This is a genomic window from Pseudomonas sp. Gutcm_11s (assembly GCF_028649395.1).
Taxonomy (GTDB): domain Bacteria; phylum Pseudomonadota; class Gammaproteobacteria; order Pseudomonadales; family Pseudomonadaceae; genus Aquipseudomonas.
The window spans coordinates 1-56,534 of record NZ_JAQSUW010000007.1 but is presented as its reverse complement, the minus strand read 5'-3'; the positions used below and the strand labels follow the sequence as shown (position 1 = coordinate 56,534).

General features: G+C 60.1%; 50 protein-coding genes (1 of these 50 running past the window's edge). 16 read left to right on the top strand and 34 right to left on the bottom strand.

Annotated elements, in window-relative coordinates; genetic code table 11:
* The 3 genes from PTT45_RS01625 to PTT45_RS01615 form a co-directional block, all read right to left on the bottom strand.
* Positions 1-200: the 5' portion of a YidH family protein gene (locus PTT45_RS01625; protein ID WP_273811142.1), read on the bottom strand. Its footprint begins 184 nt before the window's first position; 200 of the gene's 384 nt are visible here — the first part of the coding sequence; the start codon lies at positions 198-200; its stop codon lies beyond the left edge, outside the window.
* A 63-nt stretch (positions 201-263) separates the two neighbouring features.
* Positions 264-1,631 carry a DUF1329 domain-containing protein gene (locus PTT45_RS01620; RefSeq protein ID WP_273811140.1) on the bottom strand — a complete coding sequence of 456 codons (1,368 nt, stop codon included), beginning with the start codon at positions 1,629-1,631 and terminating at the stop codon, positions 264-266.
* Positions 1,632-1,644: 13 nt separating this feature from the next.
* A complete protein-coding gene (locus PTT45_RS01615; protein WP_273811139.1) occupies positions 1,645-3,366 on the bottom strand; it encodes a DUF1302 domain-containing protein in 1,722 nt (573 codons plus the stop codon).
* 366 nt (positions 3,367-3,732) lie between these two features.
* Between PTT45_RS01615 and PTT45_RS01610 the strand changes: the two genes are divergently transcribed.
* Entirely contained in the window at positions 3,733-4,707 is a 975-nt protein-coding gene (locus PTT45_RS01610; protein ID WP_273811138.1) for a LysR family transcriptional regulator, read from the top strand.
* Here the strand turns inward: PTT45_RS01610 and PTT45_RS01605 are convergent.
* The 3 genes from PTT45_RS01605 to PTT45_RS01595 all read right to left on the bottom strand — a co-directional run bounded on the left by PTT45_RS01605 (position 4,671) and on the right by PTT45_RS01595 (position 8,801).
* Entirely contained in the window at positions 4,671-5,975 is a 1,305-nt protein-coding gene (locus PTT45_RS01605; protein WP_273811137.1) for an MFS transporter, read from the bottom strand. The two genes, PTT45_RS01610 and PTT45_RS01605, sit on opposite strands and share 37 nt — an antisense overlap.
* A 101-nt stretch (positions 5,976-6,076) precedes the next feature.
* Complete coding sequence (locus PTT45_RS01600) at positions 6,077-7,240, bottom strand: acyl-CoA dehydrogenase family protein (RefSeq protein ID WP_273811136.1); 1,164 nt, start codon at positions 7,238-7,240, stop codon at positions 6,077-6,079.
* 13 nt (positions 7,241-7,253) lie between these two features.
* Positions 7,254-8,801, bottom strand: a complete 1,548-nt coding sequence (locus PTT45_RS01595; protein WP_273811135.1) for an AMP-binding protein — start codon at positions 8,799-8,801, stop codon at positions 7,254-7,256.
* 214 nt (positions 8,802-9,015) lie between these two features.
* On the opposite strand from PTT45_RS01595, the gene PTT45_RS01590 reads away from it, so the two are divergent.
* A complete protein-coding gene (locus PTT45_RS01590) occupies positions 9,016-9,636 on the top strand; it encodes a tyrosine-type recombinase/integrase (RefSeq protein ID WP_273811134.1) in 621 nt (206 codons plus the stop codon).
* A gap of 140 nt (positions 9,637-9,776) precedes the next feature.
* On the opposite strand, the gene PTT45_RS01585 is transcribed toward PTT45_RS01590, so the two are convergent.
* The 3 genes from PTT45_RS01585 to PTT45_RS01575 all read right to left on the bottom strand — a co-directional run bounded on the left by PTT45_RS01585 (position 9,777) and on the right by PTT45_RS01575 (position 10,523).
* Positions 9,777-9,902, bottom strand: a complete 126-nt coding sequence (locus tag PTT45_RS01585; RefSeq protein ID WP_394561060.1) for a hypothetical protein — start codon at positions 9,900-9,902, stop codon at positions 9,777-9,779.
* A gap of 174 nt (positions 9,903-10,076) precedes the next feature.
* On the bottom strand, positions 10,077-10,265 hold the full coding sequence (locus PTT45_RS01580) for a hypothetical protein (protein WP_273811133.1): 189 nt from the start codon (positions 10,263-10,265) through the stop codon (positions 10,077-10,079).
* 24 nt (positions 10,266-10,289) lie between these two features.
* On the bottom strand, positions 10,290-10,523 hold the full coding sequence (locus PTT45_RS01575) for a general stress protein CsbD (protein ID WP_273811132.1): 234 nt from the start codon (positions 10,521-10,523) through the stop codon (positions 10,290-10,292).
* Positions 10,524-10,739: 216 nt separating this feature from the next.
* Here PTT45_RS01575 and PTT45_RS01570 point away from each other — a divergent pair, with 216 nt between their 5' ends.
* The 3 genes from PTT45_RS01570 to PTT45_RS01560 all read left to right on the top strand — a co-directional run bounded on the left by PTT45_RS01570 (position 10,740) and on the right by PTT45_RS01560 (position 13,112).
* Positions 10,740-12,062 carry a cation:proton antiporter gene (locus tag PTT45_RS01570; protein ID WP_273811131.1) on the top strand — a complete coding sequence of 441 codons (1,323 nt, stop codon included), beginning with the start codon at positions 10,740-10,742 and terminating at the stop codon, positions 12,060-12,062.
* Positions 12,053-12,805: a S1 family peptidase gene (locus tag PTT45_RS01565; protein WP_273811130.1), complete on the top strand. Its 753-nt coding sequence runs from the start codon at positions 12,053-12,055 to the stop codon at positions 12,803-12,805. Before PTT45_RS01570 ends, PTT45_RS01565 begins: the two co-directional genes overlap by 10 nt.
* Positions 12,806-12,899: 94 nt before the next feature.
* Positions 12,900-13,112: a hypothetical protein gene (locus PTT45_RS01560; RefSeq protein WP_273811129.1), complete on the top strand. Its 213-nt coding sequence runs from the start codon at positions 12,900-12,902 to the stop codon at positions 13,110-13,112.
* A gap of 298 nt (positions 13,113-13,410) precedes the next feature.
* On the opposite strand, the gene PTT45_RS01555 is transcribed toward PTT45_RS01560, so the two are convergent.
* The gene (locus PTT45_RS01555) at positions 13,411-13,776 is read right to left on the bottom strand and encodes a DUF883 family protein (protein WP_273811128.1); all 366 of its coding nucleotides are present in this window, start codon (positions 13,774-13,776) and stop codon (positions 13,411-13,413) included.
* 664 nt (positions 13,777-14,440) lie between these two features.
* Between PTT45_RS01555 and PTT45_RS01550 the strand changes: the two genes are divergently transcribed.
* Entirely contained in the window at positions 14,441-14,722 is a 282-nt protein-coding gene (locus tag PTT45_RS01550) for a hypothetical protein (protein ID WP_273811127.1), read from the top strand.
* A gap of 123 nt (positions 14,723-14,845) precedes the next feature.
* Here the strand turns inward: PTT45_RS01550 and PTT45_RS01545 are convergent, their stop codons facing one another.
* Positions 14,846-23,431, bottom strand: a complete 8,586-nt coding sequence (locus PTT45_RS01545; protein ID WP_273811126.1) for a GH36-type glycosyl hydrolase domain-containing protein — start codon at positions 23,429-23,431, stop codon at positions 14,846-14,848.
* Positions 23,432-23,890: 459 nt separating this feature from the next.
* On the opposite strand from PTT45_RS01545, the gene PTT45_RS01540 reads away from it, so the two are divergent.
* Positions 23,891-24,724, top strand: a complete 834-nt coding sequence (locus PTT45_RS01540; protein WP_273811125.1) for a BON domain-containing protein — start codon at positions 23,891-23,893, stop codon at positions 24,722-24,724.
* 540 nt (positions 24,725-25,264) lie between these two features.
* A complete protein-coding gene (locus PTT45_RS01535) occupies positions 25,265-27,385 on the top strand; it encodes a putative bifunctional diguanylate cyclase/phosphodiesterase (protein ID WP_273811124.1) in 2,121 nt (706 codons plus the stop codon).
* Here the strand turns inward: PTT45_RS01535 and PTT45_RS01530 are convergent.
* From PTT45_RS01530 to PTT45_RS01505, 6 genes are all read right to left on the bottom strand, one after another.
* The gene (locus PTT45_RS01530) at positions 27,375-28,103 is read right to left on the bottom strand and encodes a Crp/Fnr family transcriptional regulator (protein WP_273811123.1); all 729 of its coding nucleotides are present in this window, start codon (positions 28,101-28,103) and stop codon (positions 27,375-27,377) included. The two genes, PTT45_RS01535 and PTT45_RS01530, sit on opposite strands and share 11 nt — an antisense overlap.
* A 132-nt stretch (positions 28,104-28,235) precedes the next feature.
* Positions 28,236-28,973: a Crp/Fnr family transcriptional regulator gene (locus tag PTT45_RS01525; protein WP_273811122.1), complete on the bottom strand. Its 738-nt coding sequence runs from the start codon at positions 28,971-28,973 to the stop codon at positions 28,236-28,238.
* A 303-nt stretch (positions 28,974-29,276) separates the two neighbouring features.
* Positions 29,277-29,687, bottom strand: a complete 411-nt coding sequence (locus PTT45_RS01520) for a hypothetical protein (protein ID WP_273811121.1) — start codon at positions 29,685-29,687, stop codon at positions 29,277-29,279.
* Between the two features lie 66 nt (positions 29,688-29,753).
* Positions 29,754-31,124, bottom strand: coding sequence for an ATP-binding cassette domain-containing protein (locus PTT45_RS01515; RefSeq protein WP_273811120.1), 1,371 nt, complete (start codon positions 31,122-31,124; stop codon positions 29,754-29,756).
* A 6-nt stretch (positions 31,125-31,130) separates the two neighbouring features.
* Positions 31,131-31,841, bottom strand: coding sequence for a DUF6875 domain-containing protein (locus PTT45_RS01510; protein WP_273811119.1), 711 nt, complete (start codon positions 31,839-31,841; stop codon positions 31,131-31,133).
* A 56-nt stretch (positions 31,842-31,897) separates the two neighbouring features.
* Positions 31,898-32,071, bottom strand: coding sequence for a hypothetical protein (locus PTT45_RS01505; RefSeq protein WP_273811118.1), 174 nt, complete (start codon positions 32,069-32,071; stop codon positions 31,898-31,900).
* 168 nt (positions 32,072-32,239) lie between these two features.
* Between PTT45_RS01505 and PTT45_RS01500 the strand changes: the two genes are divergently transcribed.
* Entirely contained in the window at positions 32,240-33,241 is a 1,002-nt protein-coding gene (locus tag PTT45_RS01500; protein ID WP_273811117.1) for a hypothetical protein, read from the top strand.
* A 120-nt stretch (positions 33,242-33,361) separates the two neighbouring features.
* On the opposite strand, the gene PTT45_RS01495 is transcribed toward PTT45_RS01500, so the two are convergent.
* The 4 genes from PTT45_RS01495 to PTT45_RS01480 all read right to left on the bottom strand — a co-directional run bounded on the left by PTT45_RS01495 (position 33,362) and on the right by PTT45_RS01480 (position 36,679).
* On the bottom strand, positions 33,362-33,718 hold the full coding sequence (locus tag PTT45_RS01495) for a histone-like nucleoid-structuring protein, MvaT/MvaU family (protein ID WP_273811116.1): 357 nt from the start codon (positions 33,716-33,718) through the stop codon (positions 33,362-33,364).
* A gap of 373 nt (positions 33,719-34,091) precedes the next feature.
* A complete protein-coding gene (locus PTT45_RS01490) occupies positions 34,092-34,880 on the bottom strand; it encodes an ATP-binding protein (RefSeq protein WP_273811115.1) in 789 nt (262 codons plus the stop codon).
* Positions 34,881-35,355: 475 nt separating this feature from the next.
* Complete coding sequence (locus PTT45_RS01485) at positions 35,356-36,183, bottom strand: inositol monophosphatase family protein (RefSeq protein ID WP_273811114.1); 828 nt, start codon at positions 36,181-36,183, stop codon at positions 35,356-35,358.
* A gap of 64 nt (positions 36,184-36,247) precedes the next feature.
* Complete coding sequence (locus PTT45_RS01480; RefSeq protein ID WP_273811113.1) at positions 36,248-36,679, bottom strand: hypothetical protein; 432 nt, start codon at positions 36,677-36,679, stop codon at positions 36,248-36,250.
* A gap of 105 nt (positions 36,680-36,784) precedes the next feature.
* On the opposite strand from PTT45_RS01480, the gene PTT45_RS01475 reads away from it, so the two are divergent.
* The 3 genes from PTT45_RS01475 (at position 36,785) to umuC (ending at position 38,811) form a co-directional block, all read left to right on the top strand.
* A complete protein-coding gene (locus tag PTT45_RS01475) occupies positions 36,785-36,994 on the top strand; it encodes a carbon storage regulator (RefSeq protein WP_273234969.1) in 210 nt (69 codons plus the stop codon).
* 102 nt (positions 36,995-37,096) lie between these two features.
* A complete protein-coding gene (locus PTT45_RS01470) occupies positions 37,097-37,540 on the top strand; it encodes a LexA family protein (RefSeq protein WP_273811112.1) in 444 nt (147 codons plus the stop codon).
* Positions 37,537-38,811: a translesion error-prone DNA polymerase V subunit UmuC gene (umuC, locus tag PTT45_RS01465; protein WP_273811111.1), complete on the top strand. Its 1,275-nt coding sequence runs from the start codon at positions 37,537-37,539 to the stop codon at positions 38,809-38,811. The genes PTT45_RS01470 and umuC overlap by 4 nt, the downstream gene beginning before the upstream one ends.
* A gap of 24 nt (positions 38,812-38,835) precedes the next feature.
* On the opposite strand, the gene PTT45_RS01460 is transcribed toward umuC, so the two are convergent.
* A complete protein-coding gene (locus tag PTT45_RS01460; protein ID WP_273811110.1) occupies positions 38,836-39,978 on the bottom strand; it encodes a Fic family protein in 1,143 nt (380 codons plus the stop codon).
* Between the two features lie 53 nt (positions 39,979-40,031).
* Positions 40,032-40,499 carry a hypothetical protein gene (locus PTT45_RS01455; protein ID WP_273811109.1) on the bottom strand — a complete coding sequence of 156 codons (468 nt, stop codon included), beginning with the start codon at positions 40,497-40,499 and terminating at the stop codon, positions 40,032-40,034.
* A gap of 86 nt (positions 40,500-40,585) precedes the next feature.
* Here PTT45_RS01455 and PTT45_RS01450 point away from each other — a divergent pair, with 86 nt between their 5' ends.
* Entirely contained in the window at positions 40,586-40,891 is a 306-nt protein-coding gene (locus tag PTT45_RS01450) for a helix-turn-helix domain-containing protein (RefSeq protein ID WP_273811108.1), read from the top strand.
* A gap of 72 nt (positions 40,892-40,963) precedes the next feature.
* Here the strand turns inward: PTT45_RS01450 and PTT45_RS01445 are convergent, their stop codons facing one another.
* The 9 genes from PTT45_RS01445 to PTT45_RS01405 form a co-directional block, all read right to left on the bottom strand.
* Positions 40,964-41,392, bottom strand: coding sequence for a TetR family transcriptional regulator (locus PTT45_RS01445; RefSeq protein WP_273811107.1), 429 nt, complete (start codon positions 41,390-41,392; stop codon positions 40,964-40,966).
* Positions 41,389-43,287 carry an integrase gene (locus PTT45_RS01440; protein ID WP_273811106.1) on the bottom strand — a complete coding sequence of 633 codons (1,899 nt, stop codon included), beginning with the start codon at positions 43,285-43,287 and terminating at the stop codon, positions 41,389-41,391. The genes PTT45_RS01445 and PTT45_RS01440 overlap by 4 nt, the downstream gene beginning before the upstream one ends.
* Positions 43,284-44,963 carry a hypothetical protein gene (locus tag PTT45_RS01435; RefSeq protein ID WP_273811105.1) on the bottom strand — a complete coding sequence of 560 codons (1,680 nt, stop codon included), beginning with the start codon at positions 44,961-44,963 and terminating at the stop codon, positions 43,284-43,286. The genes PTT45_RS01440 and PTT45_RS01435 overlap by 4 nt, the downstream gene beginning before the upstream one ends.
* The gene (locus PTT45_RS01430) at positions 44,963-46,111 is read right to left on the bottom strand and encodes a tyrosine-type recombinase/integrase (RefSeq protein WP_273811104.1); all 1,149 of its coding nucleotides are present in this window, start codon (positions 46,109-46,111) and stop codon (positions 44,963-44,965) included. Before PTT45_RS01430 ends, PTT45_RS01435 begins: the two co-directional genes overlap by 1 nt.
* Positions 46,112-46,827: 716 nt before the next feature.
* A complete protein-coding gene (locus PTT45_RS01425) occupies positions 46,828-48,111 on the bottom strand; it encodes a DUF4350 domain-containing protein (RefSeq protein ID WP_273811103.1) in 1,284 nt (427 codons plus the stop codon).
* Positions 48,108-49,694 carry a DUF4129 domain-containing protein gene (locus PTT45_RS01420; protein ID WP_273811102.1) on the bottom strand — a complete coding sequence of 529 codons (1,587 nt, stop codon included), beginning with the start codon at positions 49,692-49,694 and terminating at the stop codon, positions 48,108-48,110. Before PTT45_RS01420 ends, PTT45_RS01425 begins: the two co-directional genes overlap by 4 nt.
* Positions 49,681-50,661 carry a stage II sporulation protein M gene (locus tag PTT45_RS01415; RefSeq protein ID WP_273811101.1) on the bottom strand — a complete coding sequence of 327 codons (981 nt, stop codon included), beginning with the start codon at positions 50,659-50,661 and terminating at the stop codon, positions 49,681-49,683. The genes PTT45_RS01420 and PTT45_RS01415 overlap by 14 nt, the downstream gene beginning before the upstream one ends.
* Positions 50,658-51,371 carry an RDD family protein gene (locus PTT45_RS01410; protein WP_273811100.1) on the bottom strand — a complete coding sequence of 238 codons (714 nt, stop codon included), beginning with the start codon at positions 51,369-51,371 and terminating at the stop codon, positions 50,658-50,660. The genes PTT45_RS01415 and PTT45_RS01410 overlap by 4 nt, the downstream gene beginning before the upstream one ends.
* 92 nt (positions 51,372-51,463) lie before the next feature.
* A complete protein-coding gene (locus PTT45_RS01405; RefSeq protein WP_273811099.1) occupies positions 51,464-52,225 on the bottom strand; it encodes a hypothetical protein in 762 nt (253 codons plus the stop codon).
* 163 nt (positions 52,226-52,388) lie between these two features.
* Here PTT45_RS01405 and sbcB point away from each other — a divergent pair, with 163 nt between their 5' ends.
* Positions 52,389-53,819: an exodeoxyribonuclease I gene (gene sbcB, locus PTT45_RS01400; protein WP_273811098.1), complete on the top strand. Its 1,431-nt coding sequence runs from the start codon at positions 52,389-52,391 to the stop codon at positions 53,817-53,819.
* Positions 53,820-53,877: 58 nt separating this feature from the next.
* Here the strand turns inward: sbcB and mvaT are convergent, their stop codons facing one another.
* Complete coding sequence (gene mvaT, locus PTT45_RS01395; RefSeq protein WP_273811097.1) at positions 53,878-54,255, bottom strand: histone-like nucleoid-structuring protein MvaT; 378 nt, start codon at positions 54,253-54,255, stop codon at positions 53,878-53,880.
* A gap of 307 nt (positions 54,256-54,562) precedes the next feature.
* Here mvaT and purU point away from each other — a divergent pair, with 307 nt between their 5' ends.
* Both purU and PTT45_RS01385 read left to right on the top strand, forming a co-directional pair.
* Positions 54,563-55,414, top strand: coding sequence for a formyltetrahydrofolate deformylase (gene purU, locus PTT45_RS01390; RefSeq protein ID WP_273811096.1), 852 nt, complete (start codon positions 54,563-54,565; stop codon positions 55,412-55,414).
* 16 nt (positions 55,415-55,430) lie between these two features.
* Positions 55,431-55,619: a hypothetical protein gene (locus PTT45_RS01385; protein WP_273811095.1), complete on the top strand. Its 189-nt coding sequence runs from the start codon at positions 55,431-55,433 to the stop codon at positions 55,617-55,619.
* Here PTT45_RS01385 and PTT45_RS01380 read toward each other — a convergent pair.
* The coding region (locus PTT45_RS01380) for a methyl-accepting chemotaxis protein (protein ID WP_273811094.1) at positions 55,620-56,534 on the bottom strand (915 nt) is incomplete at its 5' end.

Below are 56,534 nucleotides of genomic sequence, written 5' to 3'. Positions count from 1 at the left end.
AGGGTGATGCACAACCGCAGCAGCGGTTCGAATGCCTGGCTGGCGAAGGTCTCTACGGCGATGCCGCCACCGAGCAGGGCCAGGGCCGTGCGCACCCAGGCCAAAAAGGTACGCTCGTTGGCCAGGGTGAAGCGTGGGTCGGGTTCGTCACCACCGAGCAGGCGCTGGCTCAGTGGTTTGCGAGGGAGGGGCGTGTGCATGGTGCTCCACAAACAAAAAAGCGCCGCCGGACTCGGGAGCCGACGGCGCAAAGGCTCGGAGGATCAGCGCAGGCCTTTGCTGCGCAGCGCACCTGGCGAGTAATCGGAGGCGCTGGCCTGGTAGGCGAAGTCGAACGGCTGGCGCTGTTCGTTGGTCAGCCCCGAGGCGATGTAGCGGCCGTTGTTGAGGTCATAGGTCACCTCCATGGCGTTGACCGCGGCCTTGCCCTGCGGGTGGTAGAAACTGTGCGCCTCGCCTATGCGCCATAGTTCACCGCGGCTGTCGTAGTGGTCGGCCTCGAGGATCGCCCAGGTATCTTCGTCGATGAAATAGTGGCGCTTGCTGTAGATGTGGCGCATGCCCGGCTTCAGCGTGGCGACCACCTCCCAGACGCGATGCAGCTCGTAGCGGGTCGCGTCGGGGTTGACGTGGCCGGGCTTGATCAGCGCCTCGTAGCTCAGCTCGGGCGAGGCCAGGCGGTAGCTGTTGTACGGCACATAGAGGGCTTTTTTGCCGACCAACTGCCAGTCGTAGCGGTCCGGCGCGCCGTTGAACATGTCGCGGCTGTCGGCAGTACGCAGGCCGGCAGTGGTCGGCCCGGCGGTATCGTAGGCGATGCTCGGCGCGCGCCGTACGCGGCGCTGGCCGGCGCTATACAGCCAGGACAGGCGCGGTTCGCTCACCTGGTCGACGGTCTCGTGTACCAGCACCACTTCGCCCACCATGCGCGAGGGCGCGGTGATCTTGTGGCTGTAGAAGTAGAGGATGTTGCGTGCCTCGTCCGCCGCCAGACCCTTCACCGCGTCGCGACGGGTGAAGTATTGCTGGGTGGTCATGATGGTGTAGCTGCCGTCCTTCTGCGGCGCCGCGCTGTCGGTGGTCAGGCTGGAGCTGGCGTTGCGGTTGCGCGTCAGGTGGTTCCACAGTACTTCCAGACCATTCTTGGGGATGGGGAAGGCGACCACGCCGGCGAAGCCCTCCAAGCCGTTGCCCTCGTTGATCAGGCGGGTGGCGCTGGCGTTGCGGGCGGCGGCGGCACCCACTTCGGTGCTCACGCTGACCGAACGGTGACTCGGGTACACCGGCAAACGGAAGCTGTCCGGGAAGCGCTGCAGCAGGGCGATCTGTCCAGGGCTCAGTTGCGCGCGGTATTGCTCGAAGTTACTCGCGTCGATGCTGAACAGCGGCTGCTCGTTGGCGAAGGGATCGAGCGGCGTGCCGTTGGCGGCGAACTTCATCGGGCTCTTCAGGCCGCCATCCCAGGCGGGGATCTTGCCGTCGGTGCTGGCGCCGCGTTCGGCGCCAATCGGGGTCAGGCTTTTCTGCAGTTGCGCCGCCTCGTCGGCCGATACGGCTGCCAGGGCGTTGCCGGTCAACAGGAGGGCGCAGAACAGGGCGCCGCCACGTACCAGGCTGTGGTGCTGTTTCATGAGTGGACTCCGCTTAGAAGTTGACGCCGAAGCTGATCGACACGTAGTCGCGATCACCGCGGGTGCCGTAGTCGCCGTCGATGAAGTCGGTGAACGCCAGACTGGCGTTGTAGGTGTTGTTCAGTGAGGCATCGAGACCGACGCTGATGGCCTTGGAGCCCTCGCTGAAGGCCGAGCCTTCGCCCGGACCATTGCCATCCACGTCGTGCTGCCAGGACAGGTTGGGGCGCAGGTCGATGCCGGCTACGGCGTTCGGGTAGCTCAGGCTGGCACGCATGCGGTAACCCCAGGAGAAGCGGGTGAGGAAGCCGTCGTCGTTGCAGTATTCGGGCGTGCGCGAGATAGCTGCGCAGTTGCCGCTGGCCAGCACGCCGTTGCCGTAGGTGCCGTTGCGTCCATAGCGTGGGCCATAGGTGCCTTCCAGGCCGCCGACCCAGGTGGCCGCAGCCTCACCCACCAGCATCAGCTGATCGGCGCCGAGTACCTGGGCGAACGAGTGAGTCGCGGTGACCTGGGCCTGGGTAACTTCCTTGCGCAGGTAGCCGTTGAACAGCGTGTTGGCCTCTGGCGAACGAACGCCTGTGGCGACCAATGGCGAGCGGTTCGGATCATTGAGCAGCGACTGGATGACGTCGGTGCCGTTGAGCTGGATCGGCATGTTCGGCCGATAGCTGATCTCGCCCTGCAGTGCAGTGCCGGTATCCAGGTTGGTGGAGAACGACAGGCCGTACAGGCGGATGTCCTCGGGGTACTGCGCGACGTACTGTGAGGTGCCCAGGCGCAGAGCATTGTCGAGGGCGTTACCGAACACCGTGTTGCGGTAGTACGGGCTGCTGATGGTGCCCATGTAGGGCAGGCGGCTGTGGTAGTTGGCTACGTAGGCGCCGAACTCGGTGTCCAGCTCGGCGGCGAACCAGCGCAGCGACACGCCCCACTGGCCACTGTTGCGGGCGTCCTGGTCCTTGCCCCGCGGGATGCGAATGCCTTCGTCGGTCAGGTTGACGCCATAGGGCGTCAGCGCTGCCACTGCCGCCGGCACGCCGGTCAGCACGCTGCCCACGTCTAGGCCATCACAGCCATCGGCGAGGAAGTCATTGCTGGAGAAGAAGGTGCCGCAGTTGTCGAGCTGGGTCTGTTCCCAGTCGAGCTGGTAGAAGAAATCGCCGGACAGTGACTCGCTGAGGTTCTGCGAGACGTAGAACATGTTCACCGGCACCAGGCCTTCCTTCACCTCCGAACCCGGGCGGCGCAGTGCCGACAGGTTGAACGGGTTGACCACGTTGAGGCCACCCTGGATGAAGGTGCTCTCGCCCCAGTTCACCACCTGCTTGCCGAGACGTGCCGAGCCTGGTTGCTCGGCGATGGCGTAGTTGTAGTAGACGAAGGCGTCGAGCAGTTCGGTACCGGCGGACTTTGCCGAGCGCTTACGGTTGTTGTCCTCGACGTTCTTGAAGCGCTGGTCCTGGTCGCGCAGTACGTAGTCGTACCAGTAGCTGCCACGCAGGAACAGGCCCATGTCGCCGTGGCGCAGTTCTAGGTCATGGTTGCCCTTGAAGATGCCGGAGAAGGCATCGCCGGAGCGGAAATTGCGGCGGCCGTCATCGCCGGTGGCGCTGTTCAGCTGTTTCGGGTCGGGGTTGGCGGTGGAGATGCTGGTGCCGATGGACAGCGCGGAATCCAGCTGCCCATCTATTGCGCCAAGTTGGAAATCGACTGCCTGGACGCTGCCGATCATGCAGCTCAGGGGTAACAGGAAATAGGGCGGTTTAAATAAGCCGTGCAGTTTTAATCTCATCACTCATTGTCCTCTTTGTTGTCGAGTGAGAATTTAATTTCACGCGCAGAGGGCAATAAGTTGAGAAATACACAGCCAATGAAAGTCCCGTCCCGCCTGGGGCGAGACAATATTCTTCGGCAGAATGGCAATTCTTGCGGAGAGGGATTCTATTGGTGCTACTTATTGTTCTGCACTGTAACGTCGAGTTGCGGATACTCCCTTCGTTTTAGTGTTTAGGGGATACTAGGGACCCTCGAAAAGCCCCACAAATAGTGTCTTCGGATAGATGCCATAACGCTTCGGCATGGCCATAGAGAGAACCGCATGACCCTCAAGCAGCTCCGTTATCTGATCGCCATCGCCGAGGCCGGCAGCTTCTCCGCCGCGGCTCGGCGAGCCTATATCGCCCAGCCGGCATTGAGCCGGCAGATCGGCCTGCTGGAGAGCGAACTGGAGATGCAGCTGCTGGAGCGCCAGCACGACGGCGTGGCACTGACCGATGCGGGGCGCCGGCTCTACGAGGTGGCGCGCTCGGTGGTGCAGAAGCTCGATTCGGTGAAGGACGAACTGACCTCGACCCGTGGCGACCCCAAGGGCCATGTGTCGATCTCGATTCCGGCCACCGCCTCGGCGCTGTTGCTGCCGGCGATCATCGCGCGGGCTGCGGAGAAGTTTCCCAGCATCACCCTGACCATCTGCGACGGCCTGACCCGTGAGGGCGGCCAGGCCATCGAGCTGGGCAAGGTCGACTTCGGAGTGCTGCCGAATGCGGAGGAACTCGAACACGTCACCGCCGAGCCGGTCCTCATCGAGGACCTGTACTGGGTGGGTGGCGGCGATCAGGGCCAGAGCAGCGACCCGATCACCCTGGCCGAGGCCGGTGCCACGCGGCTGGTGATGGCGCCGCGGGCGTTGCACCTGCGCCGGCGCATCGAGCAGGCGGCGATGGAGGCGGGGGTGGTGCTCAACGTCGCTTATGAGCAGCAGTCCGCGCCGGGCATCGCCAGCCTGGTGCGCAGTGGCCTGGCGGCGACCATCAGCAACTGGCCGCCACTGGCCGAGCTGTTCGAGCCGACCGCGGCGCGGCAGATCGTCGAACCGCGCATCACCCGCACGGTGTCGATCGCCTACTCGGTACACAAGCCGCTGTCATTCGCCGCTTCATGCATGCGCGACCTGGTGCACGGCCTGCTGGTGGAGGCGGTGCGCGAAGGCCGCTGGCGCGGCAGCCTGATCGAGCGCAGCGCCGATGACGAGGCGGATCAGGCGCGCGAGCAGGCGCCCGATACCTCGTCCTGAGCCAGGCGCTCACGCGAGCGCTGCGGGTTCATCGCCACCAGGCCGATCAGCCCTGCCACGATCATCACGCCGCCGCAGACGAAGAAGCCCTGGGCATAGCCTTCTGGGTGGCCGGCGCCGGCACCATGCACCAGCAGGCCGGTGACCACCGGCGCCGACAAACCGGCCAGCGAAGCCACCGCGTTGCCGATGGCGAGAATACCGCCGCGCTGGCTGCTCGGGGTGAACTCGGCGAGCATCGCCGGCCCCACCGAATACATCACCAGTGCCAGGCCGCCGCTGAGAGTCAGGGCGATGATCCGCGTGGTCACCGACAGCTCGGTGAGCATCAGCGCCGAGGAGAACAGCCCGCCGGCGATCAGGCACAGCGAGACGAAGGCGCCGCGCGCCAGGCGCGAAGGCACACCGCGGCTCATCAGACGTTGTGACAGCCAGGCCATCAGCAGGCTCAGCGGGGTGGTGACGATGACGAACATGACGAACATGTGCCCGGTCTTCAGCGGGTCGATGCCGAGGCCGATTTGCAGGTAGCTGGGCACCCAGGTCAGGGTTAGTGCCAGCGACCAGTTGGCGGCGAAGTGGCAGGCGTAGTTGCCGAGTACGCTGCTGTCGCTCAGCAGGCGGCGGTAGGGTACGCGCGGATCGTCCGGCGAGGCGTTCGGTTGGTTGCGGCGCAGCGTATCGAGGGTGCCCTCGCGGCCGAGTAGCAGCCACAGCCCGCACCAGACCAGGCCGATGGCGGCGAGCACGGCGAAGTTGGTACGCCAGCCGTAGTTCAGGCTGATCCACGGGATCATAGCGCCGGCCACCAGCAGGCCCATGGCGCTGCCGGAATGCAACAGGGCCACCGGCAGGCTGCGGCGGTCATCGGGGAACCACTTGTACAGCGCATGGGTGGCGACCGGCGAGGCCGGGCCTTCGCCGATGCCGAGCAGCACACGGCAGGCGACGATCATCCACAGCGAGCTGGCGAACAGCATCGGCAGCTGGATCAGTGCCCAGAACAGGCCCATGCCGAGTAGCAGGGTGCGGGTCGGCCGGCGGTTGGCGAGGAAGCCGCCGACCACTGCGGAGATCGCGAACAGCCAGTGCAGGGCGCCGCCGATCAGGCCGAACTCGGTCGGGCTCAGGTTCAGTTCCTGGGTCATCGGTACGCCGACCAGGCCGATCACCACCTTGTCGAGGAAGTTGACCAGCATCATGAAGGCCAGCAGGAAGGCGATCGTCCAGGCCTGGCGCGGACGGAAGGCAGAGTCTTGGTGGGTCATGGGAATTCTCTTTGTTGTTGTGGGGCCGGCCGGCTTCCCTGGCGGACGGTCCTGCTAGCGATGCCGCAGCACCCGCCTGGCGACGGGGCTGCAGAAAGCATTCAGCTCGGCAGCAGAATGCCCTTGGCGATGGTGTTGCGCTGGATCTCGCTGGTGCCGGTCAGGATGCGCATCATGCGTGTCGCACGGAAGAACCATTCGACCGGATGGCCCTTGATCAGCCCGGCACCGCCGTGGATCTGCACTGCCTTGTCGGCGATGCGGAAGGCGGTTTCCGAGGCGTACAGCTTGCACATCGGTGCCTGGACCTTGATGTCGCCGCCGGCGTCGTTGTTCGCGGCGGTGGCGTACATCATGCTGCGCGCAGCGTACAGCTCGGTGGCCATGTCGGCGAGCATGTGGTTGATTGACTGGAACATGGCGATCGGCTGGCCGAACTGCTTGCGGGTGCGGGCGTAGTCCAGCGACAGATTCAGCGCCAGGCCGGCCATGCCGAGCATGGTCGGGCAGTGCAGCAGACGGTTCAGGGTGATCCGTCCCATCGCCAGCTTGAAGCCCTGGCCTTCCTCGCCGATGCGGTTGGCCACCGGCACGCGCACGTCTTCCAGAAGAATGTTGCCGTGGGCGCCACCACCGGACATCACCGAGTAGTCGCTGTCGACGCTGACGCCTTCTGCATGCAGGTCGACGAAGAATGCCGAGATGCCCTGCGCACCGCGGCCCGGGCCGGTCACCGCGAGCAGCACGGCGAGGTCGGCGTAGGGCGCGCCGGAGATGTAGCGCTTGGCGCCGCGCAGTACGTAGTGGTCACCCTCCAGGCGCGCCTCGGTGCCGAGTGAGGCAGCGTCGGAGCCGGCCTCGGCTTCGGTGAGGGCGAAGCACACCGCCTTCTCGGCGCGGCAGATGGGCTGCAGGAAGGCCTCAATCTGGTGCTCGTTGGCGACCTTGAACAGATGGCCGACGCGTGGCGGGCCGGATAACTCGCCGAGAATGTGCGGCGCCAGCGGCGAGCCGGTAAGCACTGCGGCTTCCTTCAGCGCGCACAGCTCGGCGACGCTTAGCCCGGCGCCACCGAGGGCTTCCGGCAGCATGGCGTTGTAGAAGCCCAGCTCGCAGGAACGTTGCCAGATATCACGCAGCAACGGTTTGGCGACCGGTTCGCCCCAGCGGATGCCTTCACGCTGGACCAGTGGTGCGAGTTCGTCGCGGGCGAAGGCATTGATGCCGTCGATCAGGCGGGCGGCTTTTTCACTTGGCTTGATCATCTGCTGTCTCCGATCAGATCCGACGTTCGCTGTTTTGCCAGTACGCTTCGCGGATCAGGCGGCGTACGACCTTGCCATTGGGGTTCTTCGGCAACTCTTGGACGAAGTCCACCGCGCGCGGCTTCTTGAAGCCAGCGAGGGATCGGCCGCAGTGCTCAATGATTTCCTCGGCGCTCAGGCTCTGGCCTGGCTTCAGCACCACCACCGCGCGGATCGCCTCGCCCCATTGTTCGTCGGGTACGCCGACCACCGCCGCCTCGAACACCTGCGGCAGGCTATAGAGCACCTGCTCGACCTCGGTCGGGTAGACGTTGAAACCGCCGGAAATGATCATTTCCTTCTTGCGGTCGACGATGAACACGTAGCCCTGCTCGTCGACGGTGGCCAGATCGCCGGTCAGGTAGTAGCCGTCGCGCATTACCTCGGCGGTGAGCTCCGGCGCTTGCCAGTAGCCCTGCATGATGTCCGGGCCTTTGACCACGATCTCGCCGATCTCGCCGGGCTGCACGTCCACGAACTGTTCGTTGACCACGCGCAGATCGGTTTCGAAGTAGCAGCGGCCGCAGGAGGCCAGGCGGCGAGCATCGTCACCCTCGGCCAGGTGGTCTTCCTCGGTCAGCACGGTGACCAGCGAGCAGGTCTCGCCGGCGCCGTAGCCCTGCACCAGGATCGGTCCGAACAGCTCGATGGCGCGCTTGACCAGCGCCGGCGCCATCGGCGCGGCGCCGTACATCACCACGCGCAGGCTGGAGAGGTCGAAGCGCTCGACCTCGGGGAAGTTCACCAGGCGGTTGATCATCGCCGGTACCAGGAACAGGCGGGTGACGCGCTCGCGTTCGATGGTTTCCAGCAGCAAGCGGTCGTCGTAGCGCTCCAGCAACAGGTTACAAGCGCCGACTGCCAGCAGCGGCATGATCTGCATGCCGCTGGCGTGGGTGATCGGGCCAACGTGGGCCATCACGTCGCCGGGGGCGGAGCGGCGGGTCGGGCTGGCGATGCTCTTGCGCACTAGCGCCTTGCGGTTGCCGAAACTGAGCATCGCGGCCTTGAGTACGCCGGAGCTGCCGGAGGTGTAGTGCAGCACGGCCAGGTCATCGTCGGCCGGCTCTCTGTGTACTGGTATCTCGTCACCGCGCAGCAGAACGGATGAATAACTGGCATCGCCGCTGTCGTCATCCAGCGAGACGATCCAGCGCAGGCGCGGCAGCTCGCTACGGCGAGCATGCAGAGCGGCGGCGAAGCGACCATCGGCGATCACCGCCTGGCTGTGCGAGTCGCCCAGCACCTGAATGATTTCTTCCAGAGACAGACGTGCGTTGATCGGCACCTTGACCATGGCGCTCTTGTAGAAAGCGATCTCCGCCTCCACCAGTTCGACACGGTTGAGGGCGAGGATCGCCACATGGGCGCCCGTTGTCAGGCCAAGAGCCTGCAGGCCGGAGGCCAGGCGGTTAGTGCGACGCTCGAGTTGAGCGAAAGTGATGCGTTGCCGGGCGTCGACCAGGGCCTCGTGTTCGGGCCAGTACAACGCGCTGCGGCTGATGATCTTTCCTAGGTTCACTTTATTGTTCTCATCGGCAGGACAAGTGCGCCGATGCTATCCGCGGCCTTTCGGGCGGAACTAATACAACAGTACGATGCAGGCCATGCCGTTAAGGAATAGGTCCTTTACGCACTTGTTCACTTCTTCTGAAAGCCAAATATCCGATTCTGGCCGGTTAGCGCCCAGTGTTATGACTGGCGATCCTTGTTCTCTCCCATGTGGAGGACAAGCTATGAACACCATTGCTACCTACAGCTATCAGCCCTGGAACAAAGGAAAGTTAGTCGGGCAGAAGGCCCCGCTCCGCCTGAGAGATATCTGGGCGATCCGGGTAAGACTTCAAATTGCGGAGCGAGTCCGGGATCTGGCTCTCTTCGATCTAGCCATCGACAGCAAACTTCGAGCTTGCGACTTAACTAAACTCCGTGTGCGCGATGTCGCTCATGGCGAGCGAGTTTCATCGCGGGCCATCGTCATGCAGCAGAAAACCCAGCGCCCAGTTCAGTTTGAGATCACCGAGCAAACACGTATTGCTCTCGAAGCATGGATACATCAGGCACATCTCCGCAGCGAGGACTGCCTTTTTCCGAGTCGGCTGCATAGCTCAGAGCATCTCTCCACTTGGCAATACGCACGAATCGTCAAAGCCTGGGTGAAAGCAATTGGTCTTGATCCCGCCCTGTACGGCACCCACACCATGAGACGTACCAAGGCATCCCTGATCTATCGCCGGACGAAAAACCTTAGAGCAGTTCAGCTGCTACTCGGCCATACAAAGCTTGAGAGCACCGTTCGGTATCTTGGCATTGAGGTCGATGACGCCTTGGAGATGGCAGAGCAAACGGAGGTTTGACCATGCATGGCGACGGTCCAACTCGGGCCGTCGCTAACCGGCCAGTAGCGGACGCTGGTGGCAGGCGGCTATCGACCGGAAGAGAGCCGTTCGTGGCCGATAGCAGATAGCCAACGCGGAAAAACGCCCTCGCTTCGGTCCTATTCCTCCGTGGCGGCCAGCTCATCGGCAATCAAGCCCTGCAAGGCCAGTGTGCTCTTGATGACAGCTGAATTTGGCTCAGAGAGCGCCACCTGCATCCAGGGCAGCAAGCTGGTCAAGGCCATGGCTCAGCACCGGGTCTGGGCGCGGGAGCCGAAGGCCAAGGCTATCCCGGCCAGATGAATATCCCGCGCCTAACTGGCGCGGCTGGATAACCGGTCTGATTCGCTTGCATATACGGAGTCTGGTCTGAGCAACCACGCAGCGTGCTTTATTGCTGTTGCAGCATCTCTGCAGATCTACAGAGTTACGTTTTTTAGACTAATCAAATCCTGCCCTTCGTTATGCAGCGCATGGTAGCGATTGATGCTGGCTTGGGATGCATAGCTGTAACGCACGGTGGAGGTGTCCGTTGGGGCGCTGTTGCGGAGGGTAATGTGGATGATGTTGCCTGAGTCACGTGATATGGCGAAGTAGGAGAACAGCATGCTGATAGCCTCCGGCAGGATTTCTCAGTGCGCTGGGGCGGCTTCAGCAGTGCGGTGTCGCTCGAAGAAGCTCATGACCTGCTTCCGCGCATCTTCGCGAGGCATGTCATAGCGATGTTGCACTAGCTCTGTCAGTTTCTGTGCGTCGCCCTGGGTTCGGATAAGTTCGTCGAGCGTCAGTTCGTCCCACACCACGCGCGCGTGGCCGGCAAGGTGTCGCCAGTCCCTTTGGACGATCTCGGCAAGTGTCCTGCTCATTTGCTGGCCTCCTGATCTGGTCTGCGAAATTGGCTGGCAGTGTGCAGATGAGGGAATCATGTCAGGTCGCGCATGCTGGCGTCGGTACGCTACACCACGTAGACCTGCTCTCTTTTGTCCGAGGGTGCCAGGTGCGGGTAATAGCGATAGCCAATAGTGCCAACTAGGCGGATGCTCGAGGCAGATTTGCCTCACTACTTTTCAGGGGCACCCCTCATGTCCGTCGCCTTCTGGTCGTTGTTACTTGGCATTCTGCTTATCACCATGGTTTTGGCGGGAACAATACTCGCGCGCCTGCTACTGAGCAGTGCCATGGTCTATATGGTTGTTGGGTTCGCCTTCGGCCCCCTTGGGCTGGACATCGTGCAGTTGGACCCGAAGCAACATGTCGAGGTGCTCTTGTGGGGGGCCGAACTAGCTCTACTGATTTCCCTGTTCGCGGTGGGACTGAACATGGGAGCGGTGCCACTGCTGGATAAGCGCTGGCGACTGCCATTACTTCTGGCGTTCGTTTCTATGGCACTTACCGTCGGATTGGTTTCGATGGTCGGCATTTACCTGCTGGATCTACCGCTAGGAGCCGCTGTGCTTCTTGGTGGCATCCTGGCACCAACCGATCCGGTACTGGCCTCTGGGGTGCAGACCACGCTCAATAACAACCATGATCGGTTGCGCTTCAGTCTCTCTGGCGAGGGGGGCTTAAACGACGGCACGGCTTTCCCATTTGTCATGCTCGGCCTTGGCCTGCTCGGGCTGCATGATCTGGGAGTAGGAGGGTGGCGCTGGTGGCTGGTCGATCTGATCTGGGCCACGTTCGGTGGCCTGCTTATAGGTGCGTTATCGGGGGCATCAATCGGCAAACTTGTGGTCTATCTGCGCACTCGTCATCACCTGGCTGTCGGCCGGGACGAGTTTCTCTCGCTGGGGCTGATTGCCATGGCCTACGGTGCGGCACAACTGTGTCTGGCGTCTGGTTTTCTCGCTGTGTTTGCCGCAGGGCTGGCTCTGCAGCGTGTCAAGGAGCAGCCTCGCGCAGGTAGCCAGTCGCTCGGGGCCGCTTCTAGCTTAGGCGGGCATGGTGAGGGTGAACTGGCCACTCACCCTCACCATGCCAGTGCAGCGATGAGTCATGCAGTGCAAGGCTTCAATGATCGGTTGGAAAACCTCGCTGAACTGGCTTTGGTGCTGTTAATCGGTGTGATGCTGGCTTATACCCGTCCTAGTCTGGAGGTGTTTGGGCTCATTGCGCTGCTGTTCGTGCCTCTACGTGCGATTGCAGTGGTACTGGGGACGCTCGGCGAGCCACTGGTCGGACATCAGCGCAACATGATCTGCTGGTTCGGGATCCGTGGCATCGGTTCGCTCTTCTATCTGATGTTTGCCTTGCATCAGGGTGTTTCGGGCGAACAGGCCGAGCAGCTGGTCAGTTTGACGCTGCTCACCGTGGCAGCTTCGATTCTTTTGCATGGGGCTTCGGTGAGGCCGTTGATGCAGTGGTATCGGCGGCGCGATAGTGAGGGAGCTCCGCCATGCCAGTGATCGAACCCCTACTGCTTAGCACTATCCGGGTCTGTACCTATGTGGGGGAGCATTTGCTGACGAATGCCAGCGGATTCTTCTTCGCGCGTGACCAGCATCTGTTCTTGGTGACTAGTCGGCATGTGCTGATGGATGAGCCGAGTCGGCATTTTCCAGATCGGATAGAGGTTGAGGTGCACAGCGATCCCAATGACATGGGGGCTTCCTGTGTTCTCTCTGTACCACTCTATCGGGATAGTCAAAGCCTGTGGCGCCAAGGGCAGGATTTGGCTGGAAACATTGATGTGGCATTGATCGAAATTGAGCGCGCGACGTTACCCGCTTCGGCGGTCTATCACGCCTTCACACCAGCGCACCTACAGTGGTCTGGTGCTCCTGTGGAGGTAGGTACCACGCTGCTTGTTGTCGGCTTTCCGCTGGGCTTTCACGACAACTTGCATCACATGCCCGTCGTTCGCCATGCCGTACTTGCCTCGTCTTTCGGCCTGCGCTTTCAGGGTCAAGGTTACTTCCTTACCGATGCTCGTACCCACCGAGGCACCAGCGGAGCACCGGTAGTGATGCGGGCGCCTGCAACACACAATGATCTGGATGAATTGCCATGGTTGCTGCTCGGGATTCACTCCGCACGTATCGATCTGGGCAGCCGTGACCTCGTTCAGGACGAGGCGCTTGGACTCAACTGCACCTGGTATGCGGATATCCTGCTGACTCTCAGTGAGAGTTGCCCCTTTAAGTCTTAAGCGCGCTAGCGCACCGACCATGCTTCCCCAGCCTGTCATTGTTCTCTTCCGGTGCCGGCAACGTCGCAGGTGCCCGGTTTCAACTGAGGTCACCATGAACAAGACGAACGAGTCGCGCAGCCCCAAGGCACCGGAAAAGAATTCCGGGCACGCCCAGAAAGAAGAGGGCAATAGCCAGCAGTACAGAACCAATCAGGATCAGCAGAAACATAACGGCCCGCAATCAGGGACCAAGGGAGAGCGGCAGGATAAGAAGCTTGCCCAAAGCGAAGAAAAAGGTTCTGGGGGTAAGGCCAAGAACTCCTGACCCTAGTCAGAATTAGTGAGCTCCAATATCGGTACAGATAGCTGTTCCATCTCGTTGGCGGGCTAGTTAGAAAGTTGTCATGGATGACGGGGTTGTTGGAACAACAGATGCTTTCTGAACGCTCTATACCATGACCTGAACCATCGTTCGTCTAGGCGTCGGTGTGGCTTATGGGCTAACGGGATCACCATTCGTTTTGATACCGCTTGCAGATAAACCGCTAGAGTAATGGGGGCAGGGTAGCCCCCACTGTTTAGCGCATCCTTCTTCTTAGTGCTTACACTTTCCTCATCGTGTTCTAACCACGGCGCGCTACCACGAAGCCGAGCAGGAAGGCGATGGCGACGCTGGTGCCCAGGGCTTTCCAGGGCTGTTCATGAACATATTCGTTAGCCACGGCGGCTGTTTGACGTGCCCGCTGTGTAACGCTGTCATTGATGTTCTGCACCGCCACCCGGACCTCTGCTATGCGGGCATTAAGTCTATTTCTGGCTTCGGTCAGCTCCTCGCCGGTGAGTGACGTGGCGCCCTTGATCAGATCCTCAATGTCCGTGAGCAGATTTTGAAAGTCACGGGGCACTCCGGACTGCTTGAACATGGCGCTGGCGGTGTCGAGTTTGTCACTGTTGTTGCCTGATTTAGGCACATGGTTTTGCGGTTGCATGTCTTGTTCCTTCGGTACTTGGCGAATAGGCCGGTATGGCAGTGCACAGCCTTGACTGTCTGCGACTCGACTGTCTGTGCGATAGCCAACGCTGTACGGCGCAAGGTCTATGAGCGTTAGCGTACGGACGGAACGATCTGTTGCTGTCACCATCATTGCTCAGGGTTCGTGTACCGCGTGCCCGCCAAGACCTCATTGGAGGCGATGATGTACAAGCCCATAGAGCCAGAGCAGTCGAAAGAACCAGACGACCAGTTGGAATCTCCGGAGACCGATGCCCCGCCGCCAACCGATGGCGAATCCAGGCGCCTACCGCTACCAGGCGAGTTACACGAGCCACCGCCGGTTACGCGTGAGAAACGAGAGCAAGACAATCGTGATCCACAGGATGATTTGATGGATAGCTAACCCTATGCAGATAGACCTTCCACGCTACCCCTAGCACGGCAAGACCAGTTTTAGCTAAGCAGTGGATGAGCTGGTCGCCCCTTGTTGTTTACGGGCTGGTGTTGATCGGTTGCTGTCTGATGGAGAAGTGATGGCTATGTGGAAGTCAGCGCTGCGTCTGGAGTAGTCACATACGCGTGTCGATTTTCAACATATCGACAGGTGCCACGGGGATCCGTGGCGCGTCCTCTACTCACTCGTTAGTCGGAGCGAATCTATGAATACACACTCTCGCGTGACGATGCTTGCCTCCGGGTTAGCCCTGGCGACGCTGGCGGTTACTACCTTGACAGCTGCTCTGGACCTTTCTTTTAGGGAGCTTGATGCAGCACGCCAACAAGCGAAGGGTTGGGAAGCCTATGCGTTGAGCTTGCACAGGCGCGATCTGTTGACGAGCCGAGATGATGGAATGGACGAGACCGGGCCTTCATACGGCCTTCTCACCAACCGTTTGGAAACTGCCGTCGAGCATCCCCAGCGGCCAGGTTTCCGTTTCTGAACCTGATTGCTGCTCTGGCCTTCAGTAGCCTGGAGAGGCTGACTTCGGAGGCGCCATGTCGAACGAAGTCCTACTCATAGCAGTGGCATACGAAGGTCTCGATCCACCCTAAAAGTGGACTGTCTATACACTTGGCCGGCAACGCAACTCGATGCAGTGGTCATGGTCATCATCAATTAAAGGGCATTGGATACCTTCGATCAGCATGCCATCTAGCCGCAGTGACGGAGTTACATCCACCTCCTGCACTACCTCTATGCGGTACAGCGTGGCACCGAAGCGATAATCCATTCTGAAACCTGGCCAGTTGGCTGGCAGTACAGGCTCCAGCCGCAGGCTGTTAGCACTGCGCTGCAGGCCTAGCAGCGACTCGACTATCAAGCGGTACATCCAGCCGGCCGCGCCGGTATACCAGCTCCAGCCGCCGCGCCCAGCATGTGGAGCCACGCCATAGACATCGGCGCTGACTACATAGGGTTCTACCTTGTATTGGGCAATAGTCTCTGTGCTTCCATGGCTGACTGGATTTATCAGGCGCAACAGTTCCCAGGCCCGGGCGCTATCGCCGAGACCGGCGAATGCCATGCTCGCCCACACGGCGGCGTGGGTGTACTGACCGCCATTCTCGCGCACACCCGGCACATAGCCCTTGATGTAGCCAGGGTCGAGTGAGCTCTTGTCGAAGGGCGGATCGAGCAGTTGCACCAGGCCTAGGTCACGGAGCAGCAGGTGTTTCTCCAGCGCGTCCATGGCACTGCGCTGACGCTCAAGCGCGGCCGCACCGGAGAGCACGGACCAGCTCTGGGCGATGGAGTCGATGCGGCACTCCTCATTGCTCGCGGATCCCAGTGGGGTACCGTCGTCGAAATAGGCGCGGCGGTACCAGGCGCCGTCCCAGCCGTGCTCTTCCAGGCTGATGCGCAGCAGCGCGGCCTGCTCCGTGCAGCGTTGTGCAAAGACAGCGTCGCCTCGAGTAAGAGCGGTACTGGAAAACCGCTGTAGCACCTCGTAGAGGAAGAAGCCCAGCCATACGCTTTCGCCCTGACCCTGTTCGCCGACGCGGTTCAGACCATCGTTCCAGTCGCCGCAGCCGATCAGGGGCAGGCCGTGGATGCCGCGGGCCATGCCGTGTTCGATGGCACGCACGCAGTGCTGGTAAAGGCTTTCCTGCAGGGGCGAACGCTGCGGCAGGTCGTAATAGGACTCTTCACCGGGATTCAGTGCGCGACCTTCGATGTAGCTCACTGGCTCATCGAGTACTCCGTGGTCGCTGGTGATGTACACATAGCGACTGGTGGCCAGTGGCAGCCAGAGGTAGTCGTCGGAGCAGCCGGTGCGTACGCCGCGACCCAGCGGTGGATGCCACCAGTGCTGCACATCACCCTCGCTGAACTGATGAGCCGCGCACAGCAGCAGGTGCTGGCGACTGGCGGCTGGGCTGGCGTGGATCATCGCCATGCTGTCCTGCAGCTGGTCGCGGAAACCGTAGGCACCGCCGGACTGGTAGTAACCACTGCGCGCCCAGAAGCGGCTGGCGATCACCTGGTACATCAGCCAGCCGTTGGCCAGCACATCGATGCCCGGCTCAGGGGTCTTGATCTGGATCGCGCCCAGGGTCGAACGCCAGTGCTCGCGTACTTGATCGAGCGCGCTATTGGCCGCGCTGCTGCCACGGAAGCGCAGGGCCAGATGTGCGGCAGCCTTGGCGTCGTGGCCGGCACCGAGGCGGAAGACGATCTCCTGGCTGTCGCCGGCAGCCAGCTCGAAGGCCACCTGGATCGCCGCACAAGGGTCGAGGCCGCCGCCGGTGCGCCCCGACAGACGCGACTTGGCCAGCGCCGCGGGTGCATTTAGGTTGCCATTGCGACCGAGAAATTCGCTGCGGTCGCCGCTGACGCTGCGAGCCGGTGAGTCGACATCGAAGAACGCCACGCGGCCGGGAAATTCGATGGAGTAGGCGTTGCGTGCGAACAGCACGCCGCTGACCGGGTCTTGCTCGGTGACCACGTGCAACGCCGACTTCTCGCGCAGGTCGCCAAGCACCCAGGCCACGTAGCCGGTGGCCGAGAGGCGACGCTCGCGCCCCGAAAGGTTGCGCACTTTCAGACGCGAGAACTTGATCGATGCATCCAGCGCCACGTACACCCACAGCTCGCTGTGGATGCCGTCCTCATCGTGCTCGAAGACGCTGTAGCCGAAGCCATGGCGGGTGGTATAGGCCCCTGTTCCTGGGCGCGGCAGGGGAGTTGGCGACCAGTAGTGGCCGCTGTCGTTATCGCGCAGGTACAGGGCTTCGTCGCTGGCATCGCCGACCGGATCGTTGTGCCAGGGAGTCAGGCGGTATTCATGGGCGTTCTCGCTCCAGGTATAGGCGCCACCGCTTTCGCTGATCACCGTACCGAAGTGTGGGTTGGCCAGCACGTTGGCCCAGGGCGCCGGGGTGCTCGTGCCTTGGGTCAGGTGGATCACGTACTCGCTGCCATCGGCACTGAAACCGCCGTAAGGATTGCTCAGCAGCAACGCCGGGTCGGAGCTTGGTGTGGCATCCGGCAGCGGCGTGCGCATCAAGTCCGATTTGAAGCGCGGTAGTGCCACTTCGCTGGCGCGCCGATGTACCTGTTCGGCCAGGCTGCCATTGCTGTCGCTGAGCACCAGGCGTGCAACGGCGAGCATCAGCAGCCGGTCCTCATTGGACAGTTGTTGGGCTGGACGGACGAAGATGCCGCCAGGGCGGTCGACCAGATTGGCCTCGCTGCCGGAGGTAACCAGCGCCATGATCAGGTCCTGCAATTGCTGGCGATAACCGATCTGGTCCTCGTTCCAGATCACCAGATCCAGCGCCAGGCCTTTCTGCCGCCAGTAGGCGTGAGCCTGCACCAGTTGCCGCACCAGCTCGATATTGGCCGGGTCGGCGATCTGCACCAGGACGATTGGTAGGTCGCCGGAAATCGCCTGGCCCCAGAGGTCGGACTGGTTGCGCTGGTTGCCGCTCAGCACGCTGGTGTCGGCGCGTAAAGATGCATTGGCATAGAGGATCGAGGCGGCCATCTGCTCGAACAGGCGGCCGTCGGCCTGTGAGGCGTTGAGCTGGCGCAACAGCACTTGGCTGTGGGTCCATGCCAGACCGAATACACGGTCGGCCAGATGGCGGTCACGGTATTTATTGATCAGGTGCAGGCAGCCGTCGCGACTGTCACTGATACCGCTGACCAGGTCGATAACGGCGCTTTGACCGGGTTCCAGGCTGATGCGGCAGCGGATCGCCACGATCGGGTCCAGCACTGATCCGGCGCTGCCGGACAGACTGTCGACGCCGGCGTCCAGAACCGCCGGACGGGCCGCACTACGACCGCGGCCGATAAAGCGTGCGCGGTCGGTCTCGTAGGAAATTGCGTCGATTTCCACGCCGTGGGCGGCCAGCAGATGACACATCCACGGCACGTTTTCCTGGCTGGAGCGCGGTCGGCGCGAGCATAGGATCGCTTGCAGTTCCGGCACCAGCTCGGTCTGCACGAACAGCTTGCTGAAGGTCGGATGCAGGGCGTCGGCGATGGCCGGGGCGAGCACCACTTCGGCGTAGCTGGTTATCTCCAGGCTGCGCCGTACGCGGGCGCGGTTGGTCAGGTGCAGACGGCGCAGTTCGATGTCGTCCTCGGGGGATACGACGATCTCGGTATGGCTGTCGAAATCACGCTCGCGTACACGGAACTCGGCGCGGGCATCGGTAAAGATCGCCTCGTAGCCGGCCGTATGGCGCAGCGTCGGTTGGTATGCAGCGGACCAGAAGTCGCCACTGGCGACATCGCGCAGGTAGCAGAACATCCCCCAGTGGTCGCGGCTGATGTCCTCCTGCCAGCGCGTCACGGCCGTGCCGTCACAGCGGCTGTAGCCGCCACCGGCGCTGCTGAGCATGACGTGGTAGCGCCCGTTGGACAGCAACTGCACGGCGGGACGGCGGCGATCCGGGTCGGTGAATACGCGTAGCTTGGTCTCGATGACTCGCGCGGCAGCGTCGGCGGCGGGTGAGTGGGTGGCATGCAGGTACTGCGCGGCGGTTTTCGGAATGCGTTCCTGCAGCAACAAGGCAGTGGCCTGAAATTGCGGATCGGATTCGAAGCGTCGTTGCATCGGCCGGTCCAACAGCACATGGGCCAGCGCCAGCAGGCTCATGCCCTGGTGGTGGGCCATGAACGAATGGATCACTGCGGCGCTTTGCCCGTGCGGCAGACGTGCGGGTGTGAAGTCGACCGCCTCGTACAGACCGAAGGTGCCGGCCAGACCTTGTGCGGCCAGGCGCTGCAGATTTCTACAGGCAGCTTTGGGGTCGATCATCAGGGCCAGGGCCGAGGCGTAGGGGGCCACCACTATGTCCTCGCCGAGCCCGCGCTTTAGGCCAAGGCCGGGGACGCCGAAGGCGCGGTACTGATAATTGAAGTGGGCATCCTGGGTGTTGTAACCGGACTCGGACACCCCCCAGGGCAGTCCCAACTGGTTGCCATGCTCGATCTGTCTGGCCACGGCGGCACGGCAGGTCTGGTCGAGCAGTGTGCCGGCATAGCTGGGCATCACTAGCAGCGGCATCAGGTACTCGAACATCGAGCCGGACCAGGACAGCAGCACCGGCACGCCAGAGTTGCTGGTGAGCAGGCGGCCGAGGGTGAACCAACCTTCCTGGGGCAGCTGGCCCTGGGCGATCACCACGAAATTGGTCAGCCGCGCCTCTGAGGCCAGCAGGTCGTAGTAGGCGGCGTCCCGACGGTTCTCATCGGCGTTGTAGCCGATGGCGAACAGATCGCGCTGCGGTTCGTAGAGAAAACTGAAGTCCATCTTCGCCAGCTCGCTAGCCTGCTGGGCGAGACGGGCGGCACAGGCGATACGCTCGCTGGCGCAGCGCTGCACCGCTTGTACCTGGGCTTGGTCGGCGGCGGGCCACTGCGTGCTATCCAGTTGCGCCAACTGGTGCCAGGTCGCTTGCGCGGGCTGTTCGCTTGCGTCAAGGGATGGCAGCCGGAACTGGTTCAGCTCGCCATGCAGGTCTTCACAGTGAGCCACCAGGGCCTGCAGCCAGCGCTCGCTCTCGCTGTTCTGCGCAGGCTGCAGGGTCTTGTGCAGCAGTAGCCGGCTTTGGTCGAGCAGTCGTTGCAGATGTTGGCAGGTCGCTTCCAGGCTCTGCGGAGCTGCTGCCTGTGCGGTATCCAGCTCGCCTTGCACCTCGCGCAGGGCATGTTCGTCGAGGTGCGCGTCGAGCACGGCCTCACGCAACAACGCGAAGGTATCGGCGAGGCCGGCAAACAGCTGCGGATTTAGCAGAGGTTGATCCGTGAGCTCCAGCAGACCTGGGCGCAGGGTCAGTAGCAAGCCGGCCAGATTGCCGCTGTCCACCGTCGACACATAGTGCGGCGGTAGGGGCTTGAGGGTCTGGGTGTCGTACCAGTTGAAGAAGTGCCGGCGATGGCGCTCCAGGCTGGCCATGCTGCTCAGCGAGTTATCGAGGCGTGCCAACAGACGGCCGCCACTGAGGTAGCCGAAATCGTAGGCGGCCAGATGCGAGAGCAGGGCCATGCCCATGTTGGTGGGCGAGGTGCGGTGGGCGATCACCTGGCTTGGCTGTTCCTGAACATTGTCGGGCGGCAACCAGTTGTCCAGTGGGCCGACATGCTGGTCGAAGAAGGCCCAGGTCTTGCGCGCCAGGTTGCGTAGGAAGCGCAGCTCCTCGGCGGAAGGCTCGAAGTTCGCTCGGGCCCTGGGGCGACTTAGCCACCAGGCGATGGCCGGGCTGACCAGCCACAGCGATAGTAGTGAGCTGGCCAGCGCCAGTACCGCGGGCTTGACCACGAGCAGTGCGGCGCAAGCCAGCGCCAGCGCAGGGGCGATCCACATCAGCCGGTACAGGCTGGGCAGATCGTTGCGGCTGCTGCGCTCCACTTCGCGCGAGGGGCTCCATTGCAACAGGTGGCGCCGACTCACCAGCATGCGCCACAGGGTCCGGGCGATGGCATCCAGGCTGAGTAGGGCTTCGAAGGGTAGCCACACCAGGGCCAGTAGGGCACGGCTGAAATGCAATGTAGCCATGCGCGTGGTGGCCTGCAGGTGTTGGCCGAGAGGCGTGTCATGGGGCTTGCGCAGCAGCTCCAGCAATGTGCCGAGCAAGGGTTGGGTCAGCACCAGGCCGAGCACTGCCAGGGTCCACAGCAGCGCCTGGTCGATAGCCAGCCAGCCCCATAGCAGCATGGCGAGAAAAGCCGCCGGCTCCAGGCTGCGGCGCAGGTTGTCGAGAATCTTCCAGCGCGCCAGCGCGCCGAGGCGATTGCGCTGCAGGCCGCCCTGGGGCTTCGGCGTCCACGGCAGCAGCCAGGGCAGCAGTTGCCAGTCGCCGCGGATCCAGCGGTGCCGGCGCTTGCAGTCGGCGCTATAGCGGGCCGGATGCTCTTCATACAGCTGCACGTCGCTGAGCAGGCCGGAGCGGGCGAAGCAGCCTTCGATCAGGTCGTGGCTGAGGATGCGGTTGTCCGGGAAGCAGCCCTCCAGCGCTTGCTCGAAAGCATCCACCGCGTAGATGCCCTTGCCGATGAAAGAGCCATGTTGGAACAGATCCTGATACACGTCGGACACGGCACGGGTATAGGGATCGACCCCGGCGTCGCTGCCAAACAGCTGGGCATAGATCGAGCGCGCGGTGCTCGGCAGGCTGATACCAACCCGTGGCTGGAGGATGGCGTAACCGCTACTGATGCGGCGCCGTACGGGGTCGAACACGGCCTGGTTGAGCGGGTGGGCGAGGGTGCCGACCAGTTGCTGGGCGACATCGCGGGGCAGCTGAGTGTCGGTATCCAGGCTGATCACGTAGTTCACCTGGGGCAAGGCGGCGATGTCGCCGACGATCATGGCGAATTCTTCATAACCCTGTCCTCGCAGCAGGGCATTCAGCGCGGAGAGCTTGCCGCGCTTGCGCTCATGGCCCATCCATACGTCTTCGCCGGGGTTCCAGCGTCGTGGGCGATGCAACAGGTAGAAGCGTTCGGCGCCGACCGGCGGGTATTTGTGGTTGAGCGCCTCGATCTGCTGGCGGGCCAGCAGAAGCAGGGCAGCATCCTGTGCCAACACCTCGCTCGGTGCGTCCATGAAGTCGGTAAGCAGAGCGAAGTGCAGGTTGGCGTCGCGATTGGCCAGGAAACGTACCTCCAGTCCTTCGACCAGCTCCTCGATATCCCGCACGCTGCCGATCAGGGTGGGTACCACCACCAGGGTGCGCGCCTGTTCGGGAATGCCAGTGCTGTAGTCCAGGCGCGGCAGAATGTGCGGCGTCACGGTCAGGGTCACCAGCCAGTTCACCAGTCCCAGGGCCAGGCAGCTGGTCATCAGTAGAGCTGGCACGCCGAGCAGGGCCAGCAGGCCGCCACTCACACCGTTGACCTGGGCGACGGCCAGGAAGGGCCAGGCCAGCAGCATGCTGAGGATCAGCACCGGGATGAGGAAAAAGGCCAGCGGAGAGCGGCGCAGCAGGCGCTGCCAGGCCTCGGCAAGTGGGATACGGGCGCTGAGGTGCCGCTCCAGCTCGCCCAGCCCCTGCCCCAGCAGATAGAAGCCAACATGAGCGCGGATGACTGTACCGGCATTGGCGGCCAGATCGACGGCGGTGCGAGCTACTGCTTCTTCCGTATGCACGCAGTGTTTGGCCAGGCGCTCAATCACGTGACGATAGTGGTCGCGGGTGGCGAAATCCATGCCCGGGTAGACCTGCGCGGGGTCTTCGAGCAGCACCTGTTCGACACGACTCATGCTTTCGACAAAGCCACGCCAATCGATAGCGGACAGCTTGCGCAGACTGTTGATGCTGTTGCTGATGGACACCTGCTCGGCGGCCTGCTGCTGGGCGTCTAGCTGTACCAGGCGTTCGATGTTCAGGCCGCTTTCAGCAAGCGTCTGTTCGATCCAGGTCAACGGCAGGATCAGCGCCGAGCTTTGGCCCTGCAGGCGCCTGGCCAGTTCGGCGACGAAGGAGCTGGTCATCGGTGGTTGCGAGCGGGCCATGTCGGCGACAGTCAGCAGTACGCTCTTGGCATCGTGCTCGGCGGTTTCGTGCAGACGGTCGGCCCAGTCATTGGCCAGGTTGCGGTCGTCCCAGTTGGCCATCACCCGTGAGGCCACGCGGCGCAGGTTCTCGATCAGCGCCAGGCGCAGCATGATCGGGATTGCCCACAGCTCACCGAGGGTCAGCGGCATGACGGATTGGTAAGACGCGACAAAGCGGCTCAGGCTTTCATTATCGACCCGTCCATCGCCATGCGAGATGGTTTCCAGGGCGATGTCGTAGACCCGCGGCAGGCCACTTGACGGACCTTCTGCCAGGCGCGGCAGCTCGCGGCTGTAGCCCGGTGGCAGGTGCTTGCGTGCAGTGCGGATCTGCTCCTTGATCAGGTAGAAGTTGTCCAGCAGCCATTCCGCCGCCGGGGTGGCGCGGCGCGTGGCCGGTGGTACCTCGCTGAGCATGGCGCAGCTGTGCACCAGCAGCGCTTCGTTGTCATCGAGGCGCACCAGCAATGCCGCGGAGGTGGACCGTGGGCTGAGCTGGTGCTGTTTAGCCAACTGGTGACCGTGTGTAGCCATCTGCTCGGCGCTGAACAGTTCGGCACGCAGGACGGGTTCGTAGGCAAACTTACGAGGTGAACTGCGTGGGTGCGAGAAGATACGAGGCCATGTGCTGGGCATTGTGTCCTTGGACGGCCACGCCGGTTTTCGGCGATCTGCGGGAGCGCGCGGAGGGGAAGTGGGATGGCGTAGCTCAGGTGCCAAGTCTGCGCAGGCTGCTTGGTGTGGTCTGTCCGCTAGCGCACATAGCTCTGCAGATAAATAGGCTCTAAGCGCGCTAGCGCACCGACGTGCTGTTCGTTGTCTGCCAGTGTCCTCTACCCGAAACCACGCAATATCGCGGGCTCTGTGGCTGTTCAGAGGTCACAGGCAAGTCCCGGCAGCCTGACCAAGTTCGGTGAACAGAAGCGACGCCTTCACTCGCGACGCAGCGAATACTCAGGCCAAGATTCTCATCAAGAAGTACAAACGCTGATGCAGAACCGCATCAAGCGTTGCACCAGTGCGCAGCGGTGGGCCTCTAGCGAAAAGCCACCTGGCTGCTCCGGAAGCGCGTTTTTTCCCAAGCGGAGAAACACCATGAACAAGCAACCTCGTACCTTATTCCTTGCTTCTGCCATCGCCCTGGCCATCACCAGTGCGAGCGGTGGAGTTCTTGCCGCCACAGCCTCGCAGGAAATCACCAATGCCCGCCAGGAAACCCAGATCTGGACCACCTATGCGCTTAGCCCTTACCTACGCGCCAACGACCTCAAGGTCTCGGTGGACAATGGCAAGGCCACACTGACCGGTAATGTCGCCGAAGACGTCAACAAGGATCTGGCCGAGGAGATCGCTTTGGGCGTCAAAGGCATCACAGAAGTCGACAATCGGATTGCCGTGAGCGCTGACTACCAGCCGGCCAAGCCCGGCGCCGAGCGCAGCTTTGGCGAGACAATCGATGACGCCGGCATTACCGCGAAGATCAAGTCCAAGCTGATGTGGGGCAAGAGCACCGACGGCATGTCCACCGATGTGGACACCAAGTCCGGTCGGGTGACCTTGCGCGGTACTGCGCAGAGTGCTGCCGAGCGCGATCTAGCCGGACGCATAGCGATGAATACCCAAGGCGTGATCGCGTTGGACAACCAGATCAAGGTCAATGCCCTTCAGCCAACCATTGCTGAAAGCAGCAAGAACATGACCGACGAAGCAGGCGCAGATATATCCGACAGTTGGATTACCACCAAGGTCAAATCGACCCTGCTCTACTCCAGCAGCGTGTCTGGGTCGGCCATCGACGTGACTACCAAAAAGGGTATCGTCAGCCTCAGGGGTAGGGTCAGCAACGGTGCCGAGCATGACCAGGCCATCGAGCTCGCGCAGAACGTCCGCGGTGTGAAGAGTGTGCAATCCAAGGAGCTGGTGTTTTAACGCAGCGTTGATTGCTGCGGGATCATCACGCCGCCGCTACAGCGGTCGGCGTGGCGGTCCGTTTACACAGGTTCTCGGCATAACGGCAATGTCTCCTGGGGGCTTGCCTCCTCCGGTGAGCGCTAGACTGCCGAAGTGGAGTCGTATGCCTGCCCTAAGCCCGGCACTACAGAGTCCGGCTCCTGCTACGGCAACAACTGCCAGACTTCGGCATTGGCCAACTCCTCTACGGTAACGTGCCGGCTCGGATCATGGATTGGGTTGAGTTCGTAGCTGTTGGAGGCCGGTCTGTACGCTATCGAACTCTCGTATGTAGCGCCGGCAGGCTGGCCCCAGCTCATCTGGCGAGTCCCACTGGTGCAATGAGTGCCTGATCTATGCAGGGTAGTTCTGCGGGCAGCGCACTCGCGAATGCAAAAGTGCACTTCCTTTCGAGTGCTCTCCCTATGCGCGTTAGCGTACGGACACGCTCTTGTATGGCTGTCATCGTCTACCTCCCTGAGCTCCACTTCTAGCGCAGTACTCAACAGGTGACGGGCTATGACCTATCGGATTCTGATTGTCACGGCGGATGCCGTCGATTGCCATGGCCTGTTGGGAATGCTTGGTGAGGCCGCGGATGGCCCCTTCAACAGCGAACAGGTCAGGTCGCTATCCGCTGCGCTGGCGCGAATGCAGACCGGAGGCATCGACGCGGTGCTCCTCGATCTGGCGCTGCCGGATAGCCAAGGTATCAATACCTTCAAGAAGCTCTTCGCCGTGGCGCCGCAGATACCGATCATGACCCTCTGCGTGCCGGAGGACGAGGTGCTGGCATTGCAGGCGCTAGAGTGCGGCGCCCAGGGTTATCTGCTGAAGGGCCTGTTTGCCAGTTATCTGGTGGCCCAGTCGCTGCGCCACATCATTCAACGCACGGTGACAGAGGCGTATCTTGGTCTCGAGCGAGCACGCGCGGAAATAACCCTCAACTCGATCAGCGATGCTGTCATCGGCACGGACATGCAGGGCAATGTCGATTACCTGAATGTGGCGGCAGAAAACATGACTGGCTGGCTGCGCAATGATGCGCGAGGCCAACCCATCGACCAGGTGATGCACATAGTCGATGGTGAAACGGCTGCAACGGCCGTCAACCCGGTGCGGCTGGTGCTGGAGCGGAAACAGCCTATGGCGATGACTGCTGGCTCTATGCTGGTACGGCGCGATGGCAGCAATCTGGCGATTGAAGATTCCGCTGCGCCGATTATCGATCCCGGCGGCCAGATCAGCGGAGCTGTGGTGGTATTTCACGATGTCTCCGAGACGCGTGCCATGTCTGTGCGCATGGCCTATCTAGCTCAGCATGATTTCCTCACTCGGCTGCCCAATCGTGTGCTACTCAACGACCGTATCGCTCAGGCGATCAGCCTCGCAGAGCGTAGCGGCAACTCCATCGCCCTGATGTTCCTCGACCTGGATCACTTCAAATACATCAATGACTCCCTGGGCCATGCCGCAGGAGATCAGTTGCTGCAGTCTGTGGCCCAGCGCCTGTCGGCCTGCGTCCGCAGCTCGGATACGGTGAGCCGCAATGGCGGGGACGAGTTCGTGGTGCTGTTGGCGGAGGGGCGCGACATGCAGGATGCAAGCGTCATTGCGAACAAGATCATTGCGGCGCTATCCGCCTCGTACTTCATCGACCAGCAGGAGTTGCACATGACCTGCAGCATCGGCATCAGCGTGTATCCGGCAGATGCCGCCAGCGCCGAAGAATTGCTGAAAAATGCCGACACGGCGATGTACCACGCCAAGGGAGTTGGGCGTAACAACTACCAGTTCTTCAAGCATGTGATGAATGTGCGCGCTGTCGAGCGACAGGTTATCGAAAGCAACCTTTGGCAGGCCTTGGACCGGCGCGAGTTTATGCTCCACTACCAGCCCAAGCTCAACTTGAGCACAGGAGCCATCACCGGTGCTGAGGCTCTGTTGCGCTGGTTGCACCCACAATGGGGCGTCACTCTGCCGGAGCGCTTCTTATCTGTCGCCGAAGACTGTGGGTTGATCGTGCCGATCGGTCGCTGGGTGTTGCGCGAGGCTTGTCGGCAAGCCAAACATTGGCAGGAGCAAGGACTTGAGTTGCCGTCGATCGCGGTAAATGTCTGCTCGTTGGAGCTCCTTCATCCGGACTTCGCCGCCAGTGTTCAGGCAACTCTCGACGAGATTGGTCTCCCACCTACTTGTCTGCAGCTGGACATCACGGAGAGTGCTCTGATGCGTGATGCCGATACCTGCGTGGAGGTTCTGCGTCAGCTCAAGAGAGCCGGTGTGCAACTGGCCATGGATGATTTTGGTACTGGCTACTCCAGCTTGAGCTACCTGCTGAAGCTCCCCATTGATGTGCTTAAGATCGACAAGACCTCTGTGCAGGCCATCAGCGGCGGCAATCGCGCCTTCGTCAGCGCCGTGATAGCCATGGGCACGAGCCTCAGCTACCAAGTCGTCGCCGAAGGTGTGGAAAACGAGGAGCAACTGGTTTTCCTACGGAGCGAACAGTGCCAGGAAGGGCAGGGCTATTTGTTTAACCATGGCCTGGCTAGCGAGCCATTTACCGCCCTTTTGCAGATGAAGAAATGCTCAGAACTGGCAGCGGTGCATAGCGCTCGTACGGAGGCTAGGTTGTAGATCGGGGGGGAGCGACAAGCAGGTGTGCGTAACCTTCGCTGAGTGTTGCGTAGCACTCACAGGCGGCGGCTTCCAGGCCGGCGCGGTCAAGGATGGTGATCTGCCCGCGGCTGTAATGAATCAGGTGACGTAGTTGCAACGCACCGGCGGCAATGGTAACGCCGCTTCGACGCACACCGAGCATGTCCGCGAGGAATTCATGGGTCAGATAAAAGCAATCCGCATGCGCTCGGTCATGGGTCATCAGTAGCCATTTAGCCAGTCTTGGCTCAAGTTCATGAAAGTGCCCGCAGGCCGCATTTTGCGATAGCTGCGTCAGCATCACATAGAGGTAGCGTTGTAGGGTGCGCTGTAGCGTCGGGCATTCGCGCAATGCCTGGCGCAACTGCGTAGCTCTGATGCGCAGGGCACTTCCGCTGCCCTGGACCACGGCGCGACTGGGGGCAGTACCGATGCCCAAGGCCATAGTGGCGCCCAACATGCCTTCGTTACCAATCAAGCCGAGCTCCAGTGGGCGACGCGGTCTCACGATGGCTACCAGGGAAATGAAGCTGCTGAGGGGGAAATAGAGGTGCTGGAAGGGCTGATCGGCCTCGCAGAGAATGTTGCCGAACTCCAGCTTTACCGATTCGCAGTGTGGCAGGACCTGTTTGAGTTCTTTATGAGGTAAGCCGTCGAGCAGTAGATTGACGACGGGCGGCAAGGTGGGGGCTGACATGAAGACGTCCTGCAGCACAGAGAGCCGACGAGGGCGAGGGAAGGGTGCCTGACAATCCCGTTTCAGCAGTCTGCCCGACATAGCTCCCTAGCTCTGTTCGCTACAGCACGCTGTATGGTCTTTCGATCAGCCTCACGTACGATCCACATCGGTGTTGCGCAGGGCATAGGGCAGTAGGCGGTCGGTTTCTTTCTTCACCACGGCGTAGCACTCGCAGCTCAGTTGCTCGAGCTTGCGCCGGTCGAGAACAGTGATATGGCCGCGTCTGTACTCGATCACCCCTTGACGCTGCAGCTTGCCGGCGGCCTCGGTGACGCCTTCGCGGCGCACGCCGAGCATATTGGCGATCAGTTCCTGGGTCATGGTCAGTTTGTTGCTAGGTAGCCGGTCCAGCGACAACAGTAGCCAGCGGCACAACTGTTGGTCGATCGAGTGGTGGCGGTTGCACACTGCGGTCTGCGACATCTGAGTGATCAGTGCCTGGGTATAGCGCAGCATCAACGCCAGCAACTCACCATGCCGATTGAATTCATCCTTGAGGCGTTGCCCCGGCAGTCGATAGGCGGAGCCGCCACTTTGTACGATTGCCCGACTGGGAGTGCTTTCGCCGCCCATGAACAAGGCGACGCCGACCAGGCCTTCGTTACCGACCACAGATATTTCCGCTGATGCACCGCTCTCCATCACATAGAGCAGCGAGATGATCGAGTCGGTAGGGAAGTAGACATGGCGCATGGTATCGCCAGACTCGTAGAGCACTTTGCCCAAGGGCAAAGAAACCAGCTCCAGGTGACTGAGCAGGCGCTCCTGAACTTCGCTTGAGAGGGCCGCCAGCAGATGATTCTGTTGCGGTATAGGTGTCGTGGACATTTCAATCCCTCTCAATAAGCGAGACAGACTATACGCTGCTACTGGGCGGTACCGTACATAGTTGAGTCTTTGGGAGCGGCGGTGTTCCTACTGCCGCATGGTAGAGAGGGAACGCCCGCAGCCTAAACTTTCCTCTCGGCATATCAGGCTGTCGGCATTGGCCATAGCCGAGCTTCTTGTCCAAAGAAGGGGTGTTTTCTATGTCCGCTATTGGCCGATAGCTGCCTTTAAAGATCGAGATTGAAATTGAGTCGGTGCGAGCCTTTTGTGTCCTATACAGGCGCAAAAGCCAAACACGCATCTCTATAACGACATGAACAGGGCGTCTACGGGCACGCCCGCAGGCTTGCGATTGTACGACGGCGCGTAGGCAAGAATGAGCAGAAGCTCTAGAACAAGCCGATCTGTCTCATTCTCGATTGCCAGGAAGCGCAGATCTGTCCAGTTGCTCCACCATGGCTTCTGGGCGTGTGGAGATGTTTGGTCGTGGAGCCGCAGCTTAATGCGTCTTCCAGACTGGCCCACATAGAGCGCAAAAGCGTCGGCGCCGTAGTACACGTAAACGCCGCATTTCGGTGATGTGCCTTTGGGGCTTCTGCCGCCGAACTCTTCTTTTGTAAGCACTATCGACTGGCTTTCAAACCATTGTTGAGCCTGTTCGGCGGTGGTTTTGAGGGTCGTCTTAAGCGTGGCTATCGCTTGTGGGGATTCCATTGCATTCAGACTTGGCGAGGGAAGGTGGTCGAGTCTAGCTGAGTCCATGCAGCGAGCGACCTTGAGTCACTTGCTTGCGACTACTTCCTCAAGATCAGGCGATGCTTTGGTGGCTCGTGAGTGCCTGGCCTCGATGACGACGATGGTTTGTGAGGCAGAATCCAAGAGCTGATCAAGCTTGCTTGTGTTGTCAGGATCGAGGTTCGCATCCCACTCATCGAGCATCATGATGGCAGGAGCCGCCGCGAGTATGCTCTGGATCTGTGCGATCTTGGCCTGGCCTGTCGATTGAGCACTTTCCAGGTCAAAGAAGTTGGTCTCCGGCGTCATGAGCAGTGAGTCGCCAATAGCGGTCTTGATTATCTTGAGGTACGACGTCTTTCCTGAGCCGTTGCTCCCGCTGACCCGGTAGCGGCCACGAGTAATTGACCCATCCTTGAGCTTGCCAAGTAGGTCAACTGCGCAGACCGGCGTGCTCGTGGCGCTCTCTTTAACCTCAATGGAATTCAGTGAGGTCTCCAAGAGTGAATGGTGTCGGTCAAGTGTCCCAACGAACTCCTTCAGGTTTCGCAGCTTAGACCTGACTAGGAAGAATTGGCTCAGGTAGATACTGAGCGAATGAATGTTCCCAAAGACCTGCAGGCTGCGAGGAAGAACTGCGACCAGGGTTCCTACCGTGGCAGCGGTGATGATGTCCGAGAAGATGAGCGTGACCACGACAGCGCAGGTCGCAATCGTGATCGGGGCACAGGCAACGAACTGCTCAAGAAGCATGTATTTGTCGATGTGCCTGAAATACGACTTTGAGTTTTCTTCGAGTCGATTGAAGCCGTCTTTCTTCATGGCGCTGTTGCCGAAGGCTACGGCACACCACGTTGATTCAATTGAAAGCAGCGCCTTCAGCCTTCGGCTTTGCATCCCACCGGCTAGGCTATCAATCTTCTTTTTTAGGGAAGTTACCAAGATCATCGAGATGAGCAGTGAGATCGACATTGCGACAGTGATCTCTAGGCCCACAGCGACATAAAAAACTATCAGTGTAAGTATCACATTGAGGCAGACAGACACCATGCCTATGTAGAAGTCACAAGCGTGCGAGATCGTAGAGGCTGCCTCCCCGCCGATCCACTGAACTACGCTCTTTTTGTTTTTCTCAGATGAGTATTGCAGGTTTTCACATGCTGCTGAGATGGTGGACTCTGCATACTTAAGCCATGTCGCATTCGCAGATTTAACGGTAAATAATGAGGCTGCAGAGCTAACCAGATATGCCAGAAGGGCAAATGCAAAGAATAGCGAGATAAAATTTAGGACTTCGTCCAGATTCCCGCCCGCTAAGGCTGCCCCCGCCATGGCAATGAAGTATGTGGAGAGGGCTAATGAGGCTTGCTGCAACGCCGTGCAGGCAAGGGCGATGGCGAAATTATTATCTTTCACTCAGGCTCATCCTTTAACTTGAAATGCAATTGCCAATGCCGGAATTACAATTATAGCGAATAGTGCTATTTTTCTGAGGGCTTGTGTCCTGTACTGCTTTCTCAGTAATAGTGCTTGCTCTACCTGCTTCTTTGTATAGCCTTTGACATTAGGTGTGCTGAATTTTTTGATGAACGAATTTAAGAAGCTTAGCTTTTCTCTAACGCCATAATGTTCCGGTTCAAGAAAAAGCAGGTCTTGCGAGGTTAAATCCCGCAAAACCAGTGTTGGGGTAGGCGTGCGGAGTGGGAAGTAGTCGTTGGAGTGCAGGCTGGGTGCAGGGCTGTCTTTGTAAAGCACCCCGATCATTAGTCCATTTCTGATGCAATTTACCTTCGCGGTAATGTGCGCGCGCAGTAGCCGCATGACATCGAAGCCGTCTTCGAACAGGATAATGACAGTCCCGTGGGCCTTGATGTCTCTAGACTTGTAAAATGATATGCACTCTTTTATGAGTGTTTGAATTTCTTTGTCAGAGCCATTGCTGTCGAAGTAGGAGAAGTAGACCTCATTCACTTCTAGTGCTTTGGGCATGAAGGGGCACATAACCCCGTTTCGAAATGGATGCTGCCTGGTTAGGAATACTTCGAGGTATGGCTTAATTCCCGCGTAGGCTTTCTCGACAAACCTTGGAGAGCCTGCGGGTGGCGACGTGTCTATCGCCCAGATGTTTGGCATGTGTAATCCCTTACTAAAACCCCCTCTGGGTAGAGGGGGTCTTCAGCCTCAGCTAGTTACCACTTCCAGCCGCCATTGTTCTTGCACTGACCGGGAGAACCCGGCCCGCAAAGATCGAAATTGGCGAGCAGTTTTTTGAGCAGGCTTTTCGGGCGTGCGTCAACGAAGCTTGCGCCTTCGTGCTTTGCGGTGAATGCGGAAGAGAGCGGGTCAGAGTAATTTGCGTCCATGTATAACTCCTAGTTGAGAAAGCCTATCAAATGTACTAGATAGGCATTCACATGCTAGCGCAGAGATTTCGTGATGCGCAAGAGGTGGTTGGAGAGTTGGGCTGAATGGCACATTGCCGCCATGGTATCTACGCTGAGGGGCTATATATCAGAGCAAGGAGCGCTTCCATGAGACTGGTCGTTCTGCTTTTCTCGCTGCTACTGCTGGCAGGTTGCGAGACGATGAAGATTCTTACCACTCCAAAGATTGAGCCTTCAGCGCCTAAGACCGATGTAGGAATCCTCCAACTAATTGGGGCAACGCAGGGGCGTTACCCAATTTGGGTGACGGAAAGCCAGGACAAGAAACAGATACTTGTAGATCCAGAGGTTGCTGCCGTCTGCGCCCCCCCTTCGGGTATTGCTGCTGCATCCGCAGCTATCTGGGCTCCCATTGCAGCGCGAGTCGTAATTGATGCGGCTGGCAAAGCTGCAGCTAACTACGTGAAGAAAGTCAAAGCCCAATCTTCGAAGTCGACCGCGTTCAGGTCGGTGGTTTCGGGCAAAGATCTAAGAGAGGCTAAATGCCTGATCGCTTACCGAGGGCCATCTATTGATCTGCATGCCGATGGCAGTGGGATTGCCCCTACCTCAAAAGTTGCGGATGGCAATGAAATACGACCGGAGCCCAAACCGAGCGCCCTAGTTCTGATGCGGGTTGAGCATCAACTGAATACGCTACGGCTAGTGCCAATTTATGCCATGGCTAAGAACAGTGTCTCCCTCACTAAGTGCACGGGGGATTGCAGCCTGTTGGGTCGTGAAAATGGGAAGATCAGTATCTCCGTAGCAGTCACTGGCACGGCAGTGGTGAAGCCCTCCGGCAATGACATAAAGCTTCGCGATATCGGTACCGCAACGCTGACCGTCAAGGATATTCCTCTCGGTGGGAAAGTCGTCTCTGTGCCTAAGAAGGGTGCAGTGCCGTTACCAGTTGGTGATCGCTCGGCAATTCTTGCCATTCCTAATGACGACGTTGCCATTCAGCTGTCCATCGGAATGACAGAGGCGGGGGATGTAGCTGGAGACCCTGACATCGCTGATTCAGAGATTCTTGCTGCCACCGCTGCCTTCAGCGAAGGAGCTCTTGCGGAGATCAAAGCGCACTACGACAGGGCTGCAGCAGATTGATGCTCGTCAAGCTGGAGCTTGGCTTGAGTTCCAGCCTCTGAGGTTGAGCTGCTTCGGGCGGTTCATGGTCACCCTGGAAACAAAAAGGGCCGCTTATGCGGCCCTCTGAACTAGCGCAGCTTACTGCAGCCAGCTTTCGACTTTTTCAGCGCCGTACTGCTCTTTCCAAGCCTTAAGCACCTTGTGGTTGCCGCCTTTGGTTTCGACGATCTCACCGTTGTTCGGGTTCTTGTAGGTTTTCAGGGTGCGCTCCCGACGAGCCCCTCTCACGGGTGCTACAGCACCTTTGCTTGCCTTAGGATCGAGCAGGGCAATAACGTTTTTCAGGGAGTAGCCGTACTCGGCCAGCAGAGCGCGCAGCTTGGTTTCAAAGTCGATTTCTTTCTTCAGTTTTTCGTCGCCTTGAAGGGCTTCGAGACGCTTTTGCTGCTCCGCGATCTGGGCTTTTAGGGCGTTGTATTCGGCGACAATCGACATGGTAATTCCTAGTTCCGGGCTATGTGGCTTTAAGATACATAGTAGAGCTCGTAGAGTTCAACTAGCGACGGCAACAAAATTCGACAAGTACAGGTAAGTTACTGCGTGCCTAGATTGAAATCCACATCACCCTCGGAGGGGAAATTTTTAGGGTTAGAAAGCGGAAAGACCTCTTTATCCAAGAACTGCTGTACGCCACCTCGCCGGCCCAGGGAGTCTTGTTTAAAGAGAGCTGTGAACCGCCCCGGACATACTAGACACCACGAGATCTACAGAGAATATGTCAGCCAATTTCTGCTTTTGGCCGGTTGCAGCCCCTCACTAGGCAGCTGGACACTAGCTGGATATAAATTTCTACAAGGCTAAGGAGGAGTCATGGCTCTGCCGAGCTACTGCCTATAGCGGTGGGACCTTGAAACTGCAGCAGGGCGCGGATCAGTTCTACAGGTTTGCTGTGCACGGCTCTGAAGAGCTGCTCAGCGATTTCCAGCGTGGGTAGGTTGCAGTGACCTTCTTGCTGAAGTCGCGCCAGCAAGAAGGCCACATAGTCCTTTCCCAGAAGGGGATAGGTCATGTTGACCGCGCCGTAAAACGCTTGGATTTGATCGGTGGTCATCTTTATGCACGCGGCCTGGTCGGAGCAGGCGCCTATGAGCATGAAATGTCCAGGCGTCTCCAGTCGAATGTTTATGGCGTCTCGAGCTGCCTTCAAGGCTTTCATGATCCCTTGTCCCTCCTGGGTGGATGCTGCTTCCTGTGCTTCATCGATAATCAAAACGATATCGGATTTGGCTCGATCGACCTGCGTCTTAAGTACCTCCGCGATCGTTGCTCCTCCTGGCATCCCCAGACCATCGATCACAATGTCGAGCTCGGATCCGAGAGCTTCGCTCTCCCTCTCGCTCAGGGCTTCTCGAATAGCCTCTTCAACCATGTCTTGGGAACTGCGCTGAGGCGCGCTGCATAGATCAACGTAAACAACCAGCGCTCCGCCTTTCTCCAGTGCTGGAGCTAAATCACGTATCAAGAAGGTGGTTTTTCCGGTTCCGTGAGGCCCAAACATGAACAGCCCAGAGCGCAGCCCCAGATCTAACACCGAGGGCTTCAGAAGCTGCTTGGCCAACTCTTGGGCCAACTTGGGGCGCCGGAAAATTTCAGTCATGACGTCACTATGAGGCATCAAGCTCAAGGGTAGAGCTCAACTGTCGTCCCTGGCCGGTATTGACTGGTTAGTCACCGAATTATGAATTTCCGCATAATTCCGCATAATTCATTTTTAGTTAGTTCTTATGCTGGGATTTTCCGCAAGCCTGGAGATATGTTGCGACCAATGATGCTGTCTCGCTTTTCTTGGTGAGCTTTCGCACCGGCCACAAACTAACGACCCCGACGGGCGCTGATTTCAACCGGTGCTCTGGTCCGGGCGGTTTCTGGCCAATAGTAATCTCTAGCGAAGGTCAGTTAATTGAAGAAAATTAGTGCAGAAAAATGTGCAGAATGATGTGGTAAACCGCTGAACATACCGATCTGCAAGGCTTTGCCGATCATGCTAAATCTGCAAAAAAATCTGCATTCTGATGTGCATATCAATTGTCGAGCAGCATCTGGCTGTAAGTGGACGCATGCGGGGACAGCTGTTAGTCGAAGCGGATATCGCGGTCGCCACTGAACAGCAGCCCCCAGTTTCGATGAACGAGCTCTCGACAAGCGTTTAAGCCCCCCCCGAAGCACCGCTCGGACACCTTCGTCATCTGAGTTTCTGAGTCGTATCTAATTGGCCCCCCACTCTGGTTGAGCAGCGCGCCATGCGCTCCAATTAGTAAGGCATGGCCTCCGACGACATCATGGGCTGAGACAGGTACCAGAGATGCACATGCAACAGCATCACCGGCCGCTACACGGGCCAGTCGATAGGCAATGCTTGGCATCGGAATGAAGCCAGCTGGTGCACACAACTCTGCATTCAGTTCGGGCTTGGTAGCTGCAGCTGTGCTCACTAGCACATGACAGCCAGGAGCCAAGCTGGCATGGGCAAGATGCGGAAGTACCTCTTGGCCGTTGCGAATAACGTTGCTGCATCCTTCCGCCCAGGAGATACAGTCGGGACCGCGATCTTCCGTGACCGGGGCATAGACCACTCCAAGCACGGGTATTGAGTTGCACAGCAGCCCGACGGAGACTGCAGATCCCTTCCGGCCAAGCAGGAAATCAGTCGTGCCGTCGTTGGGGTCAACCACCCAGCAGTACTCGTGACCTGTCAGGTGGGTGCCCGTCTCCTCACCCCAGAAATCACAGTCCAGTAGTGCCAGTAAGTCGGTACGCAGTACGCATTCGATCTCTGCATCGACCTCTGCCTTGTCCCCCTGGCCTCGGGGGCCTTTAGGGCGTTCCCACTCTGCGGCCAGCAACTTGCCTGCCGAAAGAACTATCTCTGTAACGGGCTTCAGCAAATGCGCGCAGGTCATGGGGCCTCAGGGGTATTGGGTGGGCAGGTTCGGCTGGATGGTCATTGCCGGGCACTGAGCGCCGCTACACTCGTTCAAGCAGCGGCCATCGATCATGGATCCAGGCAAGCTCAGCGGGCGCATCCGTAGTCACGATGTACACCCGTTTCTGCTCGCCTTCCCCGATGACCAAGCACTTCAGGGCCTGGCCATCCGGCACGTCAAACCAGTGCGATTGTCGGTTCTTGTCCCCTGGCTTGCCATCCTTTTCCATGAAGCGCTGCACCATTGCCAGCCCTTGCCGAGGTCGGTACTTGGTCCAACCGCCGGCCTGCACAGTAATGAGCCTTGCCCAACCACCAGGTGGACCTTCTCCAGGCTCTTCCTTGCGCCGGCCCCACTGAATCCAATCGAGCTGGCCGGAGCCTTCCAGAAGCACTGGTAGGGCCGACTTGGGGTTGGGGAAATAGATTTTCCAGACCTTCTCAGCCTCGCGGGCCTCAACACCTCCGCACATCGACTACCTCCTCGAGCTGCGCGCAGCTGCACATTCGGTGCTCGTCTTCCTGTTCTAGACTGCTCGCGCAGGACGCACATTCCCCAACCGGAAAAGGATTTCGCCATGGGATTTCTGACTGTCACTCGCCGCGAAGGCGAGACCATCCGCCTCACCATCGACCCCGGCGTCGACACCGAAAAACTACTCGCGCTGCTACTGCGCGATGGCATCACCATCCACATGCACCGAGGTCAGCGCGACGGGCATATCCGCGTGGGCATTGAGGCGCCAAAGCAGATCCAGATCAGCCGCGCTGAGTTGGTCGAGGACTGAGGCCGCCCATTCCACCTGTCGGCGCACCTCTCGGTTCTGATTGACCAGCGTCGGATCATCTCAAATACTGTTTATTCATACAGTATAGTTTCAGGTGTTCCGATGCCATCTCTTTCCATACTCCCCCGAGCTGAGCACCTCCGTGAGCGCTTACTCACCGATGTGGCCGAAGGCCTACGCATTACTGGTTTCCAATCGCCTGCCGAAGACGAGAAGGAATTCGGGTTGTCGCTCGACCTCCTCACCGAGATTGGCGCTCCCCACATGTGGACTCTGCAGGCGCTGGATATGTCCTTGGTGGGCTTCGCCATCTTCCAAGGCGACAAGCTCTTCGTTAATCGAGCGGCTACCCATGTGGATGACCGCTTGGTCGTAGTCGACCTGGGTAGCGAGGGTTACCAGGTGCGCTTGGTCATGAGAGATATGTTCGGCGGACGCTGGTTGAGAGCTGCTGAGTCGCACATACCGGATGTGCAGCTCGATGGTGATGTACCTATCGAGATCTTCGGCGTGGTGCGGTTCGTGCTCAGCCGAACCGCAGAATGAACACTTCTGGACGTGTGTTCGCGCTGATCGACTGCAACTCGTTCTACTGCAGTTGCGAGCGCATCTGCCGGCCCGCGCTCAAGCGCCGGCCCGTGGTGGTGCTATCGAACAACGATGGGTGCGTTATCGCTCGTAGCACCGAGGCCAAGGCCCTCGGCATCGGTATGGGCGCGGCCTACTACAAGGTGCGCGACGAGATGCGCCGTCAGGTCGTGGTGGCGTGCTCGAGCAACTACACGCTGTATGCCGACATCAGCAATCGGGTGATGCGGATCATGGCCGACATGCTGCCTGGCATTGAGGTCTACTCGATCGACGAAGCCTGGGGAGACATGACTGGCTTGCCTGATCTGGAAGGCCTCGGGCACCAGATTCGTAACCGCCTTGCACGCGAGATCGGCATGCCCGTTGGGGTGGGTATCAGCACCACGAAGACCCTGGCCAAGCTGGCGAACTGGGCGGCGAAGAAGTGGAAAGGCACCGAAGGAGTGTTGGACCTTACCGACCCAAGCCGCCAGGAGAAGCTGCTTCGCCTGGCACCGGTGAGTGAGGTGTGGGGTGTTGGCCACCGCTCAGCAGCCAGGCTGGCTGCACTGAACATCTCCACTGCGTGGGATCTGGCCCAGTTCGATATCAGCACGCTTCGGGACACGTTCGGGGTGACCATGGAGCGAACCGCCCGTGAGCTGCGCGGGATCAGTTGCATCGGTCTCCACGAAGGGCCACCACCGAAGGAGGCCATCTGCTCGAGCAAGATGTTTGGTGAACGGCAAACAGAGCTCCCTCCCATCCGTGAGGCGTTGGCCGCCTACGTGAGCCGCGCCGCAGAAAAGCTACGCAGCCAGTCCTCGCTGTGCAGCACCATCCAGGTTGGCCTACAGACCCAATTGGCCGACCTCAAAGGACCGCGCTACGCCAATGCGGTCACCCTGGCATTGTCGGCGGCCACCGATGACACACGCGAGATTCTTGCGGTCGCTCAGCGAGGTCTGGGGCAGATCTACCGACCTGGATACCCATTTTCAAAGTGCTCCATCTTGCTGATGGATCTCAGCCAACGCGGGGAGCTGACACCGGACCTCTTCGCACCTAAGCCTCGACCTGGTGCAGACCAATTGATGGCTGCGATCGACCGAATCAACCTGAAGGAAGGCCGTGGTGCCATCCGCATAGGACGAATTCCCGAAAAGCCCAAGTGGGCCATGCGCCGTGAAATGTTGAGCCAGCGCTATACCACCTGCTGGGATGAGCTGATTGGTGTTCGAGGATAAAGCTGCTTCATTTCGGTGGATTGCTTAGATGGTGTGAACATGGAGCTGGGGAAAAATCATTTCAGCGAAATAGATCGGTAGTGCGATCTCTACCACGGGTGCCCCCGTAAGGCAGTTGATAAGCCCGAGCTCAGACAGCCTGTGAACCTCCTCGTCTGCTCTATCCCCTAGGCCGAGCAGGAGCTTGAATGCATCCAGTGGCATCGAGCCCTGTTCGAAAAGCACAGTAATCGCCTGGGCGCTGGAAAGCTTCATTCCGGAGCTGTGTTGCTGAGGCTGGGCGAGCGTGGCCATGACCCGTTGGTGCAGTTGGAGGGGGGGTATTGCCTCCAGGATGTACTGAATCTGAGCGGCCGACACATCGAGGAGAAACTCGATGAAATCGAAAAAATGCCGTCTAGATAGTTGGCCTCTTCCATCGTAGTCACCTTCACGCGGTCGATCAGCAAGAGCCAAGTGTCGATAGTAGTCAGTCCGTTGGTAGGCCAGACCGCGGCAGAGTGACCACACTTCTGGTTTGAGACCTAGATATGCCAGCTGGAGATGGGTCAGCATTCGAGTGGTGCGCCCATTTCCGTCGAGGAAGGGGTGTATCAGTGCCAGCCGGTGATGGTTTGCTAACACAGCGACCACCTGCCTACGGGGATCCTGAATGCGTCCGAAGTGGTGCTGCAAATGCTGCAGCATCGGAAGCACCAAGGAGGCTGGCGGAGCAATGTGCCGCCCGATCTGTACCTGTTCACTGGCGCCTGCTCGAAGTCGCCCCGGATCCACCATTGCGGGCTCTCCATCGAACAATTCGTGGTGGACTTGGCTAATCAGTTCGGGGGCAAAGATCTCTCCGAATGTGTTGCCCGGAAACGACGACACTGCCTGCTCAAGCGTTTGCTGTGCGCGCATGTGCCGAACCACCAGGTCAGTATGGGGTGGCGGATTGAGCTGGGCCTTTTGCAAGTGATGAACATCGGCCAAATACCCTTCGATTAGGTTTGAGTGGTAGGCATTGGTAATGCGTAGCAGATCCGAGAGTTTTTTCGCTGTGACCGCTGCGAGTCGCGAAGAAATGAGCTGGGATTGTTCGGATATCTGGTCAGCTGCGGCCGTAATCGAACCGGGTAGTGGTTCAGGTAGAACCGGATCTAAGAAGTGCTTCGAGGTAATTATCATCTGAGGTCTGTCGCTCAGCGTTGTCGTTCGCCCAGCAGATGAAGTTGCGGATCCTATGCGGTGTTTACTGTGGACCCAGTAGGGCTCTGCATAGAGGTGACGCCTGGGCTGACAAACACAGTTTGTCTCTGGGCGGCGTCTGCGTTTCGCGCCCGCTCATCCTCAAATAGAGTTCTCTCATCGCGGAGGCGATAGACCAGGCTGAATCGATCTTCGAGGCCTACCTCGGCGATCTCGAGGAGCTCGTCCATTTGCCAGCTACCTGTTCCGTTGAGATGCCCGGGACTGATCAGCAAGACCCGTTCGATCTGTAGGTTGTGCTCAGTACTTTCTGCAAGTTCGATCAGGTCGGCGGCGTTGTAAACATGGAACGTTGTAGCACGGTGCTCAGCTCCATCGAATTCGGTTAATGCGACGTGAAACCACGGATGGGTCGTGGGGTATTCAACGTAACGCCAGGAGTGTCCTCCCTGGACTAGCGCGCCCATCGGGACTTCGGCGTGATCGAAAGTGAGGAACATGGGCCAATCCGGCAAAAATGAGTCCTATAGATTGTAGCCCTAAAGGGCGCAAAATTGCTTCATCGTTCCTTTTGCGGGGTAGGCAAATGGAACTGAAGGACGCTTTTGGATTAACACTGAGGCAATTCCGCAAAGCAAAGGAGCTGACGCAGGAGGACTTCTCCCAAATGAGCAGTCGCACTTATCTGAGCGTTCTGGAGCGAGGTCTCAAAAGCCCGACGCTCGACAAGATTGACGAGCTCTCCAAAATGATTGGGATTCATCCCGTGACGCTCGTTGCAGGGAGTTACCTCAAGCTTGAGGAGCCGCTGACCATCGATCAGCTTCTGAGTCTGATTCGTGATGAGCTGCAGAGCGCTGAGTTTGATAGCACGGACACGAAGTCTGAGTAGATTTGGCTGGATTCCCCTTGGGGCCTGCCGAAGAGGGTGATGGCTAGGCCAGGAGTCACTTCCGTGCGAAAACTATCCCTGCTGTTTTCTTGAGGCCAGATCAACCACATTCCGGTCATTCAGCTTCGCCGCGAGCACGCGATTGTTGTCCAAAAGCACTTCATTGATGGATGCAAGATTGGCAACCTGGGCTCGTAACTCCGCAATCTCCTGACGGTAGGCAGCCCCCTTCTTGCGCTCGGCAATCAGGTCCTGCTGTTTCACATCGCGCATGGCTCGGCTGGAGCGACCTTGAGCTTCTCGGATCTCCTCGGCAAAACTTGGGTAGTGGTTATGGATGAGTGCTGCAGATACTCCCGCTTCGCGAGCAACAGCGGCGATGGTCACCTTGGTTTCTCCGGTGCGCGAGCGACCTTTCTGGATGCGGAGTAGGGCAAGCTTCAGATCCTTCTCCCTGTCCTCCGCCAGCTTGTAGTTACTGGTCTTGTCCTTAGGCTTCATGCGATCAACTTCTCTGAGTCGATGCCTAGTTGAACCAGCACATCACGGCAGCGATTTAAGTCACGCTCAACACGCTGGCGGCCGCCCTCGCCGATGTCGGAGCAATGCCGCAGCTCTTTTAGATCGTCATAGAGGCGCTGGTAGAAGGGCATGTGTGACGAGCCGATAACCGCATTGCTGCAGCCGTTTCCGCAGCGAGTACGCTCAATGGTATTGCCGATGCAGCCGCCATCATCCGCTGTGCACCAAGCATGGCCATTGCTCCGAATAGAGGTGCTCTCGCTAATGGATTTCACCATCGCGGATCGACTTTTGAAGATCAGCAGGTTTTGTGGCTCACGCTGCCAATGGTTGAGCGACTGGCCATAGCCACCTGCTAGGGTTTTGTCGCCAAACCAGCCATCAACGACGCCAAGCTTGATGTCTTTCAGCTCCGTTTGGATCTCGTCATAAAGTTCAAGGTCAAGGTGCTGCCCCCAGCTGTCATCGATGGCGTAGCCCAAGGACATATCCAGTGACCAGTGGGCAAAATGTTCCTTGAGATAACGTAAGTCGCCGAACTTGCTGTGCGCAGCGTAGTTAGCGAACTTGCGTCGGAATTGGTGACTAGTGAGGTTCCAGCTCAGTCCGCATGTCTTGGCAAAACTAATCAGGGTGGCTCCCCAGGACGTGCTGGACAGCGTGCGTGCCCGATTGTTTTCCCTATAGTACACACCGAGAAATAGTGAATTACGGTGCTTATGAGCTTCAGCGATCTCTGGGTCATGCGGATTGATGCGTCGGCGCTGCTCGATTTCACTGGCAATCATGGCTTGATAAGGAGCAGCCCAGTTTTCCATTAAGCGCAGAGTGCGAACAGCGACTTCAGGAATCATCCAGTCATGAATCCTGGTGTCGGTCTTTTCTGAGCGGGATCTCATCCAGTGGTAGATCGTGCCTTGGTCGTCTTGGGTCCGATGGTGAGCCCCCGATTGCAAATTGGTCAGCTCGTGGTTTCGGCAGCCGGATGTGCTGGCCAGGATGATGTAACTGGCTGTTCGCAAGTCGAGTAGCGCCCTGTTGAAAGCTCTTTGTCCATCGCTCCAGCCTTGGGCGCTCAGGTGCTGTCTTTTGGCCCAGTCAATGGCCGGTTGGGTGCGTCCCTTCCGCACCTGCTGCGCCGCTATGGCATCCAGTTCGTCGCGCAAATCAAGTAACTTCTGGCCGTGCTCGACATACTGATAAGCTCGTTCGAATAAGGTGCAGAACACGTCATCAGGCATCAGAGGCGTTTTTCCACCCTTACTTCCTGCTCCGACAAGCCCTGCCATTGCCTTAGCAGACGTTTCGGGCCAAGGATGCTGTGGCATTGGGTCGTGGGTGAACTGGCTTAATTCATGAATGGCCTCAACGGCTATCAGACGCTTATGTAGTCCACTCTGTGCTAATGGTTTCCCCTTGCTTCGAGTGGTCTGCCGGTGTGCCTTGCAGGCGGCTACATAAGTTGAGCAGACCAAGGGTGTTACCGCACCTAAGTGGTCGAGCTTGAGTGCCTCCAGGTGGCGCAGGAAGTGCACTGAAGCTGACAGTGTGTTCTTCAGAATGGCGCCTTTTGGCTGTGCGCCTCCACGGCGTCCACGCCGTAGGTAGCGATACATCATGGCCTTCATGACTACCTTGAAAGCCTGTGGCACGGTGCTGAAGTCCAGCTTCTTCATGCTGGGAGGAACATTGCTAGCGAAGCCTTCAAGTTGCCAGACGTCATCGCCATAGCGGCTGAGGATCACCCAGCGCCCTTCCACCTGAGTAGCGCTGATGATCAGAGCATCGCGCTCGAACTCGAAGAGCTTAAGCACATCACTAGGTTGGCTCGAAACGACAGACCAAGAGGAGGACTCGAGAAAGTAGTCAGTCACGCTGAGAGCTCCAGGCTGTCGATCAGGTCAACTGACCAGAATGGGTGTGGTGATGTACGGGCGCGTAAGCGGGCGGCCTCTACAGCGGAGGCCTTAAAGATGCCGCGTTGGAGCCCTTCCTTAACAATGTAGTGATCGATTAATCGAGGGATGTGGCCGTACTCTCGTGCCCAGCGTCGTTTATCCATACGGGAGCGTTCGGCTAGTATCCGGAAGTAGAAACTGAAAAGCTTGAACAGATCTTCAGGGGTCACTGCGTAGTGCTTGCAACGCAGGCAGCTCATGAAGTTCATGCAAGTTGCACCCTCGCGCTTCGGAGCATACTGGCCGTTGATTGGGTCGGCGCAGCGTCCCATGGGAGTCTCTTTATAGGTCGCCCCGATGCTTCGGGTTAACAGCTCGTGTGCTAATGCCTCACCCATGTCCTTCCAGTTACGGCGAGCATTCTCGTCGGGCTTCAGGTAGTGCCGTTCAGCAACGAGTACGGAGTTGCCTAGAGCGGCGGCCGTGCTCGCCAGGTCACCATTGGTCAAATCAAAGATGCGGTTGGCAAAGGTCTTGCGCAGACGGGACACATTGATACGTAGTGGCTTTCCGTCGATATCTATCAGGCCATGCTCAGCCACTAGGAAGCTAATCGCTTCCAACAATGTCGCGGCAGTTACCTCTGTGACTTGGCCAATGTTTTTGTGAGCGCGGCTGCGGAATAACCACACGCGCCCCTTTAGATCGTTTGGTGCTTCTTCCTGTAGCGGCTCTGTTAGGTGCATCACTCGACGGATCAAGCGCTCGATATTGGTCCGTACACTCGGGGTGGACTCGAGGAGACGCACCGAGTCTGAGTCGGGGCGCAGGGCTACTTTGCTGGTGTTGTAGCCACGACGCTTCCACAGCACTAGAAACACAGTGTCGTCTTTCGGATGTGGATGGAGGCAGCTCCGGTCCATTTCTAGCAGTGGTGTTGTATTTCGCCCGGTGTGGAGGGCAACGGCCAATACGGCTAGTCCCAGCAGTGTGCCGGTCACTGTGACGTCGTCGTTCCAGATTGGCTGAAGGGCTTTCCGCAAAGCCACAGAGAGTGCTTTTCGCTCCTGTTTAGAAAGTGCAGTCTCGCCCTTCGCTTTGCGATTAATGTTGGGGAAAGGATTGGTCGGGAAGGTGGCTGCATCACCTGATTCAACCACTGCAATCAACCCTCGCTGTCCCAAAGCTTTCAGTACTGGCTTGGTGCCGACGTAAACTGTTTTTTGGGATACCGTCGTCCAGCCTGTATCAGCTAAATAGCCGAGATACCCGTCGATTAGATCCCTGTCCACATCCGCCAATACCAAGTCCCGACCAAAGGCCATCGCCCTCAGAGTGCAATACTCAAGAAAATGACGAAGTCCCCCCTTACAGTAAGAAGCCACAGTGGTGTTCGTGCAGGCGCCTTCCTGGCCTGCAAGGAAACGCTCAATCTGGCGCTGGCAGGCGTAAGTGATGGCGTCGATTCCCGCGCCGTACCAGCGGGAAAAATCAAAGCTACGACTCCTGCTGGCGTTCCGCTCGAAGAGAACCGTAGTGTTCGCCGGAGGAATGGCCTCGGGCAGAATGACGACATTGCCTTCTGTGTCAAGGCAGTGCTCGACTTGAGGGATGCTGATGTCAGTCTTAGCAAAAACCTTACGCTTTCCCATCAGTCTGCTTCCTCCATCTCGTTCAATTCGTCGTCGTAAGCCAGTACTGCCTCGTCGGCGATCTCGTTGACCAGATGCAGGTACACCATGGTGGTTTCAATCGATTCGTGGCCAAGCTGCCCTTGAAGGAACACCAGAGGGTCGAGGCCATATGCGGGGTTGCGCTGCAGTCCGACTAGCGTCTGAGTTGCATAGGTATGCCGGAGCATGTGCGTATGGACTTTGATTCCACATCGCTTGCCTGCGTCGCTGATGATCCGATTTAGGCTCTTTCCGGCAAGGCTATAGGGTTGGCCTACGTGGTTCAGGAGCAGTGCTTTTTGTGGTGTTTCACTCATTGATGCCCGCTCGCCACGCACTTTCATTGCGTAGTGATAGAGGTCGGCCATGAATCGGCGGCTAATGCGGATGGTTCGCGGCTTGCTTCGTTTGGTCATCATGCCGCTGCCATCGAATGGGTCGAGTCGGATCGAGAGGTTTCGCTCGGTTCGCCCAGACTTATCCGGGTCAAAGACATAGGCCAGAGGGAGTGTGGCCAGCTCTTCTTGGCGTAGCCCTGTACGAAGTGCCAAGCGCAGTAACATCCGGTGATGGGGGTTCTCTGTTGCCGCAAGGAGAGTCTTGATCTCGGGCATTCGCAGGAACTTGGGAAGGTATTTAGGACGACGCGGCATCACATCGTTAGCCAAGGTTTTGCCCCCACTGGTATCGACATGTGCAAGAAAGCCCACCGTCTTCTTCACTTTTCGCTCTTCATATGTAAAGGGTAGGCGCGATACCCATCCTTCCTCCCTTGCGAATTCGTAGAACTTGCAGACGTAATACAGGCGCTGTCGCGTAGTGCTCAGGTGTAGCTTGCACGTCTCCAGGCAGTAGTCCCGATAGGCTGCAACAAGGCTTTTGGCTTCGCCACGATCAACGTCGCGCCAGTCCAAATCATGTGCTTGGAGGAAGCTGAAAAAGTCGAAGAGCGCGCGTCCAGTGCTGCACCAGGAGCGCCTAGAGCGGACTTGCCCGCGAAGCAGGTAGTGGCGCATGAACTGGTTGGCTGGGGAGCAGCTTTCCATCGAGTCGAGAAGCAAGATAGGGAAACCCGGATAGGGTTGGCCGGAGATCTTAAAATCCTCATCGGCCCAAATAAGCACCATTTACCGCCTCCTTACCGGTCATCTCTTTGTGCTGAAAGAGGGATGAGCGGGTCCGTAGGTAGCACCCGGCAGGGTGGCCTATGTGTCTGTTTTATAAGGTTTAATTTTTTAAATTAAACGCGCCAGTTAGGGGGCGCTGGCTCTTGAGGCGGCGGACTATCACCCAAGTCTTAGGGAATGAAAAGCGCAAATCTGTACTTATCGAATACTGCAGTTGAATCCACCTACGGATGAGGTTGATCCGTGATTTTTTCAGAGCTAAGAGCACGATGCGGCCGTACCGTGGGGACGTCGCACGAGGAGTGGGGGCTAAAAAGGTACTGCTAGCGGGAGATTATTTGGTTGATGAAAGGGGGATGCGCTTTCATCGGGGCAGAGGGCGTCACTGACGCTGGGAGATCTCCGTCTGCGAATTCTGAGTGGAGCTCTGATGTGCATTCTCGGGAGAGCACGGATGAAGGCTGCTTGAGTGTGGAGCGGGCTTAAGAGCTTTTGGGCCGAGAGCTGAAAAGAGGGCACGCCATGTGGGCAGCAAGGTTCTATCACCGGCTCGCCTACCGAGGAGAAGCTGTAGCTAACAGCGACTGCACACCTATGAGTCTGCCGCTTTTAACTGCGGGCAGCTCATGGTGAGCTCAGGATTGAGCTGACAGAGCCCTGTGACCTCAAGAGGATTTACTGGTTACACCAACTCCTAACACTTGGTAGGTGCCAGATCATAGGGAATTCCTGAGAGTTTGCAGGTTGGCGACCTGGCGGGTGAAGTCGGCGGCGGAAAGGCGTTGTGCCGGCAATGGGCGCATGGCGGCGCTGATGGCGCTGCTGGGCAAGCGGGTGAGGCGGCCGAGCACTTGCCATTGCTCGGCGACGGCCAGGCGTTCGAAGCCGGGGTGACGATGGCGGGCGCGGCGCAGGATGTCGCGCTGCAGGTTGCCCAGCAGATGCTGCTGGCCTGCCCGGCGCAGGAGGAAGTCGGCGCCGGCGCGCAGGTGTTCCTCGAGCTGGCGGCGAGCCTGTACGGGTGGCGCCAGCAGCGGACCATGACGCATGCCGACGTGCCACAGCAGCAGGGCGATCAGCAGGACCAGGGCGACCAGGGCGGTCGGGTAGTGTTTGCGCAGCTGGCTGAACAGATCGTCGCGCTCGGCGTTGTAGACCAGGGTCACGGCGCTGTCCTGGCCGAGGTACCAGAGCAGCCAGGCGTTGTCGTAGTCGCCGATGCTGCCGTTCTGCCACAGCCAGGCATCGGTGAGCACCGTGACCAGGCCCTTGCCGTGCTCCAGCTGCAGCATGTGGGTGGACTCGCTGCTGTTGGCCCAGGCGTAGGCACGGTTCTCGCTGTCCAGCAGGTGGTAGTCGGTATCGAATTCGACGTAGGCCGGCGCTTCCTCGTTTTCCAGGTAGATCTTGGTCAGTTCCGGGTAGCGGTCTTCTTCCTCGGTGGCTTCCTCGCCTTCTTCAGTGGTCGCAGCCTCGCTATCGGCTTCGGCTTCGGCATCAGCCTCCAGCTCTTCCCCTTCGACCGCCGACTCCTCGCTGCTGTCGGCCTCTTCGGCAGCGTCTTCGTCATCTTCCTCGTCGTCGTAGGCGCTGTACTGCTGCACGCCGAGGGCGTCGAGCAGCAGGTCGCCACTGCGACCCTTTTCCTCGTCCCAGACCTCTTCTGCGACGAATACCAGATGCCCGCCCTGGGCCGCCCAGTCCAGCGCCTGCTTGGCCTGGCGCGGCGTCATGTTGTTGCGCGGGGCGAACAGCATCAGGGTCTGCCCGGCGGAAGGCAGGCCGTTCAGCACGTCCAGGCCGTCGGCGTGTTTGACGCTGAGCTTCTGCTGGCGCAGGAACATCTCCGCGGCCAGGTACTCGTTGGCGCGCACCTCGGGGGAGGGGCCGTGCTTGATGGTTTCCTCGTAGGGCTGCAGCTTCTGCATGGCGAGCATGCCGAGCCAGCCGAGCAGGATCAGCAGCAGGCCGCCGAGGGCGATCTTCAGCGGGCGGCTCATGTGGCAGCCCCCTGGCTGAACAGGCGGCGCCAGCCTTCGCAGAGGCCGCGCTTGAGGTTGTCCGGTGGCAGGCGATGGCCGTAGGCGAGATTCTGCCAGTGGCGAGTCAGCACCAGGCTGAAGCGGCTCAGCTCGTCGCGCTGCAGGCGTTCGACCAGGCGCAGTACTTCGCCCTCGGTGTGCGAGCCCTTCAACGGCAGGCGGAAGTCATGCAGCAGCCGGCTGAGCAGGGCGCGATAGAGTAGGCCGAGGGCTTCGCGCGGCTGCTCTGCCCAGAGCCTTTCGGCCTCGCCGGCGACATCGTCGGGCAGGCTCTCGGGGGCGACTTCCAGGCCGAACAGCTGGCTTGGCATCTCGCGCACGCGGCGTTGCGGCAGGCCGAGACGGCCGACGAAGGTTTCCAGCCACTCGCGGTAGCGCCACAGCAGCAAGGCGATGGCGAGGATCAGCAGGGCCCAGAGCAGTACCTCGAAGACCAGGGCCAGCAGGTTGAGCTTGCGCCACCAGTCGCCGAGCTTGGACAGCTTGTCCAGCAGGTCGGCGAAATCCTCGATGTCTTCCTCGCTCGGCTCCTCGGCCTTCTCCTTGTCGCCGAAGCGCCAGCGGGTGACGGTCTCGCGGTTCTCGAAGGGCGCAGTGTCGAGCAGCTTGGCGATGCCTTCGTGGGCGGCCTTGCTGGTCAGTGGCTGGTGGAGCAGGCGTTCGGCGTCTGGGCCGATGGGGTCGTCGAACGGCACGGGGCAGGTGCCGACAGGCTCGTCGGCCATCGCCTCGCCGGCTGGCAGTGCCAGGGTCAGCACGGCGCAGGCGAGGAGCAGGGCGTAGGCGCTGCCGACCAAGCGCTGGCGCAGACGGTGGAAGGTCAGCTCGATGTCCCAGGCCTCGAGGTCGGTACGCCGGTTGAGGTAGAGGGTGAAGCCACAGGCGACGTAGATCGGCTCCCAGAACACCAGCACCAGTGCGTAGATCAGGTTGGACAGGTGTTCCAGCCACAGCCAGTTGCCGCTGCTGGCTTCGACCAGGCTGTCCCAGTCCAGCTGGATTTCCACCTGTTGCGGCACCAGCAACCAGATCAGGGCGGCCACGCCCATCCACAGCAGCATCTCCAGGTGCACGCCGAGCACGGTCAGCCAGGTGGCGCCGCCGGCGTGGCGCTGGCCGAGCACGGTGAGGCGCTTGCTGCGTGCCTCGCCGCCGAGGCCCTCGAGCTGCAGGACCGGCAGGTCGAAGCTGCGGGTCGGGCTCAGGCGGCGCCAGGTCAGGCTGGCGATCAGCTGTGGCTTGAGCAGGCGTGGCAGGGCGCGCAGCGCTTCCTTGAGCGTCGGTACGTCGCCGAACAGCGAGCGCGACAGGATGTGCAGCGGCAGGCGCTCCCAGGCCGGCTTCAGCCACCAGAACAGCAGCGCGACGGCGGTCGGGTACTGCCAGAGCAGGGCGGTGAGCAGGATGAACAGCGGCAGGGTCACGGCGGCCCAGCTGAGCATCAGCAGGCCGGCATGGCGGCGGGCCAGGAGTACGCCGAGATCTATCGCTTCCCAGGCGGTGCGCGGGCGGATGGCGACGCTGGCGTCAGTCAGGCGCATGGCGGCTCCGTCCAGCGAACAGGAAGTAGGCGATCACCAGCAGCCACAGGCCGGCACCGACCCAGTACTTGGTCACGGCGCTGGCGTAGGTCATGGACGACCAGTAGGCCTCGATGAACGCGGCGATGAGCAGGAACAGGATGACCCCGGCGACCAGCTGGATGGCCTTGCCGGCGGCCTGGCGCAGCGCTTCGCCACGGCCCAGGCGACCCGGCGAGAGCAGCGCCCAGCCGAGCTTGAGCCCGGCTGCGCCGGCGAGGGCGATGGCGGTGAGCTCGAAGGCGCCGTGGCCGATGACGAAGGACCAGAAGGTCTCGCTGTAGCCGATGCGGGTCAGGTGGCCGGCGACGGCGCCGATCACCAAGCCGTTGTAGAGCAGGAAGAACAGGCTGCCGAGGCCGAAGATCAGGCCGCTGGCAAAGGTCTGAAAGGCGATGCCGATGTTGTTCATGATGTAGAAGCCGAACATCATCCAGTCGTCGCCGGAGTCGCGCTCGGAGAAGCGGCCGATGCGGCGGGCGCCTGGGTCGTACATCTCCTCCATTTCGCGCACCTGATCAGGGGCGATCACGCTGTAGATCATCTCGGGGAACAGCCAGGTCAGCAGGCCCATGCCGATCAGGGCGCCGAAGAACAGCAGGCAGCCGGCCAGCACGGCGCGCCACTCGCGGCGCACCAGCTGGGGGAAGCCGGCGATGGCGAAACGGATGATCTGCGCGCCGAGGTGGCTGCGGTGGCGATAGAACTGCTGGTGGCCGCGCATGGCCAGCTGCTGCAGCAGGTCGATCAGGTGGCTGCTGTAGCCACGCTCCTCGGCCAGGGCCAGGTGCTGGCAGATATGCCGGTAGTCGGCAGCGAAACTCTCGCAGTCCTTGCGCTCCACCTTGCCGCTTTCCAGGCTGGTCAGGCGCGTCTCGAAGCGCTGCCAGTCGGCGCCGTGGCGCTGTTCGAACAGGTGCTGTTTCATGCCGACCCCAGCAGGCCGCGGGCGATGCCGTGCAGGCGCGCCTCGGCATGTTCCGGCAGGCTTTCCAGCGGCTCGGCGAGGATGCCGGCCAGCTCTGCGCGGCGGGCCCCGGAAAGGCTGGTGCCGCGCTCGGCGAAGTCCAGCACGGCGCGTTGCTCGGCCAGGTTGAGGGTGAACGGCGGACGCTCGGCATCCGCTTCGGGAATCTGTGGACGTTTCAGTTCGTCGTCGCGATAGACTACCAGGGTGCCGGCGGCCAGGTCGCCGAGGCGCTTGAACGAGGGGTGGCTGAGGCTGCTGATGGCGCCGACGCAATAGGCGAACGGCAGCATGTCCACGGCGCGCAGCAGGTTGCGGGTCAGTGAGGCGGCCCAGCCCACCGGCGTGCCGTCGTCATGCACCACGCGGAGGCCCATGGCCTTCTTGCCGGGCGTACGACCCTGGTACAGCACTTCGAAGAGCACCGGGTACCACCAGTTGATCAGGAAATAGAGGATGGTGCCGAGGCCGGCGCCGAACTGGCCGAGGATGGCGAGCACGACGAAGGCGGCGACCAGGATGCCGCCGCGGATCAGCAGGTCGATGCCGAAGGCCAGGGCGCGCGGCATGAGGCCGGCGGGGCGGAGAATCAGGTCGATGCCTTCTGGCGTTTCCACCTGCAGGCGGGTGTCCAGAAGGGCGGTGCTGGGCAGTGAGGGATTAGGCTGCATCGGTCGACTGCATCGAGGAAAGCCTGATGCTAGCCAGCAGCAGGGCGCTAAAGCAATCGGGCCGCACAGGGCGGCCCGAACTTAATGGCGTATTACTTGCTCGGTGGCAGCACGCCGAAGATGGTGCGGTAGAGCACGCCCATGCTGATGATGAACAGCGGCAGGGTCCAGACCAGGCCGATGCCCAGCGGGATCATGCTGATGGCCATGATGATGCCGAGCAGCAGGAACAGGCCGAAGACCTTGAACCAGTGCTGGGAGATGGCCTTGCGCGAGGTTTCCAGGGCCTGCCAGGGCGACAGGCCGCGCTCGATGACCAGCGGCATGGCGAGCATGTAGGCCACGCCGAGGTAGATGCCCGGGATGATGAACAGCAGGGTGCCGACGTAGACCAGTACGCTCATCAGCAGGGCGGTGATCAGTAGCGGCACGAACAGGCTCAGGCCGCTGAACACGTCGTTGAAGCTGATGGGCTGGTCGGCGGCGCGGCGGATGCCGACCATGTTGATGCCGGCCAGGAAGGGGTAGGTCAGCGCGGAGGCCAGCACCGAAACGATGAGCTGGCCGACGATCATGCCGGTGACGCTGGTTTCGGCTACCAGACCGAGCACGCCGAAGATGGCGCCGATGACGGTGGTGGCGACCAGCATGACCACGTAGAAGACCAGGAAGCCGCCGAAGATGATGCCTTTGGTGCCCTTGACCCGTTGCCAGGCTTCGCTGATCAGGTCGCCGATGCTGAAGTCGTAGCCGCGGCTGAGAGCGTCGGCAATGGTCGGTACCTGGCTGTTGGGGACTTCCTGCAGGTTGCTGGTGGGCGCTGCGTAGGGATTGGGAGCGGTGGATTCACTCATGGTCTGACTGTCCTTGTGGTTTGAAAAATCCTGATCCTGCCATGCTATAGCCGTCCTCAAGCAGCGACAAGCCAGGCGGCGTGAGCCACGTCAAGCTTTGGCCGCGGCCGGTGCGTCGCCCTGCGGTGCTAGACTGGCCCAGCCTTTTCCACGGGGAACGACCTTGTCCGCGAGCATCTTCTGGTACGACTACGAAACCACCGGCATCAATCCGCGTTGCGACCGCCCGCTGCAGGTTGCGGGCATCCGTACCGACGAGCATCTCAACGAGATCGGCGAGCCGATCAACCTCTATTCCAGGCTCTCGGACGATATCCTGCCGCATCCGGCCGCCTGCCGGATCACCGGCATCACCCCGCAGGTTCTGGAGCAGAAGGGGCTGGTCGAGGCCGAGTTCATGGCTCGGATTCACGATCAGCTGGCGCTGCCCGGCACCTGCGGGGCCGGTTACAACAGCTTACGCTTCGATGACGAGGTGACTCGCTACAGTCTCTACCGCAACTTCTATGACCCCTACGCGCGCGAGTGGCAGGGCGGCAATAGTCGCTGGGACCTGATCGACCTCGTCCGGGCGGCCTATGCGTTGCGTCCGGAAGGCATCGAGTGGCCGCGGGACGAAGAGGGGCGGGTATCGCTCAAGCTCGAGCGTCTCACCGTGGCCAATGGCATCGACCACGGCCAGGCGCATGACGCCTTGTCCGACGTGCGTGCGACCATCGGCCTGGCGCGGCTGATCAGGGAGCGGCAACCGCGCCTATACGATTTCCTTTATCAGATGCGCGGCAAGACCAAGGTGGCTGAGCAGATTCGCTTGTTGCAGCCGTTGGTGCATGTTTCCGGTCGCTTTGCCGGCAGCCGTCACTACCTGGCGGTGGTCCTGCCGCTGGCCTGGCACCCGCGCAATCGCAATGCCCTGATCGTCTGTGATCTGCAGTCCGATCCGCGGCCTCTGCTGGATCTGGATGCCGAGAGCCTGCGCCGGCGCCTGTATACCCGGCGCGATGAGCTGGCCGAGGGCGAGTTGCCGGTGCCGCTTAAGTTGCTGCATATCAACAAGTGCCCGGTGGTGGCGCCGCTCAAGGTGCTGCGAGGCGAAGACATCGTCCGCCTGCAGTTGGATCTGGAAGAGTGCGAGCGCCGGGCCCAACAACTGCGAGGCGAGCAGACGCTGTGGCAAGGGAAGTTGCAGGAGCTTTACGCGTCCGATGACTTCGAGGCATCGGCGGATCCCGAGCAGCAACTCTATTCCGGATTCCTCGGTGATCGCGACCGCCGACTATGCGAGCAGGTGCGGCATGCGTCTGCCGAGCAACTAGTGCACGGTAATTGGGCATTCAGTGATGAACGACTGCCCGAGTTGTTGTTCCGTTATCGGGCGCGCAACTTCCCGGAGACGTTGTCGGCGAGCGAGTCGGAGAGTTGGCGGGAATTCTGTCGCAGGCGTCTGAGCAACGGCGACGCCGGGGCGCCCAATACGCTGGATAGTTTCCAGCAGGCCATGCAGGTCGAATGGGCGCAAGCCGGTGAGGCCCAGCAGGATGTATTGCGAGCGTGGAACGAGTATGTCGAAGTATTGCGCGGGCGCTATTTCTAGATTTCCCGGGTCATAAAAAATGCCGGCATTAGCCGGCATTTTCGTTTTGCCCCGGGGATTAGCCCAGCAGGGTGGCCCAGCTCTCAACGGTGGCAGCGCCCCATTTGGCTTTCCACTCTTTCAGAGTCTTGTGGTTGCCGCCTTTGGTTTCGATCACTTCACCGGTGTTCGGGTTCTTGTACTGCTTGACCTTGCGCGCGCGCTTGCCGCTGGCGGGCTTGGCAGCGCGAGCGGATTTGCCGCCTTTGGCGCCTTCCGGATCGAGCAGGGCAATAACGTCACGCAGGGACTTCTGGTATTCGCCCATCAGGCTACGCAGTTTGCCTTCGAATTCGAGTTCTTTCTGCAGCTTGTTGTCTTGCGACAGGTTCTTCAGGCGCTCTTGCAGCTCTTTGATGGCTTCTTCGGTGGCGCGGTATTCATTGATCAGGGACATGTTCTTCTACCTAATGGCCAGTTGCAGATGTAAGTGGGACAATAATAGACAGGCAAAATGGTCAAGTAAACAAAACAGATAAGTTTCTATTTGTTGTTTGTTGCATGTTCTGTTGTTCGAGCGTGGATATTCGCTGCTGGGGGGAGTTTGTTGCAGCAATCTTGCACTGGTGCGGTGGTGCCACTTTTAGTTGTGCTGGTGCAAGTTGTATGGCTGCCGGTGCAGGCCCTGCCAGGGCCGGAAGTACTGAAGTTTTCCCCCACTGCGGCTAGAATGGCCGCCTTGCGAAGTTTCTGGAGTTTCCCTCATGCGCACTTTTCGGCTGGTGATTGCCTGCCCGGACCGCGTTGGCATTGTCGCCAAGGTCAGTAATTTTCTAGCTACCTACAATGGCTGGATCACCGAGGCGAGCCACCACTCGGACAATCAGAGTGGCTGGTTCTTCATGCGTCACGAAATTCGCGCAGATTCACTGCCGTTCGATCTCGATGGTTTCCGCCAGGCTTTCGCGCCGATCGCCAAGGAATTCTCCATGGAGTGGCGGGTTACCGACTCCGAGGTGAAGAAGCGCGTGGTGCTGATGGCCAGCCGCGAATCGCACTGCCTGGCCGACCTGTTGCACCGTTGGCACAGCGACGAGCTGGATTGCGAGATTCCCTGCGTGGTGTCCAACCACAACGACCTGCGCAGCATGGTCGAGTGGCATGGCATTCCTTTCCACCATGTTCCGGTCGATCCCAAGGACAAGGCCCCGGCCTTCGCCGAGGTTTCGCGTCTGGTTGGCGAATACCAGGCCGATGCGGTCGTGCTTGCGCGCTACATGCAGATCCTGCCGCCGCAGCTGTGCCAGGAATATGCCGGGCGGGTCATCAACATCCACCACAGCTTCCTGCCGTCCTTTGTCGGTGCCAAGCCCTATCACCAGGCTTCCCTGCGTGGCGTGAAACTGATCGGTGCCACCTGTCACTACGTCACCGAGGAGCTGGACGCCGGCCCTATCATCGAGCAGGACGTGGTGCGCGTGAGCCACCGCGACAGCGTCGAAGACATGGTGCGTCTGGGCAAGGACGTGGAGAAGATCGCTCTGTCGCGCGGCCTGCGTTTCCACCTGGAAGACCGCGTGCTTATTCACGACAACAAGACGGTCGTATTCGACTGACCGTCGGGAGGCGAGGATGAAACGAGGCGAGGCCATACCACCGCCAACTCTCGGTGAGGGTTGCCTGCAGCGTTACGATCCCGAGGCCTTGCAAGAAACGGATGGCACCGAGTTTCCCGGTGCCGCCGAACTCTGGCGGCAGGTGCAAGACCATGCCGCAGAAGGGGAAGACGAGCAGGGTGCGGAGGATTCCGCGCCCGCCTGATCAGATGCGGAAGCTGTCGACCAGGTGCTTGAGGCGCGAAGCCTGCTGTTCCAGGTCGCCACAGGCACGCAGGGTCGCCTGCAGGTTCTCCACACCTTCCTGGTTGAGGGTGTTGATCTCGGTGATATCCATGTTCAGCGCCTCGACCACCGAGGTCTGCTCCTCGGTGGCGGTGGCTACCGACTGGTTCATGCCGTCGATCTCGCCGATGCGCAGGGTCACGCTGCCCAGGCGCTCGCCGGCCTTGTTGGCGATCTCCACGCTCTGTTCGCTGTAGCGCTGGCTCTCGGTCATGGTAGTGACCGATTCGCGGGCATCCACCTGCAGCTCCTCGATCATCTTCTGGATTTCCTGCGCCGACTCCTGGGTGCGGTGGGCCAGGTTGCGCACCTCGTCCGCCACCACGGCGAAGCCGCGTCCGGCCTCGCCGGCGCGGGCCGCCTCGATGGCCGCGTTGAGCGCCAGCAGGTTGGTCTGCTCGGAGATGCTCTTGATCACCTCGAGGATCTGGCCGATGTTGACCGTCTTGCTGTTCAGCGCCTCGATGTTGGAGCTGGAGGCACTGATCTTCTCCGACAGCTCGTTCATCGCCGAGATGGTCTTCTGCAGAACCTGGCTGCCTTCTTCCGCCAGCTCGCGGGCATCGGAGGCCTGGTGCGAGGCATCGGCGGCGTTGCGCGCGATCTCCTGGGCGGCGGCGCCGAGTTCGTTGATCGCGGCGGCCACGCTGTTGGTACGGGTGGCCTGCTCATCCGAGTTGGCCATCGACGAGTTGGAGGCGCTGACCACCAGCTTGGCCACTTCGTTGAGCTGGCCGGTGGCCGAGGACACCTCGCGAATCGAGCCGTGGATACGCTCGACGAACTGGTTGAAGGAGCCGGCCAGCTCGCCGAACTCGTCATTGCTCTGCACGCT

What these genes read in the sequence shown, in the direction of transcription:
- PTT45_RS01470 (WP_273811112.1), top strand. Translation starts at nt 37,097, where the DNA reads ATGCCATCTCTTTCCATACTCCCCCGAGCTGAGCACCTCCGTGAGCGC.
- mvaT (WP_273811097.1), bottom strand. Translation starts at nt 54,255, where the DNA reads ATGTCCCTGATCAATGAATACCGCGCCACCGAAGAAGCCATCAAAGAG.
- PTT45_RS01445 (WP_273811107.1), bottom strand. Translation starts at nt 41,392, where the DNA reads ATGAAGCCTAAGGACAAGACCAGTAACTACAAGCTGGCGGAGGACAGG.
- PTT45_RS01460 (WP_273811110.1), bottom strand. Translation starts at nt 39,978, where the DNA reads ATGATAATTACCTCGAAGCACTTCTTAGATCCGGTTCTACCTGAACCA.
- PTT45_RS01535 (WP_273811124.1), top strand. Translation starts at nt 25,265, where the DNA reads ATGACCTATCGGATTCTGATTGTCACGGCGGATGCCGTCGATTGCCAT.
- PTT45_RS01450 (WP_273811108.1), top strand. Translation starts at nt 40,586, where the DNA reads ATGGAACTGAAGGACGCTTTTGGATTAACACTGAGGCAATTCCGCAAA.
- PTT45_RS01610 (WP_273811138.1), top strand. Translation starts at nt 3,733, where the DNA reads ATGACCCTCAAGCAGCTCCGTTATCTGATCGCCATCGCCGAGGCCGGC.
- purU (WP_273811096.1), top strand. Translation starts at nt 54,563, where the DNA reads ATGCGCACTTTTCGGCTGGTGATTGCCTGCCCGGACCGCGTTGGCATT.
- PTT45_RS01550 (WP_273811127.1), top strand. Translation starts at nt 14,441, where the DNA reads ATGAATACACACTCTCGCGTGACGATGCTTGCCTCCGGGTTAGCCCTG.
- PTT45_RS01495 (WP_273811116.1), bottom strand. Translation starts at nt 33,718, where the DNA reads ATGTCGATTGTCGCCGAATACAACGCCCTAAAAGCCCAGATCGCGGAG.
- umuC (WP_273811111.1), top strand. Translation starts at nt 37,537, where the DNA reads ATGAACACTTCTGGACGTGTGTTCGCGCTGATCGACTGCAACTCGTTC.
- PTT45_RS01505 (WP_273811118.1), bottom strand. Translation starts at nt 32,071, where the DNA reads ATGGACGCAAATTACTCTGACCCGCTCTCTTCCGCATTCACCGCAAAG.
- PTT45_RS01620 (WP_273811140.1), bottom strand. Translation starts at nt 1,631, where the DNA reads ATGAAACAGCACCACAGCCTGGTACGTGGCGGCGCCCTGTTCTGCGCC.
- PTT45_RS01555 (WP_273811128.1), bottom strand. Translation starts at nt 13,776, where the DNA reads ATGCAACCGCAAAACCATGTGCCTAAATCAGGCAACAACAGTGACAAA.
- PTT45_RS01405 (WP_273811099.1), bottom strand. Translation starts at nt 52,225, where the DNA reads ATGAGTGAATCCACCGCTCCCAATCCCTACGCAGCGCCCACCAGCAAC.
- PTT45_RS01600 (WP_273811136.1), bottom strand. Translation starts at nt 7,240, where the DNA reads ATGATCAAGCCAAGTGAAAAAGCCGCCCGCCTGATCGACGGCATCAAT.
- PTT45_RS01475 (WP_273234969.1), top strand. Translation starts at nt 36,785, where the DNA reads ATGGGATTTCTGACTGTCACTCGCCGCGAAGGCGAGACCATCCGCCTC.
- PTT45_RS01545 (WP_273811126.1), bottom strand. Translation starts at nt 23,431, where the DNA reads ATGCCCAGCACATGGCCTCGTATCTTCTCGCACCCACGCAGTTCACCT.
- PTT45_RS01455 (WP_273811109.1), bottom strand. Translation starts at nt 40,499, where the DNA reads ATGTTCCTCACTTTCGATCACGCCGAAGTCCCGATGGGCGCGCTAGTC.
- PTT45_RS01575 (WP_273811132.1), bottom strand. Translation starts at nt 10,523, where the DNA reads ATGAGCAGGACACTTGCCGAGATCGTCCAAAGGGACTGGCGACACCTT.
- PTT45_RS01500 (WP_273811117.1), top strand. Translation starts at nt 32,240, where the DNA reads ATGAGACTGGTCGTTCTGCTTTTCTCGCTGCTACTGCTGGCAGGTTGC.
- PTT45_RS01410 (WP_273811100.1), bottom strand. Translation starts at nt 51,371, where the DNA reads ATGCAGCCTAATCCCTCACTGCCCAGCACCGCCCTTCTGGACACCCGC.
- PTT45_RS01425 (WP_273811103.1), bottom strand. Translation starts at nt 48,111, where the DNA reads ATGAGCCGCCCGCTGAAGATCGCCCTCGGCGGCCTGCTGCTGATCCTG.
- PTT45_RS01485 (WP_273811114.1), bottom strand. Translation starts at nt 36,183, where the DNA reads ATGACCTGCGCGCATTTGCTGAAGCCCGTTACAGAGATAGTTCTTTCG.
- PTT45_RS01385 (WP_273811095.1), top strand. Translation starts at nt 55,431, where the DNA reads ATGAAACGAGGCGAGGCCATACCACCGCCAACTCTCGGTGAGGGTTGC.
- PTT45_RS01605 (WP_273811137.1), bottom strand. Translation starts at nt 5,975, where the DNA reads ATGACCCACCAAGACTCTGCCTTCCGTCCGCGCCAGGCCTGGACGATC.
- PTT45_RS01420 (WP_273811102.1), bottom strand. Translation starts at nt 49,694, where the DNA reads ATGCGCCTGACTGACGCCAGCGTCGCCATCCGCCCGCGCACCGCCTGG.
- PTT45_RS01520 (WP_273811121.1), bottom strand. Translation starts at nt 29,687, where the DNA reads ATGGAATCCCCACAAGCGATAGCCACGCTTAAGACGACCCTCAAAACC.
- PTT45_RS01570 (WP_273811131.1), top strand. Translation starts at nt 10,740, where the DNA reads ATGTCCGTCGCCTTCTGGTCGTTGTTACTTGGCATTCTGCTTATCACC.
- PTT45_RS01585 (WP_394561060.1), bottom strand. Translation starts at nt 9,902, where the DNA reads ATGGCCTTGACCAGCTTGCTGCCCTGGATGCAGGTGGCGCTCTCTGAG.
- PTT45_RS01540 (WP_273811125.1), top strand. Translation starts at nt 23,891, where the DNA reads ATGAACAAGCAACCTCGTACCTTATTCCTTGCTTCTGCCATCGCCCTG.
- PTT45_RS01615 (WP_273811139.1), bottom strand. Translation starts at nt 3,366, where the DNA reads ATGATCGGCAGCGTCCAGGCAGTCGATTTCCAACTTGGCGCAATAGAT.
- PTT45_RS01590 (WP_273811134.1), top strand. Translation starts at nt 9,016, where the DNA reads ATGAACACCATTGCTACCTACAGCTATCAGCCCTGGAACAAAGGAAAG.
- PTT45_RS01560 (WP_273811129.1), top strand. Translation starts at nt 12,900, where the DNA reads ATGAACAAGACGAACGAGTCGCGCAGCCCCAAGGCACCGGAAAAGAAT.
- PTT45_RS01435 (WP_273811105.1), bottom strand. Translation starts at nt 44,963, where the DNA reads ATGGGAAAGCGTAAGGTTTTTGCTAAGACTGACATCAGCATCCCTCAA.
- PTT45_RS01415 (WP_273811101.1), bottom strand. Translation starts at nt 50,661, where the DNA reads ATGAAACAGCACCTGTTCGAACAGCGCCACGGCGCCGACTGGCAGCGC.
- PTT45_RS01510 (WP_273811119.1), bottom strand. Translation starts at nt 31,841, where the DNA reads ATGCCAAACATCTGGGCGATAGACACGTCGCCACCCGCAGGCTCTCCA.
- PTT45_RS01530 (WP_273811123.1), bottom strand. Translation starts at nt 28,103, where the DNA reads ATGTCAGCCCCCACCTTGCCGCCCGTCGTCAATCTACTGCTCGACGGC.
- PTT45_RS01490 (WP_273811115.1), bottom strand. Translation starts at nt 34,880, where the DNA reads ATGACTGAAATTTTCCGGCGCCCCAAGTTGGCCCAAGAGTTGGCCAAG.
- PTT45_RS01430 (WP_273811104.1), bottom strand. Translation starts at nt 46,111, where the DNA reads ATGGTGCTTATTTGGGCCGATGAGGATTTTAAGATCTCCGGCCAACCC.
- PTT45_RS01580 (WP_273811133.1), bottom strand. Translation starts at nt 10,265, where the DNA reads ATGCTGTTCTCCTACTTCGCCATATCACGTGACTCAGGCAACATCATC.
- PTT45_RS01565 (WP_273811130.1), top strand. Translation starts at nt 12,053, where the DNA reads ATGCCAGTGATCGAACCCCTACTGCTTAGCACTATCCGGGTCTGTACC.
- PTT45_RS01525 (WP_273811122.1), bottom strand. Translation starts at nt 28,973, where the DNA reads ATGTCCACGACACCTATACCGCAACAGAATCATCTGCTGGCGGCCCTC.
- PTT45_RS01480 (WP_273811113.1), bottom strand. Translation starts at nt 36,679, where the DNA reads ATGTGCGGAGGTGTTGAGGCCCGCGAGGCTGAGAAGGTCTGGAAAATC.